The sequence below is a fragment of the Solilutibacter pythonis genome (assembly GCF_003697345.1).
Taxonomy (GTDB): Bacteria; Pseudomonadota; Gammaproteobacteria; order Xanthomonadales; family Xanthomonadaceae; genus Solilutibacter; species Solilutibacter pythonis.
In genome coordinates this window covers 1-56,835 of the sequence record NZ_RFLY01000018.1, presented here as the reverse complement: position 1 = coordinate 56,835, position 56,835 = coordinate 1, and the positions used below count along the sequence as shown (strand labels likewise).

Annotated in this window: 46 protein-coding genes and 3 pseudogenes; 25 read left to right on the top strand and 24 right to left on the bottom strand. The window is 66.5% G+C overall.

The window, feature by feature from the left end:
* Together EBB59_RS11490 and EBB59_RS11485 are read right to left on the bottom strand one after the other, a co-directional pair.
* Positions 1-5,023 (bottom strand): RHS repeat-associated core domain-containing protein (locus EBB59_RS11490; protein ID WP_122102293.1); only part of this gene is annotated, 5,023 nt, incomplete at its 3' end.
* A 53-nt stretch (positions 5,024-5,076) separates the two neighbouring features.
* Entirely contained in the window at positions 5,077-9,474 is a 4,398-nt protein-coding gene (locus EBB59_RS11485; RefSeq protein WP_245979284.1) for a glutamate synthase, read from the bottom strand.
* Between EBB59_RS11485 and EBB59_RS14290 the strand changes: the two genes are divergently transcribed.
* Positions 9,473-9,649 carry a hypothetical protein gene (locus tag EBB59_RS14290; protein ID WP_245979283.1) on the top strand — a complete coding sequence of 59 codons (177 nt, stop codon included), beginning with the start codon at positions 9,473-9,475 and terminating at the stop codon, positions 9,647-9,649. The genes EBB59_RS11485 and EBB59_RS14290 overlap by 2 nt on opposite strands.
* Here EBB59_RS14290 and EBB59_RS14590 read toward each other — a convergent pair.
* A pseudogene (locus EBB59_RS14590) lies at positions 9,628-9,768 on the bottom strand (IPT/TIG domain-containing protein); the annotation flags it as partial. The gene EBB59_RS14290 and the pseudogene EBB59_RS14590 sit on opposite strands and share 22 nt — an antisense overlap.
* Between EBB59_RS14590 and EBB59_RS14285 the strand changes: the two are divergent.
* Both EBB59_RS14285 and EBB59_RS11480 read left to right on the top strand, forming a co-directional pair.
* On the top strand, positions 9,709-10,032 hold the full coding sequence (locus EBB59_RS14285) for a hypothetical protein (RefSeq protein WP_245979282.1): 324 nt from the start codon (positions 9,709-9,711) through the stop codon (positions 10,030-10,032). The pseudogene EBB59_RS14590 and the gene EBB59_RS14285 overlap by 60 nt on opposite strands.
* Positions 10,033-10,134: 102 nt before the next feature.
* Positions 10,135-11,172 (top strand): cytochrome-c peroxidase, encoded by a 1,038-nt coding sequence (locus EBB59_RS11480; protein WP_122102291.1) that lies wholly within the window; start codon positions 10,135-10,137, stop codon positions 11,170-11,172.
* A gap of 6 nt (positions 11,173-11,178) precedes the next feature.
* On the opposite strand, the gene EBB59_RS11475 is transcribed toward EBB59_RS11480, so the two are convergent.
* The 3 genes from EBB59_RS11475 to ubiH all read right to left on the bottom strand — a co-directional run bounded on the left by EBB59_RS11475 (position 11,179) and on the right by ubiH (position 14,361).
* Positions 11,179-11,724, bottom strand: coding sequence for a hypothetical protein (locus tag EBB59_RS11475; protein ID WP_147455570.1), 546 nt, complete (start codon positions 11,722-11,724; stop codon positions 11,179-11,181).
* 250 nt (positions 11,725-11,974) lie between these two features.
* Positions 11,975-13,156 (bottom strand): FAD-dependent oxidoreductase, encoded by a 1,182-nt coding sequence (locus tag EBB59_RS11470; RefSeq protein ID WP_122102289.1) that lies wholly within the window; start codon positions 13,154-13,156, stop codon positions 11,975-11,977.
* Positions 13,153-14,361 carry a 2-octaprenyl-6-methoxyphenyl hydroxylase gene (gene ubiH, locus EBB59_RS11465; RefSeq protein ID WP_122102288.1) on the bottom strand — a complete coding sequence of 403 codons (1,209 nt, stop codon included), beginning with the start codon at positions 14,359-14,361 and terminating at the stop codon, positions 13,153-13,155. Before ubiH ends, EBB59_RS11470 begins: the two co-directional genes overlap by 4 nt.
* 65 nt (positions 14,362-14,426) lie before the next feature.
* On the opposite strand from ubiH, the pseudogene EBB59_RS11460 reads away from it, so the two are divergent.
* From EBB59_RS11460 to EBB59_RS11420, 9 genes and pseudogenes are all read left to right on the top strand, one after another.
* A pseudogene (locus tag EBB59_RS11460) lies at positions 14,427-15,016 on the top strand (hypothetical protein).
* 3 nt (positions 15,017-15,019) lie between these two features.
* The gene (locus EBB59_RS11455; protein ID WP_122102287.1) at positions 15,020-15,589 is read left to right on the top strand and encodes a cob(I)yrinic acid a,c-diamide adenosyltransferase; all 570 of its coding nucleotides are present in this window, start codon (positions 15,020-15,022) and stop codon (positions 15,587-15,589) included.
* A gap of 61 nt (positions 15,590-15,650) precedes the next feature.
* On the top strand, positions 15,651-16,565 hold the full coding sequence (locus EBB59_RS11450) for a histone deacetylase family protein (protein ID WP_122102296.1): 915 nt from the start codon (positions 15,651-15,653) through the stop codon (positions 16,563-16,565).
* A 103-nt stretch (positions 16,566-16,668) separates the two neighbouring features.
* Positions 16,669-19,047, top strand: a complete 2,379-nt coding sequence (gene lptD, locus EBB59_RS11445) for an LPS-assembly protein LptD (protein WP_122102286.1) — start codon at positions 16,669-16,671, stop codon at positions 19,045-19,047.
* Positions 19,044-20,378: a peptidylprolyl isomerase gene (locus EBB59_RS11440; protein WP_122102285.1), complete on the top strand. Its 1,335-nt coding sequence runs from the start codon at positions 19,044-19,046 to the stop codon at positions 20,376-20,378. Before lptD ends, EBB59_RS11440 begins: the two co-directional genes overlap by 4 nt.
* A gap of 77 nt (positions 20,379-20,455) precedes the next feature.
* The gene (gene pdxA, locus EBB59_RS11435; protein WP_122102284.1) at positions 20,456-21,445 is read left to right on the top strand and encodes a 4-hydroxythreonine-4-phosphate dehydrogenase PdxA; all 990 of its coding nucleotides are present in this window, start codon (positions 20,456-20,458) and stop codon (positions 21,443-21,445) included.
* Positions 21,442-22,257, top strand: a complete 816-nt coding sequence (rsmA, locus tag EBB59_RS11430) for a 16S rRNA (adenine(1518)-N(6)/adenine(1519)-N(6))-dimethyltransferase RsmA (protein ID WP_122102283.1) — start codon at positions 21,442-21,444, stop codon at positions 22,255-22,257. Before pdxA ends, rsmA begins: the two co-directional genes overlap by 4 nt.
* 45 nt (positions 22,258-22,302) lie before the next feature.
* Complete coding sequence (gene apaG, locus EBB59_RS11425) at positions 22,303-22,686, top strand: Co2+/Mg2+ efflux protein ApaG (protein ID WP_122102282.1); 384 nt, start codon at positions 22,303-22,305, stop codon at positions 22,684-22,686.
* A pseudogene (locus EBB59_RS11420) lies at positions 22,686-23,504 on the top strand (symmetrical bis(5'-nucleosyl)-tetraphosphatase); the annotation flags it as partial. The gene apaG and the pseudogene EBB59_RS11420, both read left to right, overlap by 1 nt.
* Positions 23,505-23,529: 25 nt before the next feature.
* Here the strand turns inward: EBB59_RS11420 and ppnN are convergent.
* The 5 genes from ppnN to grxD all read right to left on the bottom strand — a co-directional run bounded on the left by ppnN (position 23,530) and on the right by grxD (position 30,241).
* Complete coding sequence (gene ppnN, locus EBB59_RS11415; protein ID WP_122102280.1) at positions 23,530-24,933, bottom strand: nucleotide 5'-monophosphate nucleosidase PpnN; 1,404 nt, start codon at positions 24,931-24,933, stop codon at positions 23,530-23,532.
* 112 nt (positions 24,934-25,045) lie between these two features.
* A complete protein-coding gene (locus EBB59_RS11410) occupies positions 25,046-28,306 on the bottom strand; it encodes a TonB-dependent receptor (protein WP_122102279.1) in 3,261 nt (1,086 codons plus the stop codon).
* Positions 28,307-28,486: 180 nt separating this feature from the next.
* A complete protein-coding gene (locus EBB59_RS11405; RefSeq protein WP_122102278.1) occupies positions 28,487-29,086 on the bottom strand; it encodes a MarC family protein in 600 nt (199 codons plus the stop codon).
* Between the two features lie 46 nt (positions 29,087-29,132).
* Positions 29,133-29,924 (bottom strand): SDR family NAD(P)-dependent oxidoreductase, encoded by a 792-nt coding sequence (locus EBB59_RS11400; protein ID WP_122102277.1) that lies wholly within the window; start codon positions 29,922-29,924, stop codon positions 29,133-29,135.
* On the bottom strand, positions 29,921-30,241 hold the full coding sequence (gene grxD, locus EBB59_RS11395) for a Grx4 family monothiol glutaredoxin (RefSeq protein WP_122102276.1): 321 nt from the start codon (positions 30,239-30,241) through the stop codon (positions 29,921-29,923). The genes EBB59_RS11400 and grxD overlap by 4 nt, the downstream gene beginning before the upstream one ends.
* Before the next feature lie 123 nt (positions 30,242-30,364).
* Between grxD and sodB the strand changes: the two genes are divergently transcribed.
* Complete coding sequence (sodB, locus tag EBB59_RS11390; RefSeq protein ID WP_122102275.1) at positions 30,365-30,943, top strand: superoxide dismutase [Fe]; 579 nt, start codon at positions 30,365-30,367, stop codon at positions 30,941-30,943.
* A gap of 49 nt (positions 30,944-30,992) precedes the next feature.
* Here sodB and EBB59_RS11385 read toward each other — a convergent pair whose 3' ends face one another.
* Genes EBB59_RS11385 through purE form a run of 3 tightly spaced genes read right to left on the bottom strand, consistent with a single transcriptional unit; the run spans position 30,993 to position 33,108 of the window.
* Entirely contained in the window at positions 30,993-31,445 is a 453-nt protein-coding gene (locus EBB59_RS11385) for a hypothetical protein (RefSeq protein ID WP_122102274.1), read from the bottom strand.
* Positions 31,442-32,608, bottom strand: a complete 1,167-nt coding sequence (locus EBB59_RS11380; protein WP_122102273.1) for a 5-(carboxyamino)imidazole ribonucleotide synthase — start codon at positions 32,606-32,608, stop codon at positions 31,442-31,444. Before EBB59_RS11380 ends, EBB59_RS11385 begins: the two co-directional genes overlap by 4 nt.
* On the bottom strand, positions 32,605-33,108 hold the full coding sequence (purE, locus tag EBB59_RS11375; RefSeq protein ID WP_122102272.1) for a 5-(carboxyamino)imidazole ribonucleotide mutase: 504 nt from the start codon (positions 33,106-33,108) through the stop codon (positions 32,605-32,607). Before purE ends, EBB59_RS11380 begins: the two co-directional genes overlap by 4 nt.
* Positions 33,109-33,164: 56 nt before the next feature.
* Between purE and EBB59_RS11370 the strand changes: the two genes are divergently transcribed.
* From EBB59_RS11370 to EBB59_RS11355, 4 genes are read left to right on the top strand one after another with little or no spacing between them, the layout of a single operon-like run.
* Positions 33,165-33,428: a Trm112 family protein gene (locus EBB59_RS11370; protein WP_122102271.1), complete on the top strand. Its 264-nt coding sequence runs from the start codon at positions 33,165-33,167 to the stop codon at positions 33,426-33,428.
* The gene (gene nadC, locus EBB59_RS11365; protein WP_122102270.1) at positions 33,425-34,300 is read left to right on the top strand and encodes a carboxylating nicotinate-nucleotide diphosphorylase; all 876 of its coding nucleotides are present in this window, start codon (positions 33,425-33,427) and stop codon (positions 34,298-34,300) included. The genes EBB59_RS11370 and nadC overlap by 4 nt, the downstream gene beginning before the upstream one ends.
* A 45-nt stretch (positions 34,301-34,345) precedes the next feature.
* Entirely contained in the window at positions 34,346-35,338 is a 993-nt protein-coding gene (locus EBB59_RS11360) for a DUF2272 domain-containing protein (RefSeq protein ID WP_122102269.1), read from the top strand.
* 7 nt (positions 35,339-35,345) lie between these two features.
* Positions 35,346-35,690 carry a DUF3301 domain-containing protein gene (locus EBB59_RS11355; protein ID WP_122102268.1) on the top strand — a complete coding sequence of 115 codons (345 nt, stop codon included), beginning with the start codon at positions 35,346-35,348 and terminating at the stop codon, positions 35,688-35,690.
* Positions 35,691-35,739: 49 nt separating this feature from the next.
* On the opposite strand, the gene EBB59_RS11350 is transcribed toward EBB59_RS11355, so the two are convergent.
* The 6 genes from EBB59_RS11350 to EBB59_RS11325 form a co-directional block, all read right to left on the bottom strand.
* Positions 35,740-36,240 carry a ClpXP protease specificity-enhancing factor gene (locus EBB59_RS11350; RefSeq protein ID WP_425451832.1) on the bottom strand — a complete coding sequence of 167 codons (501 nt, stop codon included), beginning with the start codon at positions 36,238-36,240 and terminating at the stop codon, positions 35,740-35,742.
* A 73-nt stretch (positions 36,241-36,313) separates the two neighbouring features.
* Positions 36,314-36,952 (bottom strand): glutathione S-transferase N-terminal domain-containing protein, encoded by a 639-nt coding sequence (locus tag EBB59_RS11345; protein WP_122102295.1) that lies wholly within the window; start codon positions 36,950-36,952, stop codon positions 36,314-36,316.
* A gap of 113 nt (positions 36,953-37,065) precedes the next feature.
* Positions 37,066-37,815 carry a cytochrome c1 gene (locus tag EBB59_RS11340; RefSeq protein WP_122102266.1) on the bottom strand — a complete coding sequence of 250 codons (750 nt, stop codon included), beginning with the start codon at positions 37,813-37,815 and terminating at the stop codon, positions 37,066-37,068.
* 1 nt (position 37,816) lies between these two features.
* Positions 37,817-39,088: a cytochrome b gene (locus EBB59_RS11335; RefSeq protein ID WP_122102265.1), complete on the bottom strand. Its 1,272-nt coding sequence runs from the start codon at positions 39,086-39,088 to the stop codon at positions 37,817-37,819.
* A 3-nt stretch (positions 39,089-39,091) separates the two neighbouring features.
* On the bottom strand, positions 39,092-39,703 hold the full coding sequence (petA, locus tag EBB59_RS11330) for a ubiquinol-cytochrome c reductase iron-sulfur subunit (RefSeq protein ID WP_122102264.1): 612 nt from the start codon (positions 39,701-39,703) through the stop codon (positions 39,092-39,094).
* Positions 39,704-39,902: 199 nt separating this feature from the next.
* Positions 39,903-40,766, bottom strand: coding sequence for a lytic transglycosylase domain-containing protein (locus EBB59_RS11325; protein ID WP_122102263.1), 864 nt, complete (start codon positions 40,764-40,766; stop codon positions 39,903-39,905).
* Positions 40,767-40,936: 170 nt separating this feature from the next.
* Here EBB59_RS11325 and miaB point away from each other — a divergent pair, with 170 nt between their 5' ends.
* Positions 40,937-42,349, top strand: coding sequence for a tRNA (N6-isopentenyl adenosine(37)-C2)-methylthiotransferase MiaB (gene miaB, locus EBB59_RS11320; RefSeq protein ID WP_122102262.1), 1,413 nt, complete (start codon positions 40,937-40,939; stop codon positions 42,347-42,349).
* Positions 42,350-42,376: 27 nt separating this feature from the next.
* Here miaB and EBB59_RS11315 read toward each other — a convergent pair whose 3' ends face one another.
* A complete protein-coding gene (locus tag EBB59_RS11315; RefSeq protein ID WP_122102261.1) occupies positions 42,377-44,035 on the bottom strand; it encodes an amidohydrolase in 1,659 nt (552 codons plus the stop codon).
* A 126-nt stretch (positions 44,036-44,161) separates the two neighbouring features.
* On the opposite strand from EBB59_RS11315, the gene EBB59_RS11310 reads away from it, so the two are divergent.
* The 7 genes from EBB59_RS11310 (at position 44,162) to EBB59_RS11280 (ending at position 51,111) form a co-directional block, all read left to right on the top strand.
* Positions 44,162-45,160: a PhoH family protein gene (locus tag EBB59_RS11310; RefSeq protein ID WP_122102260.1), complete on the top strand. Its 999-nt coding sequence runs from the start codon at positions 44,162-44,164 to the stop codon at positions 45,158-45,160.
* A 9-nt stretch (positions 45,161-45,169) separates the two neighbouring features.
* A complete protein-coding gene (ybeY, locus tag EBB59_RS11305; protein ID WP_122102259.1) occupies positions 45,170-45,646 on the top strand; it encodes an rRNA maturation RNase YbeY in 477 nt (158 codons plus the stop codon).
* A 74-nt stretch (positions 45,647-45,720) separates the two neighbouring features.
* Positions 45,721-46,572 carry a CorC family transporter gene (locus EBB59_RS11300; RefSeq protein WP_122102258.1) on the top strand — a complete coding sequence of 284 codons (852 nt, stop codon included), beginning with the start codon at positions 45,721-45,723 and terminating at the stop codon, positions 46,570-46,572.
* Positions 46,565-47,758 (top strand): lipoprotein N-acyltransferase Lnb domain-containing protein, encoded by a 1,194-nt coding sequence (locus EBB59_RS11295; RefSeq protein ID WP_245979281.1) that lies wholly within the window; start codon positions 46,565-46,567, stop codon positions 47,756-47,758. The genes EBB59_RS11300 and EBB59_RS11295 overlap by 8 nt, the downstream gene beginning before the upstream one ends.
* Positions 47,755-48,747: a magnesium and cobalt transport protein CorA gene (locus tag EBB59_RS11290; protein WP_122102256.1), complete on the top strand. Its 993-nt coding sequence runs from the start codon at positions 47,755-47,757 to the stop codon at positions 48,745-48,747. Before EBB59_RS11295 ends, EBB59_RS11290 begins: the two co-directional genes overlap by 4 nt.
* Before the next feature lie 152 nt (positions 48,748-48,899).
* The gene (locus tag EBB59_RS11285; RefSeq protein WP_281273246.1) at positions 48,900-50,936 is read left to right on the top strand and encodes a carbon starvation CstA family protein; all 2,037 of its coding nucleotides are present in this window, start codon (positions 48,900-48,902) and stop codon (positions 50,934-50,936) included.
* Entirely contained in the window at positions 50,917-51,111 is a 195-nt protein-coding gene (locus tag EBB59_RS11280; protein ID WP_122102255.1) for a YbdD/YjiX family protein, read from the top strand. The genes EBB59_RS11285 and EBB59_RS11280 overlap by 20 nt, the downstream gene beginning before the upstream one ends.
* Before the next feature lie 7 nt (positions 51,112-51,118).
* Here EBB59_RS11280 and EBB59_RS11275 read toward each other — a convergent pair whose 3' ends face one another.
* The 3 genes from EBB59_RS11275 to EBB59_RS11265 all read right to left on the bottom strand — a co-directional run bounded on the left by EBB59_RS11275 (position 51,119) and on the right by EBB59_RS11265 (position 56,617).
* Complete coding sequence (locus EBB59_RS11275; RefSeq protein WP_122102254.1) at positions 51,119-52,384, bottom strand: DUF819 family protein; 1,266 nt, start codon at positions 52,382-52,384, stop codon at positions 51,119-51,121.
* Positions 52,385-52,533: 149 nt separating this feature from the next.
* On the bottom strand, positions 52,534-54,594 hold the full coding sequence (locus EBB59_RS11270; protein ID WP_122102253.1) for a S9 family peptidase: 2,061 nt from the start codon (positions 54,592-54,594) through the stop codon (positions 52,534-52,536).
* Between the two features lie 52 nt (positions 54,595-54,646).
* Positions 54,647-56,617 carry an OPT family oligopeptide transporter gene (locus EBB59_RS11265; RefSeq protein WP_122102252.1) on the bottom strand — a complete coding sequence of 657 codons (1,971 nt, stop codon included), beginning with the start codon at positions 56,615-56,617 and terminating at the stop codon, positions 54,647-54,649.
* Positions 56,618-56,835: the final 218 nt, after the last annotated feature.

Here is a 56,835-nt window from a genome sequence, read left to right as displayed (position 1 = left end):
CCGTGGTGACCCAATAGTGGTGTGCAGGAACCTTGCCATTAAAAGCAGGGTCACGACACACCATGACTTGGAGTCCATACGGATCAATCCAACTAATTGGGTTGCCACCGACATAGGCATACGTATTCAATCCCCCCGCCAGCCCGATCGGGTCTTCCGCAATGAATCGCCCCATGTCAGGGCGGTAGTAGCGGGCGCGGTAGTACATCAGGCCCGTCTGGTCGCGTTCACGGCCCGTGTATTGGTACGGGTTGCTGAAGCCTGTTTTGCTCTGACGCGCGTTGCCGTACGGGTCGTAGTCGTAGCGGTTCACCACTTGGCCCGCGGCGTTGGTCAACGCCCGCGTGCTGTTCTGGTGGTCGCTCAGGAAGTAGGTGCGGCCGATGGCTTCGTTTCTTGCGTAGTATTCGTCGATCCCCAACCCGGTCAGAATCGGGTTGATCGTCTCGCCCGCTTTCTCCTGTATCGGGTTCAGACCGTCGTACAGGTATTCGATAGTGCCGCCGTTCTCTTGTTTCACAATGCGCCGGCCCAGGGCGTCGTAGCGGTAGCTCGCTACTAGCTGTGCGCCTTCGCGTACTTCGACGAGTTGGTTGCGGGCGTTCCACACGTAGCGGCGGCCGCCTGCCTCGGTGAGGTTGCCGTTGGCGTCGTAGTGCAGCGCGGTGCCCTCGAAGCGGGTCTGACGGTGGTTGGCGTCGAACGTGTTGTCGCCCTGGCTGGCCGGCGGCAGCAGTTGCGGGGCGTAGCTGCCGGTCTGCGCCGAGAGCCGGCCGCTTTGTGGGTGGTAGCCGTAGCCCAGGCTGCCGATCACTTGATCGTCCTTATCCGCCCAGCCGATGCCGGTCAGCTGGTCCGCCGCGTTGTACACGTAGGCTTGCTTCACGGCATTGGGCAGGATCTGTTCGATCAGGCGGTTGTCGGCATCGTAGCCGAAGCGTACGTGTTCGCTGCCTTGTGTGATGCGGCGCAGGCGGTTGCCGGCATCCCATTCGTAGTTGACCGCCGGTTGCGTGCCCGCCTGCATGCTTATCCGGCGACCGCCGGCGTCGTAGCGCCACTGCACCACGCCCCCCGCGCTGGTCTCGCTCAGTCGTTCGTCGAAGGGGCTGTAGGTCCACTGGAGCGTGCCCGCTTGGCTGTCGCTCAGCGACAGCAGGCGGTCGCCGCCATCGTAGGCCGAGACGGACGTGCCGCCATCGGGGTGGGTCACCGTCGACAGGCGGCCCAGGGCGTCGTAGGCGTAGGTCGTGACTTGGCCCTGGCGGTCGGTGTAACGGGTCGGTCGGCCTTCCAGGTCGTAGACCCAGCGTTCGCTTTGGCCCAGGTTGTCGGTGCGTTGGATCAGCCGGTCGCGGGCGTCGTAGTCGTAGGTCTCGCCCAGGCCGTGGGGTTTCAGGACGGCGCTGAGGTTGCCGTTGGCGTCGTAGCCGTATTCCGTCGCTTGGCCGCGGCCGTCGTAGGACTTCACCACCCGGCCCAGGGTGTCGTATTCCACCCGTTGCACGCTGCCATCCGGCGATTGCACGGCGATGCGCCGGCCCAGCGCGTCGTAGCGCAGTGTGGCGACGCGGCCCAGCGGGTCGGTGATCCGCGCGACTTGCCCGGCGACGTAATCCACCCGGGTGGTCTGGCCCAGTGGGGTGGTCACATGCGTGAGCTGGCCCGCCCCGTCGCAGCCGAAGCGGGTGGTCTGGCCCAGTGCGTCGGTGCTGGCGATCAGGCAGCCCGTCGCGTCGTAGGCGAAGCGCAGCGTCTGGCCCAGCGGCGTACGCAGGGCGGTCAGCCGCTGCGCGCTGTCGTAGCTGAAGCCGGTCGTGCGCGATTGCGGGCTACCGGCCAGCGCTTCAATAGCGATGAGCTGGCCCGCGCCGTCGTAGCGGTATTCCGTGCGCCGGCCCAGGCTGTCGATACGCGCGGTCAGCCGGCCTTGGCCGTCGCGTTCGAAGCGGTAGGTTTGCGCGTCGGCCGTGCCATAGCCCCATACGTCGCTTTGCGGGTACAGCCCGTCCCCATCGAACACCACGCGGCGGCGCACGCCGTCGGGCATCGTCACCAGCACGCCGGGGACGCCCTGGTCGAGGTGGGCGTAATCGAAGGTATAGGTCGCGCCATCGGCCAGGATCTGTTTGATCACCTGATCCGGGCCCAGGTCCTGGGCCGGCTGGTCGCCGGTGGCAGCCAACCGTCGGCGCGAGTATTCGTTGTACAGCAGCCGTTGCCCGCGCTGGTCGTAGATCGCGCTCACGCGGTGGAAGTGGCGGGTCGAGTACGCATCCATGCGATAGCCGCCCGTCCAGCCCGCCGGGAACGGCTGAAGGGTGTATTCGTAGCGCCGCGAGGTGTCGTTCGGGTAGATCACCCGCTCCAGCAGGCCGTGGCTGCCATAGCGGTATTGAGTGGCGTTGCCCAGCGGGTCGCGCACGGTCTGGATGCGGTCCTGGTCGTCGTATTCCAGGTTCACGTAACGGCCATTAGGGCTGGTGATGCGCGCCAGCCGCCCGGCATCCCAGGTGAAGCGCAACGTCTGGCCGTATCGGTTGCTGATCGACTCCAGGCGGTTCGGCGCGTAGTTGTTGAACTGCATCGCCGTGCCATCCACCAACTTCAGGTGATAGCGGGTATTGCGGTAGTACAGGCGCGCCTGGTGGTACTGCCCGTTGCCGGTGTGCCGCCATTCCCCGCTGGCGCCGCTGCCCGAGACGCGCTGGAAGTCGAGCGGTACGCCGTTGGGCAGGACCAGCCGCATCGCGCTGTTCCCGGCCCCCTCGATGTTGAGGCGGTAGTCGTAGTTGAACGCGGTGCCGTAGCCGAATGACCGCTTGACGTTGTCGTGCGGCCGGTAGGTGCGGCCGATCTGGATCGGCAGCGTATCGGCGATCACCAGATCGGTCTCGCTATAGGTGAACTGGCCGGTGCGCAGGTCCACCGGGTCGCCCGAGGTGGCATTGCCGCCCGTGCCCACGTTGCCGTTGCCGCATACCTGGCAATCCGGTGGCATGCCTTCTTCCGGCCCGGGGTCGTCGGTGTTGAGGGAGTAGCCCCCGCCCATTACCTGGTGCAGGCCCACGCCGGCCTCCGGCGCGAAGCGGCTGCCGTCGCTCGTCACCCGGCCCTGGCCGTACATGCGCCAGCCTTCCTGCGGGTCGTAAATCCAGAAGTTGGCCCGGGTGCCCGCCGGATGGGCATCGTAGTTGGGATAGAGCACGCGGATGCCCTTGGCCGATGCCGGGTCCAGCCCCTGCACCACCGCGCCGCCCGGCTCGATGGTGAAGTACATCGGGTAATTGTCGGATACCGGGAACGGCGCCCGGTTCACCGGGGTCGGCACCAGCGCCAGCTCGCGCACGATGCGGCCCTTGCGGTCGCGGATTACCGTGCCCTTCGGGATCAGCACTTGCAGGCCCGGCATATCCGGGTGCGTCAGCACCGTGTCGCGCAGGAGCGGCGAGCTGATCGCCACCTTGTCGCGCGGGTGGATTCTCGGCAGGTACATCACGTGCGGCACTTGTGTGAGCCGCCCCGCCGCCGCCACATCCACCCCCATCACGAACTGCCCGTATTCGGTATCGCCGCGCTTGGCTGCGCTGCCATCGACATACAGCTCCTGCCTGCCCGTCGGCACGCCGGTGAGCACGAAATCGCCGTGCGCATTGGTCTTTGCCACGCGCTGGCCGAGGCTCACCTCCACCCCGGCCACGGCCCGCCCATCCACCGAGCGGATGCGGCCCGTCACCACCGTGGTGCGGTGGCGGGCGGCCACCGCCGCGAGCGGCTGCATGTCCGGGACGCTTTCCAGATTCCCCGAAGTCCGCCAGTGCGCGGCGGTATTGTCCCGACCGGGCGTCCAAAAGCCCTGTTGCAGGCGGCTGCGCGGACGGCAGGGATAGGGCCGGGTCTTGCCGCAGCCCAAAAACCCCGCCGGGTAGCGCGATGCCGGACGGGCCGGGGGCGATGTCGCCTTTGCGGTATCGCGCGCATGCAACGTTTCGGTCCAGAAATCCAGAACCAGCAATGGCAACGTCTTGCCGTTCACGCCTTTCGCGCCATCCACCAACAAGCTGTAGGCGGTGGCCGGTAACAGGGGCTGGCGGGGTTTGACGAACAGCAGCCGGCCCCGCTCCGCCGGGACGACATCGACCGCCACTTGCCCCACCGGGCCGATCAGGCTGACCGTGCCGGCGACGAGCGACGCTTCGCGCATGCGTTGACTGAAACGCACGGCCAGGCGCGTCTCCACCGCCACGTCGCTGGCCTGCCGGGCGGGCAAGGTGGCCGCCACGCGAGGCGCGTCGCCCATGCCGGTGGAAGGGCGAGCCTGGGCAGCAAGCGGCGAGAGGCGATCCGTCGCGGGGTCGAAGACCTGCGCGTCGCGGGCCTTGCCCTGCCCGCCGCCAAGGAGAAGCACGCGGCCATCGGCCTGCAACTCCGCCGTGCGGTGGTAGTGAGCGAGTCCAGCCACCGGCACCACATGATCGCCACCGCGCCAGCGCTGGGCTGGGGTGCCGGAACGCCCGCCCGCGAACAGCACCGAGCCATCGGTCAGCACGGTCGCCGTATGGCCGGCGCGGGCCATCAACCGCGGTTCGCGGAAGGGCCTCAGCGATTGCGTGGCCGGCACGAAGCGATAGCCATCCGGCTGCGCCACGCCTCGTTCGTCCATCCCGCCGAATAGCAATACTTCGCCGCTGGCCAGCCGCGTCAGTGTTGCTTCGCGCCGGGTCTCCGGCAGCTCCCAGCGCCTCAGTGGCCGTGCCGGGCGCGCGGTATCCAGCCACTGCAATGTCCGGCCATCCGGCAACAGCCGCAGCATGCGGCCGGATGAAACCCGTATGTCGGCATGGCCCACCGTGCTGTCCGCATTCGCTTGCGCCGTGCCCGGCTCCACGCCGGAGCCCGAGATCTGCGCCGCGCCGGTCATGCCCGCCACGAACAGCAGCCCCCCCAGGCTCAATACGGATGCGAGGCGTCGGTGCCAGGTGGCGTGGGCTTGCATGGTTTGAACCCCATTCTGATTGTTCATGGCATTTCCCGTAGGCATGAGCCGCGGCCGTTCAAACCGAGTCTTCAGCGTCTTCATGGCGTGGTGCTCGCCAGCATGAGTTGCGACGTGATCGTGGCGGCATAGGCCGGGCCCACGAATACGCTGTAAGTCCCCGCCACCGGCAGAGCTGGCAAATTGAGTTTTCCTTGAGAATCCAACGAGATCGAGGCCAAGGTGGTGCCATCCGGCCGAAACACCGTGTAATAGACCGTCCGCCAGGCCGGCGACGTGGTTTGCGCCATTACCCGCAACTCGAAGCGCTCGCCCGCCGCGCCGGTAAAGCTCAAGCGGGCATTCTGGCCGCGCCGCGCGATTGTCAACGGCATCGCCACATCGCGCGTCAATGCGCCTGTCACCTCACTCGACAGCAGCGCATCGAAACTCATCCGTTGCGCACCATCGGGCGAATATGCCTCAACCCGGTAATTGCCCGCGGCAAGCCCCTTCAGGCTCAGCCCGCACCCCTGATTGACATAACAATTCGCACTCGCCCGACTCCGACCATCCTTGTCATATACGTTTATGTTGACGTAGCTCCCCACCCCGCCCAGCAAGGCCAGATCGGCAATACCGATTCCCACGTTACCCGGCGCCGCCAGCGTGAAGTTGAGGAAGGCGCGCTGGCCCGGCAACGGCGTCGATACCCGGGTGGCCGCGCCATCGAGCACCAGCGTGTGGACATTACCCCTCGCCAGCATGAGTTGCGCTTTGAGCGTGGCCGCATAGCGCGGACCCACGAATATGCTGTAAGTCCCGCTTGCCGGCAAGGGTGGCAAATTGAGCGTCCTTGAAGAATCGAACGAGATCGAAGTCAAGGTGGTGCCATCGGGATTCAACACGTAGTAATAGACTTGCTGCCAGGCTGGCAGGGTGATTTGTTCCATTACCCGAAGCGTCAAGCGCTCACCCTCTGTACCGGCAAAACTCAGATTGGCGTTCTGACCACGCCGTGCGATTTCCAGCGGCATCGCCACATCGCGTGTCAAGGTACCCGTGATCTCGCTCGACAACAGCGCATTGAAGCTCATCCGTTGCGCGCTGTCGGATGGAGATACTTCAACCCGGTAGTTACCGGCGGGCAAGCCTCTCAAGTTCAGCTTGCAGCCCACCTCACTGATACGGCAACTGGAACTTCCTCGTTGCTGACCGGCTTCGTTGTAGGCAACTATGTTGACATAGCTACCTGCCCCCCCCAGCAAGGCCAGATCGGTGATGCCGACGCCCACATTGCCCGGCGCCGCCAGGGTGAAATTGAGGAAGACACGTTGATTTGGCAACGGCGTCGATACCCGGGTGGTCGCGCCATCGAGCGCCAACGTATGGACACTACCGCTCGCCAGCATGAGTTGCGCCTTGAGCGTGGCCGCGTAAGCCGGACTCACGAACACACTGTAATTCCCGCTCACCGGCAGGGGCGGCAGTTCGAGCGTGCCCACAGAATTCGGCGACATCGAGGTCAGGGTGGCGCCATCGGGCCTCAACACGTAGTAATAGACTTCCTGCCAAATCGGCAAGGTCGCCTGCTCCATTACCCGAAGCGTCAGGCGCTCGCCCGCCACGCCCGCAAAACTCAGATTGATGTTTTGACCACGCCTCATAATTTCCAGCGGTATCGCCACATCGCGTTTCAAGGCACCCGTGATTTCGCTCGACAACAGCGCATTGAAGCTCATCCGTTGCGCGCTGTCGGATGGAGATACTTCAACCCGGTAGTTACCGGCGGGCAAGCCTCTCAAGTTCAGCTTGCAGCCCACATTGCTGACATAGCAGCTCGAACTTCTTCGTTGCTGACCGGCTTCGTCATAGGCGACTATGTTGACATAGCTACCCGTCCCCCCCAGCAAGGCCAGATCGGTGATGCCGACGCCCACACTACCTGGCGCCGCCAGCGTGAAATTGAGGAAGACCCGTTGGTTTGGCACAACCGTTGATACCGGGCTGGCCGCGCCATCCAACACCAGCGTGTGGACATTACCCGTTACCAGCATGAGCTGCGCCTTGAGCGTGGCCGCATAATCCGATTCCACGAATATGCTGTAGGCGCCACTCACAGGCAAGCGCGGCAATTCCAGCGTGCCTGGCGACTTCAACGACATTGAAGTCAGCGTGGTACCGTCGGGCTTCAGCACTTTGTAATAGGTCGTCTGCCAAGCCGGCAGGGTGGTCTGTGCGATTACCTGCAAGGCCAAACGGTCGCCTTCCGTGCCGGCAAAACTCAGGCGGGCATTCTGGCCGCGCCGCGCGATCTCCAGCGGCATCGCCACATCCCGTACCAAGGTACCTGTAACCTCGCTCGACAACAGTGCATTGAAACTCATCCGTTGCACGCTATCGGCCGGAGACACCGCGACACGGTAGTTACCAGGCACACCATCTATATTCAGCTTGCAGCCCACTGCACTGACATAGCAAGTCAGGCTTGTTTGTTGATAGCCGGCTTCGTTGTAGACAGCTATGCTGACATAGCTGTTCAAACCACCCAGCAAGGCCAGATCGGTAATGGCAATCCCCACATTACCCGGCGCCGCCAACGTGAAGTTGAGGAGCGCGCGCTGGCCCGGCAACGGCGTCAATACCCGAGTGGCCGCGCCATCCAGCGCCAACGTCTGGACATAACCACTCGCCAACATGAATTGCGCCTTGAGCGTGGCGGCATAAGCCGGGCTCACGAACACGCTGTAAGTCCCGGCCACCGGCAAGGGCGGCAGTTCGAGCGTGCCGACCGTATTCGGCGACATCGAGGTCAGGGTGGTGCCATCGGGATTCAGCACGGTGTAGTAGACCGTCTGCCAGGCTGGCAACGTGGTCTGCTCCATTACTTGCAAGGTCAGGCGCTCGCCCGCCGTTCCAGTAAAGCTCAGGCGGGCATTCTGGCCACGCCGTGTGATTCCCAGCGGCATCGCCACATCCCGTACCAAGGTACCTGTAACCTCGCTCGACAACAGCGCATTGAAGCTCATCCGTTGCGCGCTACCGGATGGAGACACCTCGATCCGGTGATTTCCAGCGGGAAAATTCCTCAAATTCAGCTTGCAACCCACCTCGCTGACATAGCAGTTCGAACTTGCTTGTTGCTGACCGGCTTCGTTGTAGGCGACTATGCTGACATAGTTGCCCGAGCCCCCCAGCAAGGCCAGATCGGTGATGCCGACCCCCACATTACCCGGCGCCGCCAGCGTGAAATTGAGGAAGGCGCGCTGGCTCGGCACTGCCGTCGATACCGGACTGGCCGCGCCATCCAGCACCAACGTTTGGACATTGCCGGTTGCCAGCATGAGTTGTGCCTTGAGCGTGGCCGCATAGGTCGGGCCCACAAACACACGGTAAATACCGCTTACCGGCAAAATCGGGATTTCAAGCGTGCCCGGTGAAGTCAGCGAGGTCGAGGTCAATATGGTGCCATCGGGCTTCAGCACATGGTAATAGACTGTCTGCCAACCAGGGGTGGTGATCTGCTCCATTACCCGCAAGGTCAGGCGCTCTCCCGCCTCGCCCGCAAAGCTCAGCCGGGCATTCTGGCCGCGCCGCACGATCTCCAGCGGCATCGCCACGTCACGCGTCAGCGTGTTTCTCACCTCACTCGACAGCAGTACGTTCAAAGCGACGGATTGCGCGGAATTACCCGATCTGATTTCAACCACATACTCGCCCTTCGCAGGCGTGGTGACCTCCAGATCGCAATTCAGCCTGCTTACCGAGCACGAGGCGGAAGCAATCGAGGCACGATCCTGCGAATAAACATTGACGTTGAAGCCGCTGTTGTTTCCTTTGGTTACCACATCGACAATGCCTATACCGAGCTTGCCTCCCGCCTCCGCCGCAAACCAAGCACGCCTGGTCTGGCCGGGCATGACCGCCAGCGGCAGGGGAGCGCCATCGACCGGAAGCAGCTTGTCCCGTTCGATCCCCAGCGACCAGGTGGCGGGGTAGGCATTGGGCTTGAGCAAGAGAAGATAGGTGCCTGGCGTTGCCAGCCTGGGCAGGAAGGCCGTGGCGCTCGAAGCCGACACCGTGCCCGAGAGGATCTCGGCATTGCCGATATCGAACAGGCGATAACCCACCGAAACATCGCCGAGACCGCCAAATTGCAGGGACAGCCTGTCGCCGGCATCGCCATCGAACAGCACGGCCAGCGATTTACCCGCTTCCGCCACGCTCAGGGTCTGTGCCGCCGCATCGATACCCAGGCGCTTCATCGATTCGATCGCGGCCGGTTCCACCCCGGTGGGCGCCACGAGCAAATCCTGGTCGCTGATGGCGACACCGTAGGGGGTGGACACCATCAGCTTGCCGCTGGCCGCCATTGGGGGAAGCGCGAACGTGATCCGCTCGTCCCGCAACAGGGTGGGAAGGACGGGCACTTGATTCAGACGCACGGAAGTCTGCCCGGGCACGGGGGTGAAGCCGCTGCCCTCGGCATCGATATCCATGCCGGCCGAAGCGATCAGCGGCGAGAGCGAGCCGATCACCGGCGGCCTGGCGCCGGGGTCGATCACGAAATCGGCATCGCCCGTCGCCATCCTGGCGCCCACCTTGACGGTAATCGGGCCGGTCGCGGCGCCGGCCGGAACGGTCGCCACCAGACGGGTGGCGCTCGCGCTCTGAACGGTTGCCGGCACGCCGTTGAAACGGACTTCGTTATCCGTGGCTGCCGTGGCGAACCCTTGCCCATCGAGGGTGACTCTGACGCCCGCCGCGCCCTTGCCGGGCGTAAAAGCGAAGATGGCCAGCTCATCGGCCGAGAGTCGCTCGACTTTCTTCAGGTTGCCCATTTCGTCGTAACGGTAACGAGCGCTGGCGCCGGCATCGTCCGTCACCACGACCAGCCGGCCATTCGCATCGTAGAAATAATTCGTCGCCACAACGCCGAAGGTCGCGGCGGAGAGCAAAAGGAGCAGAAACAGCATGCCCCAGCGGCCACCCAGGCCACGTGTTGCGATAGATGTCCAGATACCGAACTGGCGCACGAACGCCCACATCTTGCTTGACATATAGTTTCCCCGAACCGTTCGACGCGACTGTTCGAACCCAGTCTGCTCACCCAATGATGGCATCCATGCCCGTCCCTACCGGTTGGATAGCAAATTCTCATGACAATATCAAGACAAAAAAGTCTCGGCTCGACCAGAATATCGACCCTGCTGGCTTATCTTTCGATGATGTCGATCCTGGCGTGCGTGGCCGGATGCACAAAGGCCCAGGGCGACTCACCGGACGACCTGATCGCCGTGGGCAGGCTGCTGTTCGAGGAGCCGGGCTTGAGCGCCGATGGCAATGTCAGTTGCGCAAGCTGCCACCAGCGCGCCCACGCGTTTTCCGACCCCAGGCCGGTATCCATTGGGGTGGCGGGAAAAATGGGGGCGCGCAACGCGCCCAGCCTGCTTGGTCTGCCCGATCAGGGCGACGTGTTTTTCTGGGAGGGGCGCGAGCGCGCACTCGAAAACGTGGTGTTGCAACCTTTCACCAACCCGGTCGAGATGGGCTTGCGGGATCAGGAGGCGCTGCTGGGGAAAATCAGGGAAAGGAATCTGTACGCCAGGCTGGCCGCCGCTTCCGGCACGAACGAGCCCGGCCCGAAAGAAGTCACGGCCGCATTGACCGCCTATGTGCGCTCGCTGAGCGCCGCCCCCACCCGCTACGAACAATGGCGACGCCAGGGCACCGCCCTGCCCGATGGAGCGGCCGAGGGCATGAAGCTGTTCGCCGGCAAGGCGCAATGCGCCAACTGCCACCGCCTGGATGCGAGTGGATCGCTACAGGATGGCCGGTTCCACCATGCCGGGGTCGGGTTTCAGAAAATCGCCGGCAATCTGCAATCCGCCATCCAGACGCTGGACGAAACCGAACGCGCCGGAAAACCCGCCGGCGTCGCGGTCATGACCCACACCGAGGTCGCGGAGCTCGGGCATTTCATCGTCAGCCGCAGGGCCGCCGACATCGGCGCGTTCAGGACGCCCTCCTTGCGCCACGTCGGACTGACCGCCCCCTACATGCACGATGGCAGCGTGGATACGTTGCAGGCCGCGATCGAGCACGAGCTGTATTATCGCGGGCTGGCCGACGGCAAGCCGATCGCCCTGACCGTGCAGGAGCAACGGCAGCTCCTGGCATTCCTGCAAACGCTTTGAAAGCGCTCAGCGGGCGGCGCCCATCGACTCCGCGTCGGCTACCGAAAACACATCGATATCGCGGCTCGCCACGAGCTTTCCATCAAGCGTCACTTCAAGGAGATGCCGCCCTTCGCCCCAGGCCGGCCGCGGCTTGAAGGTGAGCGTATTTTCCGAAGGCGTCCGCGCGGTGTAGGTTAGCGTCCGCGCCCCAACCGGCTTGCCTTGGCCGATATCGATCAACTTGGCTTGCAATTGGCGCTCGCCGGCGCTGCCGGTGTTGCGAATCAGCACGACGATGGGGGCATCGACGGTTTGGGGCCGCATCACGCCTTCCGCCGAGGTGGCGGGCTGAATCAGGATTTCGGTAATCGAGAAAGCCTCGGGCTTGGTTTCATTTTGTCGCCGTGGGGCGTCGCCCGCGGGCTTGCAACCCGCCAGCAACCCGGAAGACAGCGCCACCGCGATGAACAGATTTCGCCACACTTGTCCGGACCGTGCCATTTCGCGCCATCCCATTTCGTTGGTGGCACCACGGTATCCGCACGCCATGCAACGCGCAAGAAAACCCATGCCGCATGCGGCATGGGGGCCGCGACATCGGGCTGGGACGACAAACACATGCGCGCGGGCGACACCACGGCGCGGGCGGTAAATAAATGCGCCATGTGAAACTTCCCCGCCTGGCGCGCCCATTCGCCGGAGCGGTCCGCCCTCGCGCCCCGGCATCGGCACCGGGGGCCGCCGTCACACCGGCGCGCCTTGGAGGCGGAGCCGGCAATCACGACGATGCGCCGGGTTCATCAAGCCCGCGTTCTCGCGCTCATATTCCCGCGGCGTGCCGCCACAGCGCATGGCGCAGCGGCGCCACGGCATTGGCGATGCCGAGCGCGTGGCCGCGCAGGAAAGTCGGTAACAAGGCATCGTTGGAATAGACCCGGTTGATCGTCTCGAAGGCGTGAGCGGAAACCACGTTGTCGCTGCGCCGCCGCCGCGCCCAGGCTTGCAGGCGGTGCGGGGCATCGAAGGCACGGCCCCTGGCCCGCGCTTCCCCGACCGAGGCCGCCAGGGCCGCGACGTCGCGCAGACCGAGGTTGACGCCCTGCCCGGCCAACGGGTGCACGACATGCGCGGCATCGCCGACTAACAGCACGCGCCCAGCCAGTTGCGTCTTCGCCAATTGCCGGCGCAGCGGGAAAGCCACGCGCCTGGACAATGGCCGCGCGACGCCCAGGCGCGCGGCGAACGCCTGGGTGAGCTCGATGCCGAAAGCAGCATCGTCCAGCACCAGCACGCGCTCGGCCTCCATCTCGGGCAGGCTCCAGACGATCGAACTGCGCCGGTCGCCATCGGCCGGCAGGAAAGCCAGCGGGCCACCGGGCAGGAAACGCTGCCAGGCGGTCAGCCGGTGCGGTTCGGCCGTTTCGACGTAGGCGACCACGCCGCGCTGGGCGTAGTCGCGCGCGGAAACTTCCACGCCCGCCAACTCGCGCAGCCTGGAGCGCGCGCCATCGGCGGCGATGGCGATGCGCGCCTCCAGCGTCTCGCCGCCTTCCAGGCGCAGGCGCACGCCGTCTTCGCGCTGCGTCAAGCCATCAACCCGCGCCGGTTGCACGATCTCCACGCCGGCGCGTTCGGCCGCCCGCCACAGGCATTCGACCAACAAGGCGTTCTCGACGATCCAGCCAAGCGCGCGCCGTGCCAGCCCGTCGGCATCGAAATGCAGCTCGCCGCCGCCGGCCGCATCCCACACCCGCATGTGGCGATACGGCTGCGCGCGCGCCGTCGCGATCTCGTTCCACACGCCCAGCCCGTCGAGCAGCGCGGCATTGTCCGGGGCGAAGGCGAACACGCGTGGGTCGGGATCCTGGCGCGACCAGCGTGCCCGCGCGCCGGATTCGACCAACGCCACCGTCAGCCCGGCCTTTGCCAGCGCCAGCGCGGCAGTCGCGCCAACCACGCCGCCGCCGGCCACCACCACGTCCCGCCGCAGGCGCCGGTTCATCGCGCACCCTCCCGGCAGATCGCCGGCACGTCGCCGCGATAGCCCATCCCGCCCGCCGCCAGTCGCGCGCGCAAGCCCGGCGCATTGGCCAACACGGCCATGCCGGCGCTGCGGAGCAGGCGCATCATTCCCCCCGTGTTGGCGCTGGCGCGCGCCATGCCATCGGAGAAGGCCAGGGTGCGTTCGCGGTCCTCGCGGCGGCGCGCGACGTAGTGTTCCAACATGGTTCGGTCGTCCAGCCCGTGGCGGTCGATGGCCTCGACCAGGGTCAGTGCATCGCGCAGGCCCAGGTTGAAGCCCTGCGCGCCGACCGGGTGGATGCTCTGCGCGGCATTGCCCAGCAGTACCGCGCGCGGCGCGACGAGTTTGTCCGCCACCACCCGCAGCGCCGGATAGCGGCTGCGCTCGCCGCTGGCCAGGAAACGGCCGGCGCGCCAGCCGAAGGCATCCTGCAAACGCGCAAGCCAGGCACGCTCGTCGAGCGCGGCGACGGCATCGGCATCCGCGCTGGCGACGCCGTGGACCACACCGTAATGGCGATCGGCCCGCGGCAGCAACGCGGTCGGGCCGTGCGGGCCAAGCCGCTCCCAGGCGGTACCGTCGGGCGCGCGCGACGCGCGCACGCGGCAGACGAACAGTGTCTGGCCGTAATCGTGGCGCTGGGCACCGATGCCGAGCGCGGCACGCACGCTGCTGTCCATGCCATCGGCGCCGACCAGCAGTTTCGTGACCAGCACGCGTTCCGACTCGCCATCGGCGATGCGCACCTCGCGCAGCCCGTCGGCGCGGATCGTACTGCCCAGAAAACGCGCCGGGCGGCGGCGATTCAGGTGGGTCACTTCGGCCAGCCGTGTGTCCAGCGCCTCGCCGAAATCGCGGGCGATGACGACGTAGCCGAAAGCCTCGCGGCCCATCTCCCGCGCCTCCAGCAGCACCCGGCCGAAATCGCCGTTGCGCGAGGCGTGGATGCGCCGGATCGGCGAGGCGCCGCGCAACAGCGGCCAGACGCCGAGCGCGGCCAGCGCCTGGCAGGTGGTCTCGGCAAAACTGAGGTTGCGCTGGTCGAACACCGGCGGCAACGCGCCCGGCGAGGCGGCTTCCACCATCGCCACATCCAATCCCGCGGACTCCAGTGCGATAGCCAGGCTGGCGCCGACCAGCCCGCCGCCCACGATGACGATGTCGTGTTGGGTTTCCGTTTTCATGGGCGAATTCTAGTGCCTGCCGGAAAGGTTAGAATCGAGACGCACATCTCTATTCACCCGCCGCCATGCCCACCGAACCGCGCAGTTCCCGCACCGATCTGGCCATTCTCATCATGCTTGCCGCGCTGATGGCGGCCACCCGGCAGCACTACTTCGCGATACTGCCGGACGCTTCCTGGGCGGTGTTTCTTGCCGGCGGCTATTACCTGCGCCGCTGGAGCGCCTGGGGGCCTTCCCGGTACTGATGATGCTGGCGGTACTGGTCGATTACTTCGTCGTCACCTCGCAGGGCATGGATTTCTGGCGGCACTATTGCATCTCGCCCGGCTACTGGATGCTGATCCCGGCCTATTTCAGCCTGTGGGCCGGTGGCTGGTGGTTGTTCCGGCAGGCGGCGCATGGCCTTGTCCTGTTCGGCAAGCTGGCGCTGGCACTGGTGCTCTCGGTCGCGACCTGCCAGTTGTTCGCCCAAGGCGGCTTCTACTGGCTGAGCGACGTGGTGGCGCAAAAGAGCATCGCCGGCTGGGCGAAGAATTACTTCGACTGGGTTGGCCCATACCTGGTCACGGCGGCCATGTACGTGGCGGTGATCGCCATGTTGCACGCCACGCTGCTTAACTTGGCAGATGCGCGCCGGCTTTCCGCCCGCGCCTAGGCAATGGGCAACCGGCTCTCGAAAATCTACACCCGCACCGGCGACGACGGCAGCACCGGCCTTGGCGACGGCAGCCGGGTGGCCAAGGATTCGCTGCGGGTCGAGGCCTACGGCACCATCGACGAGGCCAATTCCTGCATCGGTCTGGCGTTGGCCGGCGAGTTTCCCGATGGCGACGACTGTGCCGGCATCCGCGACCTGCTGATCTCGATCCAGCACCAGTTGTTCGATCTCGGCGGCGAACTCTGCATCCCCGGCCATGCCGCGGTGGACGACGAAGACGTGGCCCGCCTCGAAACCCACCTCGATCACTACAACGCATCCCTGCCGCCGCTCAAGGACTTCATCCTGCCCGGCGGCGGCGAGGCGGCGGCGCGCTGCCACCTCGCCCGCACCGTGGTGCGCCGCGCCGAACGCATGACGGTGGCGCTTTCGCGCGTCGAACAAGTGCGTCCACAGGCGGTGCGCTATCTGAACCGACTGTCAGACCTGCTATTCGTCCTCGCCCGTGTACTGGCGCGCGCCAGCGGCCATGGCGAAGTGCTGTGGCGCCACGAGAGACGCCGCGTTTGAAGACGGCCGAACCGCCGCGCAACAGAGAACGGGCCGGCACGGCAGGCGGGCGATGAGCGAACTGCGCCTCTATACCCACCCCGCCTGCCTGGATCACGACACCGGCCCCGGCCACGTCGAATGCCCCGACCGCCTGCGCCGGGTGGTGGATGCGCTGAAGCGGGCCTTTCCCGACGCCGAATGGTGCGACGCCCCGCGCGCCCTGCGCGAGGACCTGATGCGCGTCCACAGCGGCGAATCGATCGCGCGCGTGCTCGATCGCCATCCCCAGGCTCCACGCGAACACCTGGACACGGATACCCTGCTCTCCCCGGGCAGCCTGGAAGCCGCCCTGCGCGCCGCCGGCGCCGGCATCGGCGCGGTCGACTGGGTGCTGGAAGGCCATCGCGCCCGCGCCTTCTGCGCGGTGCGCCCCCCCGGCCACCACGCCGAGCCGGAAAACGCCATGGGCTTCTGCCTGTTCAACAACGTCGCGGTGGCGGCGGCGCATGCGCTGTCCAGCAAACTGGTGCGCAACATCGCCATCGTCGATTTCGACGCCCACCACGGCAACGGCACCCAGGCGATCTTTCGCCACGACCCGCGCGTGCTTTACGTCAGCAGCCACCAGGCCGACATCTATCCGCGCACCGGGATGGATCACACCTCCGGCGGCGGCCACATCCTCAACCACCCATTACCCGCTGGCTGCAACGCCGCGCACTTCCGCCGCATATGGCAAGGCGAACTTCTGCCGCACGTGGCTGGCTTCGCCCCCGACCTGCTGCTGATCTCGGCCGGCTTCGATGCCCACCGCGCCGACCCGCTCGCCGGGCTGATGCTGGAAGCCGAGGATTTCGCCTGGCTGACCGAAAGCCTGCTTCGCATCGCCGATACTTCCGCGTGCGGCCGGGTGGTCTCGATGCTGGAGGGCGGCTACGACCTGGATGCGCTGACGGAATCGGCGCTCGCCCACGTGCGCGCCCTCGCGGCCTGACGCACCAGCCCGATTGCGACTGAACGATGAAGCCCGCGTCGTTGCCGCCGCCCGGGCGATACGGCAAGCTAGCCTCCGTTTTTCGAACCTTCGGACCGCCCGCGTGCGTTCATCCCTGAAAGTGCTGCCGCTGCCTCTCGCCATCGCTCTGGCCCTGCCGGCGCAGGCGCAACAAACCAGCCTGCGGGACATGCCGCCCGATTACGGCCTGTGCCCGGCCGGCGACGCAGTGCCGGTATTTCCCGACGCCCCCAACGGCATCAACATGAAGCCGGCCGAGCGCCGCCAGCAGCCAACCGAATTGGAAGGCGACGAACAAAGCGGCACGGTGGAAATGCCGGTGCTGGAAGGCAACGTCGCCCTCTCACGCGGCGACCAGTTCCTGGGCACCGACAAACTGACTTTCGACAGCGAGAAGGAAACCTATCTCGCCGAGGGCAGCGTGCGTTTCCAGAACGGCGGGATGCGGATCGTGGCCGATCGCGCCAGCGGCAACCAGGCCGAGGACGCCCACCGCATCGAGAACATCCGCTACCAGCTCACCGACCGCCGCGGCCATGGCGGCGCCAGGCAGATCGAACTGGTCGGCGCCCAGGGCACCCTGAGCAACGCCACCTACACCACCTGCCCACCGACGCAGACGCACTGGCAGTTGGTCGCCAACCGCATCAACGTGGATTCCGAGGAAGGCTTCGCGGTGGCGCACAACGCCACCATGCGGATCGGCAAGGTGCCGGTACTGTACGTACCCTGGTTCAAGTTCCCGATCGACGAGCGCCGCACCTCGGGCCTGCTGTTTCCATCGATATCCAACTCCAACCGCAACGGCTTCGACTACAGGCAGCCGATCTACTTCAATCTGGCGCCGAACTACGACCTGACCTTGTCCCCGCGCATCATGTCCAAGCGCGGCGTCTCGCTGACCACCGAGTTCCGCTATCTCTACGAAAACGGCGCGGGCAACCTGCGGACGACGTGGATGCCCAACGACAAGCTGCGCAACCGCGATCGTGGCTTCCTGGGCGCCAGTGGTTTTCACAACCTCACCCGCAACTGGCGCGCCGGCGCCAACATCACCCTGATCAGCGATCCACGCTATTTCGAGGACTTCAACAACACCTCGTTGGGCGTCTCCAGCTATTCCGCCTTCAGCGAACTCGGCCTGTACGGCCGCGGCAACCAGTGGAATGCCGGATTCACCGTCGATCACTGGCAACTGGCCGACTACACCCTCAACGAACGCCACCTGCCCTACGACCGCCTGCCGCGCGCCTGGTTCAGCACCGAACGCGGCTTCGGCAGCCTGCTGCGCACCGGTCTCGACGTTGAGGCGGTGCGCTTCCAGAAGCAAGGCTGGCGCGAGCGCGACAGCAAGGGCAACGCCTACGGGCCGCGCCAGGACATCCCCGGCGGCAGCCGCTTCGACCTGAAACCCTGGATCAGCCTGCCGATCACCGGCGCCAGTTGGTTCGTCGAGCCCAAGCTGGCCTGGCGCTACACCGCTTATCAACTGGACGAAGGTCTGGCGCGCCAGATCAACCCCCAGGTCCCCGATCGCGGCCCGAGCCGCAGCCTGCCGATCTACTCGGTCGATGCCGGCATGTATTTCGACCGCGAATTCGAGCGCAAGGGCCAGAGCCACGTCCAGACGCTGGAACCACGTCTGTTCTACCTGCGCGCGCCCTACCGCAACCAGGACGGCCTGCCCATTTTCGACACCTCGGCGACCACCTTCAGTTGGGGCCAACTGTTCCGCGACAACCGCTACAGCGGCGCCGACCGCCAGAGCGACGCCAACCAACTGACCACGGCGATCACCACGCGCATCCTGCGCGATAGCGATGGCTTCGAGAAATTCAACGCCAGCCTCGGCCAGATCCGCTACTTCAACGACGTCATGGTCGGCGGCAGGGAGGGCCAGCCGGCAATCGAACGCGGCCGCTCGGCCTGGGTCGCCGACGCCAACTGGGCGCCCAGCGATCGCTGGAACATCGGCGCCTCCTACCAGTGGGACCCGCGCTTCAGCCGCAGGGATCTGGTCTCGGTACGCGGCCGCTACCTGTTCCGCGGCGATGGTATCGTCAATCTCGCCTACCGCTACCGCCGCAACCTGCTGGAACAGGCCGACCTCTCCTTCGTCTACCCGATCAGCCCGGCCTGGAGCCTGGTGGGCCGCTATTACTACTCGATCAAGGACCGCAAGCCGCTGGAAACCGTGGCCGGCGTGCAGTGGGACAGCTGCTGCGTGGCGATGCGCGTGGTGGGCCGCCAATACATCCGCAACCGCGAAGGCGACCTCAACAACGCCATCATGCTGGAAATCGAATTCAAGGGCCTGGGTTCGGCCGGTCAGGACACGAGAAATACCCTGCGCCGTGCTATTCTCGGCTACTATCGCGATGATCTTTACCTGGTGCCCCCGCCCTCGATCAGCAACGGCGCGCCGGCCCTCACTCCGGACTCCACGGACACCTCCCGATGATGAAACTCCGAGCCTGCCTGCTCGCCGCCGCGCTGGCGGCCGCCACCTCGCCCGCCCTCGCCCAGACCACGCCGATCGACCGCATCGCCGCGGTGGTCAACGAGGACGTGATCCTGCAAAGCGAACTGGACCGCGCCATCGCCAACATCACCGCCCAGTACGCCGGCAACCCCACCCAGTTGCCCCCGCGCGAAGTGCTGGCCCGGCAGGTGCTCGAGCGTCTGGTGCTGACCCGCCTGCAAGTCAATCGCGCGCAGGAAAGCGGCATCCGCATCAACGACCAGGAGGTCGACCAGGCCATCGCCGGCATCGCCCGGCAGAACAACCTGAGTCGCGAGCAACTGGCCGCGCAACTGGCCCGCGACGACATGTCGATGGACGATTTCCGCCGCAACATCCGCGACGAAATCACCATCCAGCGCCTCAAGCAAAGTTTCGCCCAAAGCCGCGTCAACGTGAGCGAGGCCGAAGTCAACGCCGCACTGGCGCAGGCCCAGGGCGCAGCCGGCGGCACCCAATACCGGCTGGCGCACATCCTGGTCGCCCTGCCCGAAGGCGCCACGCCCGAGCAGATCGCCACCGGCCAGAAGAAGATCGATGGCATCAAGGGGCTGATCGACCGCAACGAAATCGATTTCGCCGCCGCCGCGGTGCGCTATTCCGACAGCCCCAACGCGCTGGAAGGCGGCGATCTCGGCTGGCGTCCCGAGTCGGAAATTCCGCCCGCCTTCGCGCAGAACATCAAAGGGATGCAGACCGGCCAGGTGCTTGGCCCGATCCGGGGCGCCAGCGGTTTCCAGTTGATCCGTCTGGTCGAGACCCGTCACGGCGCCGAGGCCGGCCCGGCCATGTCCAGCCAATACCACTTGCGCCACATCGTGGTGGCGACCGACGACAAGACCCATGACGCCGCCGCCCGCGCCAAGCTCGAATCGCTGCGCGCCCGCGTCTCCGGCGGTGCCGATTTCGCCAAGCTGGCACGCGAGGAATCACAGGACCCGGGTAGCCGCGAACAAGGCGGCGAGCTTGGCTGGGTCAACAGCGGCGACCTTGGGCCGCTGGCCGAGCAGCTGACCACCATGAAGGACGGCGAGGTCACGGCACCGATGCAAATCCCGGGCGGCTGGCACATCATCCAGCGTGTCGGCCAGCGCCAGGCCGAAGTGGGCGGCGATCAACAGCGCGCCACGGTGCGGGAAAACATCGGCCGCCGCAAACTGGAGGACGAATACGGCCGCTTCTTGCAGGAAATGCGCGGCGATGCCTTCGTCGACGTGCGCTCGGAGTCGGTCATCGGGGTCAAGCCGGCGGAAGATCAGAGCGGCGGTTGATGGCGTTGCCCGCCCCTCCCCTTCAGGCAAAAGACAGCGCCGGGCCTCCCCGGCGTTGTCGTTTGCGCACCGGCACAATGAACGGCGGCGCCCGCCTCGCCCTTGTTCCCGGCGAACCGGCCGGCGTCGGGCCTGAACTCTGCGTTCGCTTGGCGCAGATGAACGGGGCGGGCCATCGCCTGCTCGCCTTCGGCGACCCGGCCACGCTGCAACGCGCAGCGGCCGCCCTCGGCCTGCCACTGCGGCTGCTGCCGGCCGAGGCCGAGGCCGAACGACCGGGCGATCTGCCACTGCACGCCATCCCCCTGCCCGACCAGCCCCCCGCCTTCGGCCAGCCCGATCCGCGCAACGCCCGCGCGGTGATCGCATCGCTCAGCGAAGCCGCGCGCGCCTGCCTCGACGGCCGCTGCGGCGGTCTCGTCACCGGCCCCACCCACAAGGCCAGCCTCAACGAGGGCGGCATCGCTTATACCGGCACCACCGAATTGCTGGCCGGGCTGACCGGCCGCGAGGTGGTCATGATGCTGGCCCGGCCCGGCTTACGGGTCGCGCTCGCCACCACCCATTTGCCGCTGCGCGCGGTCGCCGACGCGATCACGCCCACCGCGCTGGAGCGGACGCTGCGCATCACCCATGCCGCCCTGCGCGGCGATTTCGGCATCGAATCGCCGCTGATCGCCGTGCTCGGCCTCAACCCGCACGCGGGCGAGGCCGGGCATCTGGGCCGCGAGGAAATCGACGTCATCATGCCGGTGATGGACAAGCTGCGCGGCGAGCGCATGCGATTGGCCGGCCCGCTGCCGGCCGACACCGCCTTCCTCCCAGGAAAACTGGCGGATTTCGACGCCGTGCTGGCGATGTACCACGACCAGGGCCTGCCGGTGCTGAAATCCGCCGGCCTCGATCAGGCGGTCAACATCACGCTCGGCCTGCCGTTCCCGCGCGTGGCGGTGGATCACGGCGCCGCGCTCGACATCGCCGGGCAAGGCGTCGCCGACGCATCGAGCCTTGTCGCCGCCGCGCGACAATGCGCGCAACTCATCCCGCATCCGCATCGCCCCGCATGAGCCGATACGACGACCGCCGCGACGGCGCTGGCTTCCTCAAACAGGCCAAGAAACAGTTCGGGCAGAACTTCCTGCACGAGCGCGGCATCATCGACAGAATCGTGCTGGCGCTGGATGTGCGGCCCGGGGATCGCATCGTCGAGATCGGTCCCGGCCAGGGCGCGCTGACCCTGCCGCTCCTGGCGAAGCACGGCGAAATCACCGCCATCGAGTTCGACCGCGACCTGCTGGCCCCGCTCACGACCTCGGCGCAACGCCACGGCGGAACCTTGCGCCTCATCCACCGCGACGTGCTGCAAGTCGACCTCACCGAACTCGCGCGCGAGCTCGGCGGGCCGATCCGCCTGATCGGCAACCTGCCCTACAACCTGTCCAGCCCGATCCTGTTCCACGCGCTGGCGCACGCCGCATCGGTCATCGACATGCATTTCATGCTGCAAAAGGAAGTGGTCGAACGCATGGCCGCGGCGGAGGGTGGCAAAGTCTACGGGCGATTGTCGGTGATGTTGCAAGCCTATTGCCGGGTCACGCCGCTGCTCAAGGTGCCACCGGGCGCCTTCCGGCCAGCGCCCAAGGTGGATTCGGCGGTGGTGCGGCTGGTGCCGAAACCGGCCGGGGAGGTCGAGGTGCGCGACCACGACCGTTTCGCGCGGATCGTGCGCGCCGCCTTCGGCCAGCGCCGCAAGACCCTGCACAACGCATTGAAGGACGTCTGCGACGACGACATCATCCGCGCCGCCGGCCTGGCGCCGCAACTGCGCGCCGAACAAGTGCCCGTGGCCGGCTTCGTCCGCCTGGCCAACGCCGGCTGAGCTGGATTTCGCCGCGAATTCACTCCCGCCACGTAAAATCGGCGCATGTCCAACGATTCGCCCTACGCCATCGGCATCCAAGTCGCCGCGCATTACCTCGACGAGGAATCCGCACCGGAATCGAGCCGCTACGTGTTCGCCTACACCATCCGCATCGAGAACCACGGCAACCGCGCCGCCCGCCTGACCCACCGCCACTGGATCGTCACCGATGCCGATGGCCGCGTCGAAGAAGTACACGGCGAGGGCGTGGTTGGTGAACGACCATGGCTGCGGCCGGGCGACGGCTTCGAATATTCCTCCGGCGTGGTGCTGCCGACCAGCCTCGGCACCATGCACGGCAGTTACGATCTTTTGTCCGACGACGGCACCCGCTTCAGAGCCGAGATTCCCGCCTTCACCCTCTCCACGCCACGGACACTGCACTGATGGCGATCTGGGCGATCGGCGACCTGCAAGGCTGTTACGGGCCGACCCAGCGCCTGCTGGAACGTATTCGCTTCGACCCCGCCGAGGACCAGCTATGGTTCTGCGGCGATCTGGTCAACCGCGGCGGCGAATCGCTGGAAACCCTGCGCCTGGTGCACAGCCTGCGTCAGCATGCGCAAGTGGTGCTGGGCAATCACGACCTTTCGCTGATCGCCATCGGCGAGCGCCGGGCGGAGGAGCAGCAAAAGGTCAACCCCGACCTGCGCCGGGTACTGGCCGCGCCGGACGCGCACGAACTGCTGGAATGGCTGCGCAACCGTCCGCTGATGCACGTCGACCGCCTTCACGGCTGGGCGATGCTGCATGCCGGGCTTTCCCCGCAATGGACCGTCGCCATCGCCGAGGGTTATGCCCACGAGGTCGAGGAACGCCTGCGCGGCCGCAGTTTCCGCAAACTTCTGCGCGGGATGTACGGCGACCGCCCGGACTGGAACCCGCGACTCGGCGGCATCGATCGGCTACGCGCGATCATCAACGTGTTCACCCGCATGCGTTACTGCACGCCACGCGGGCGCATCGCCTTCGAGCACAAGGGCGCGCCCGGCAGCCAGCCGGCGGGCCTGTACCCCTGGTATTCGGTGCCCGGCCACGCCGAACGCGATCTGAAGATCGTCTGCGGCCACTGGAGCACGCTCGGCCTGATGATCGGCCATGGCGTCCACGCCATCGACACCGGCGCGGTCTGGGGCGGCAAACTCACCGCGCTCCAGCTCGATGGCGAAACGCTACGCCTGGTGCAGGTGGACGGGCGCATGGTCTGAAACCGCGCCCCCGCCGCCGCGCTCAAGTCACCACGCGATAGACCGGCTTGTATTCGCCGGAAATCTTCATCCGCCGCTGCTCGACGAAAGCGCGCAGCAAGGCGTCCAGCGATTCCATCATGTCCGGCGCACCACGGATCTCGAACACGCCATGCGTCTCGATGAGGCGGATGCCCGGCTCCTTGACGTTGCCGGCCACGATGCCCGAGAACGCCCGCCGCAAGTCGGCGGCCAGCTCGTGCGGCTTGCGCCCGTGGTCGAGATCGAGCGCGGCCATCGCCGCGTGGGTGGGCTCGAACGGCTGCTGGAACGCCAGCGGTATGTGCAAGCCCCAATTGAAGAAGAACGAGTCCTTCTGCGCGATGCGCTGCTCGCGCACCCGAGCGATGCCGGCGGCCATGTGCTTGGCCACTTCCTCCGGATCGCCGGTGATGATGCGGTAACGCTGCGTCGCCGTCTCGCCCAAGGTGAGGCGGATGAACTTGTCGATCTGCTCGAAGTACGGCGCCGCCGACACCGGCCCGGTCAACACCAGCGGGAATTCGATGTCGCGGTTTTCCTCGCGCAGCAGGATGCCGAGCAGGTAGAGAATCTCCTCGGCGGTGCCGACGCCGCCGGGAAACACGATGATGCCGTGGGCCATGCGCACGAAGGCTTCGAGACGCTTCTCGATGTCCGGCATGATCACCAGATGATTGACGATTGGATTCGGCGACTCGGCGGCGATGATCCCCGGCTCGGTGATGCCGATATAGCGCGAACGGCGCTGGCGCTGCTTGGCGTGCGCGATGGTCGCGCCCTTCATCGGCCCCTTCATCGCCCCCGGGCCGCAGCCGGTGCAGATGTCCACGCCGCGCAGGCCAAGCGCATAGCCCACTTCCTTGGTGTAGAGATATTCGTCGCGCGAGATCGAGTGCCCGCCCCAGCAGACCACCAGGTTGGGGTCGGTCGGGTAGAGCACGCGCGCATTGCGCAGCACGCGGAACACCGCATCGGTGATGCCCGGCCCGGTGGAAAGCTCCCCGGCGTATTCCGGCCCCAGCTCGATCGCCGCGTAGGCCAGGTCGCGCACGGTGGCGAACAGCAGCTCGGCCACGCCACGGATGATCCGGCCATCGACAAAAGCCATCGCCGGCGCGTGGTGCAGGTCGATGCGCACCCCGCGATCCTGTTGCAACACCTGGATGTCGAAATCCGGATACAGCTCGCGCGCGGCGGCGGGGTCGTCGGAGGTGCTGCCGGTGGTAAGTACCGCCAACGCGCAGCGACGCAGCAACTCGTGCATGCCGCCGGTGGATGCGTCCTTCAGCCGCGCGACTTCCTCGCGCGAGAGCACGTCAAGCCCGCCCTTCGGATAAATGCTGGCGCTGACGGTGGGGAGTGTGGAACGGGAGGCATGTTCTTGTTCTTGGAGTTCGGTGTGCATGCGGTGACTTTAGCGCATCGCGCAAGACCCCGGCGTTACCGGAAGCGAACACACCGCAAAAGGAAACGGCCGGATTCCGCCGGCCGTTTCGGTGTCGCATCGCGGAGGGCGATCAGAACTGGTACTTGAGCGTCATCAACAGCGACCAGCGCGAGATCACCCGGGTGGGGATGGTGCCGGAGTCCTGATAGTTCATCGTCTCAGGCTGGTAGTTGCCATTGCCGTCGGTCGGCAAGCGGTAGACCAGCTTGCCGTCTTTGACACCAGCGTAGTTGGCCAGGGTACGGGTACTACTGCAAAAAGCGCCGGACACGGTGCACTCGGTCCTGCCCCAGTCCTTGTTGAGCAGATTGAGGAAGTTGAACACGTCCAGGCGCAGAATGCCCTTATGGCCCTTCATGAAGCCCGGCACTTCCTGCTGAATGGCCAGGTCGAGCTGGTTGACCCACGGGTAGCGGGCGCTATTGCGCTCGGCGATCTGCCCACGGTGGTCACGCAGTTCCTTCTGGCTGTCGATGAAATCGTGGAACTGCTGAATCTGCTGGGGCGTGGCGCCCGTGTAGCTCACCAGCGGATCGTTGACCGTCGGGATGTAGACCGTCTGCCACGAGCCGAGGCCATCGCCATTCATGTTGTTGCCATACACCCAGCTGTACGGCAAGCCATTACGGCCGGTATAGAACGCCGACACCATGGTGGCGTAATCGCCGAAGAAGGCGTGCTTCCACGTCAAGTTGGCCTTCAAGGTCAACGGGACGCTACGATCGCTGGTGGAAGCGACTTCCTCGTTGGCGTTCTTGCGGGCCACGTAACGGTAGCCGGAAGAGGCTTGCGAGCTGTTACCGGGGTTGACTTCGGTCGCGTCGGTGAACGTCGCGGCCAGGCGGCCCGACCAACTGTCGGCCATCGGCTTGTCCAGCGAGATGGTGAAGGTGTTGACCCGCCCCTTGTCGGTATTGGTCAGCAGCGTGGAATAGCTGTCGAAAGCGGGATTGCGATTGCCGGCCGCGTCGCGGCTGCTGGTGGCGCCCGGGGTCCGCCAATACTGGAGACGGCCATCGGGCATCAGGATCGGCGTACCGCTGGCATCACTGGTCGGCGCGCCGATGTTGATGGCCTGATAGTAGATGCCATTCTTGGTCTTGACGTGCATGGCCTCCATGGTCAGCACGGTGCTCTGCCAAGGCAGCTCGTAGTCGAAACCGATACTGGTCTTCCATGCCGCCGGCAGCTTGAAACCCGGAGCGATGGTGTCGACCTGGCTGAACGGCCGGCCGGCGCCACCGGGCTGATTGAACGGATCGGGGCTGAACGGCGCGGTGGCCGGGTCGTAGATCTGCACGCCGGCAACCGTCAAACCATTGTTCTGATAGGGGTTGGTCATCCACACCGTGGGCGGCGTGGTCATGAACAGGCCGACGCCACCACGCAACTGCGCCATGCGATCGGACTGCAACTGGTAGTTGAAGGCGAAGCGCGGCTGAAGCAGATTGGCCTTGGAGCCGAGCTTGGTGTTGTTTGGATAACCGAATGCCTGCTCGAAAGCCTGGTTGTAAAGCGGGCCCTTGTCGGCATTAGGCATGTCATAGCGCAGGCCGAACAGCAGCGAGAGGTTGTCCGTGGCCTGCCAGGTGTCTTGCAGGAAAACGCTGGCCTGTTTGTAGGTCCAGGCACCCGCCACATCCCCCAGCTTGTAGCCCGCGGCCGGCTTGCGGACTTCATAACGGTCATACTGGCCGGCGGCGAAGTTGTCCAGGCCGTAGAACGTGTAAACGCCGTGCAGCGCGCGACCGAACATGTTGTAGATGTCGTTGGTCTCGTAGGCAAGGCCGCCCTTCACTTCATGATCGCCGGCAAACCACGTGCCCGCCGCGTAAAACGCGCTTTTCTTGGCACGGATTTCGTTCTCGTGGCGGAACTGGTCTTCGCCGATATTCACCGATGGGCCGCGGTTGGCGGAACTATCGCCCAGGAATACCGTGACGTTCGGCTGGTTGATGGCGTTGCCGGCCACCTGGCTGAAGCGCTGGTGGCTGAATTTGACCTCGCTGCTGAAATTGCTGTTCCAATCGCTGAACAGTTGCAGCGAGGCGTTCTCGGTCTTGCTGTCGGTGGTGAACCAGTAGCTGTTCAAACCGATGCTGCTACTACCGTTGCCCTGGATACGCGGGTTGACTTCGGTGGTGCGCTGCAAGGTCAGGCTGGCGCGGTGCGCGTCGTTGATGTTCCAGTCGAACTTGGTCAGGTAGCGACGGTTCTTGAAGTCGGGCGCGCCGCTCATGCCGCCTGGCTGAAGGCCAAGCCGAGTGGCGGTGTCGATGATCTTCTGGAGGTCGCCCGGCGATACCTTGTTAGAGGTGGAAGGGCCATTGCCAAGACTCGGGTCCAACGCGTTGGAAGCATCGGCGCCGACGCCGGTGGTGGTTTCCTCCTCGGCGGATACGAAGAAGAACAAGCGATCGCGCACCAGCGGGCCGCCAAAGGTGACGCCGCCGCTCCAATTGCGTTCGAAAGCGCCGTACTTGTAGCCCGGCTTGCCGTTATCGAGCCAGCCGGCCTTGCCGACCATGCCGCCGGCATTGCGGAAGGCGTAGTAGGCCGAGCCATGAAAGCTGTTGGTGCCGGATTTCGTCACGGCATTGATGCTGGCGCCGACGGCGGTCTTGGTGACGTCGTAGTCGGAGGTGCCGATGTTGTAGGCGTCGATGGCGTCCATCGAGATCGGCGAGCCTTGGTAGGGCATGCCGTTGGCGTTGAGGCCGAAGGGGTCGCCCTGCGACATCCCATCGACACTGATGTTGTTGTAGCGGTTGGGCAGACCGGCCAGCGAGATCGAGCCATCGCCCTGGTTGGTGACGTTGATGCGCGGATCGAGACGGGCGATATCGTCGATCGAACGGTTGCCTTGCGGCGTGGCGTCGATGCGATCGGCGCCTACGTAGGTGTTCATGCCCTTGTTGTCGGCGCTGAAATCCACGTTGCTGGCAACCCCCGTCACCACCACGGTGTCAAGCGTGCTGCCGGCGGAAGCCAGCCGCGCATTGACTTGGGCAAGTTGGTCGAGGCCGAGATAGACGTTGTTTTCGCTGTCGCTGCCCTCGCCCGCCTTGTTCACGGTGATGGTGTAGGGCCCACCCACGCGCAGACCGCGGGCGCTGTAACGGCCGCTGGCATCGGTGGTGGCGCGGTTGACCGTGCCCGATTCGACGTGGGTGATGGTCACTTCGGCCCCGGCGACCGGCTGGCCGCTGGCGTTCGTCACCTGTCCACCGATACCGGCGGAGGTACTCTGCGCGAAAACGGGGGCCGCGGCCATGGCGGCGATCAGACCAAGCGCGAGCTTGGACCGGCGGAGCGTGCGGATGGAAGTCATGGCGGTTGTCTCAAACGGAGGGTCGGGACGAAACAACGGCCCGGGGCGCAAACGCCGATACCGAGCCGAGAGGTTAACATCAGATTAACATCATAGGGGGCTTCCATGACAGTTGAGTGACGCTTTTGTCTCGCCGCGCGCGCCGGGTCGCGCCGCCTTGGCGGCTACCGGAAAATGACCTCAGCCGGCCCCGGCAAGACCGAAATGCCCACTCAATCCATCCAGAAACATCTGTACCGAGATCGCTACCAGCAGCATGCCCATCAGGCGCTCGACCGCGGTCAGCACGCGCCGGCCCAGCCACTTGTAGAGCAAGGTTGATGACATCAGGATGACAGCGGTGCCGACCCATGCGACCAGTAGCGCCAGGCTCCATTCCCACATCCGGTCGGGGTACTGGGTACCCATCAGCATCACCGCCGCCATGCCGGATGGCCCGGCGATCATCGGGATCGCCAGGGGCACGATGAAAGGCTCGCCCCCCGGCAGTTCGCCCATGATGCCTTCGGCCGGTGGGAAGATCATGCGGATACCGATCACGAACAGCACGATGCCGCCGGCGATCGCCACCGACTCCTGGCGCAGGTGCATCGCCTCCAGCGCGTACTTGCCGAACCAGAGGAACAGCATCAGCACCACCAGTGCGATCAGCAGTTCACGGGCGATGATGGTCAGCTGGCGGCGCGGCGGCAGCGAACGCAGCAGACTCAGCACCACCGGCACGTTGCCAAGCGGATCGAGGATGATGAACAGCAGCAGTGCGGCCGAGGCGATCGTCATGGGCGGGAATTATGCGCGATGATGCCGGGCCGTTGCCGGACATCGCTCACAGGAGCGGCAGTTCCAGCTTCGTCGAGCGCGCGCTCCGCGCTTCCGGACGGGCGACGTCATGCCCGGCCATCACCCGGTCGATGCGGCCGTTCCATTGCCGGCCGGTGGGCGAGAGCAGGCGCACGCAGTCGCCGGCATAGGCTTCGGGATTGCGCAGATTCGGATCGACGTCCTCGACCGTCGCGCGGCCACGCAGGGGCGTGCGCATCGGCCCCGGTTGCAGACCGCAAATGCGCACGCCGGCGCCTTCCATTTCCGCCGCCCACTGCGCCACCAGCGCGGCGCGCGATTGCTGACTGATCGCGTATGGGCCCCAGAACGGCTTGCCGGCATGCTCGGCGTCGTCCACCACGAACACCACCGAGGCGTCGTCGGAGGCTTTCAGCACCGGCATCAGCGCCATCGTCAGCCACATCGGCGCGGTGACGTTGATGTGCATGGCGCGGGCGACGTGGGCGGGGTCGGTGTATTCCAGCGGGGTCAGCGCGCGAAACTCGGCGGCGCAATGCAGCAGGCCGTCGAGACGGCCGAAGGCATCCTTCAGCCGCTGGGCCAGTTCGAGGTGGTCGTCGGGCGAGGCGCCTTCGAGATCCATCGGATAGAGCAACGGCTCCGGGCCGGCGGACTTGACCGCATCGTAGAGTTTGTCGAGCTTGCGCGGCTGGCGGCCGGACAGCACCAGCGTCGCGCCCGCGCGCGCGCAGGCGAGCGAGGCCGCTTCGCCCAGGCCGCCGGTCGCGCCGGCGACGAAGACAACGCGGCCCTCCAGCGACTTGCCGGCGCTCACGCCTGCCCGGCTTCGGCGACGATCCGGGCCAGCTCGCCCGATTCGTACAGCTCGATGGTGATATCGCAGCCGCCGATCAGTTCACCGTTGATGAACAATTGCGGGAACGTCGGCCAGTTGGAATAACGCGGCAGGTTGGCACGCACTTCCGGGTCTTCCAGCACGTTGATGGTGTGCAGCCCGGTGGCGCCGGCGGCCTTGAGCGCCTGCACGGTACGGCTGGAAAAGCCGCACATGGGGAACTGCGGGGTGCCCTTCATGAAAAGGACGATGGGATGCGATTCGACTTCGTGCTTGATGCGATCCATCACGGGCATCGGGGGGGGCTCCTGTGTTCGCCCTTGACGGGCAGACGACGATGGGGGGGCTTAAGATGCGCATTGTAATCGCTCGCCGCGACGCGTCCGCCGCGGCCCTTCTCCCCACACAAGGAGCCAGACATGGCCATCGAGCTGCCAGCCCTTCCCTATGACCGCACCGCGCTGGAACCGCACATCTCCGGCGAGACCATCGACTACCACTACGGCAAGCACCACAAGACCTATGTCGACAACCTCAACAAGATGATCGAGGGCACCGAGTTCGCCAAGATGGCGCTCGAAGAGATCGTCAAGCAGGCGCAGGGCGGCATGTTCAACAACGCCGCGCAGGTCTGGAACCACACTTTCTACTGGAACTGCCTCTCGCCCGAGGGCGGCGGCGAACCCACCGGCAAGCTGGCCGACGCGATCAACGCCGCGTTCGGCGATTTCGCCAAGTTCAAGGAAGAATTCACCAAGACCGCCATCGGCACCTTCGGCTCCGGTTGGGCGTGGCTGGTCGAGCGCCCGGATGGCACGCTCGCGCTAGTCAGCACCGCCAACGCCGCCACTCCGCTGACCGGCGAGGACAAGGCGCTCCTGACCTGCGACGTCTGGGAGCACGCCTACTACATCGATTACCGCAATGCCCGCCCGAAGTACCTGGAGCACTTCTGGAACCTGGTGAACTGGGACTTCGTCGCCAAGAACATGAAGTGAGCGCGACACGCTTGGCAATGCCGAAAAGGCCGGGATTCCCCGGCCTTTTTCATGACCCCGCCGCCCCACGCCGCACAGGCGGGATGAATCCGGACACGCGCCGCCAGCCCCAGGCGAGCAGACCGGCCACGAGCGCGGTGGAAACGATATCGAGCACGGTGTGGTAACGCTGCCAGAGCATCAGCAGCGCATAGGCCAGGCCAATGCCGGGCCAGAACCATCGCGGGCGCGGGAAGCGCGCCATCAGCAAGATGACGAGAGCGGCGGCGGCGGCGCTATGGGTGCTGTAATCGGCGCCGATGCGCGGCCACAGCCCGAGACGCTGGTCGAGGAAGGCCAGGCCATAGACGATGACGACGACCCCGGCGAGCGCGACCAGCCCCGAACCCGCATTCCGCCAGCGCCGACGCCCCAGATCGACCGCCAGACCGGCGAGGAAAGCCGCCAGCAACAGCCAATTCACGCTATCGGCGATGGCATCGAGCCTGGCGTATGCCGTCATCGGCCAGCCGCCAGCGCGGCGACGACCGGCGCGACCTGCGCCTCGCGCCCCAACGCCTCGCCGACCCGTTGCAGGCTGTCCGCCAGCGCCCGGGGCGAATCCTCGCGCAAGGTGGCATGCCCCACCTTGCGACCGACGCGCGGCGATTTGCCGTAATCGTGCCAATGGCCGCCGGGCGCCGCCAGCACCGGCGCGGCCTCGGGCATTTCGCCAATCCAGTTCAGCATGCAGGCCAGGCCCAGCATCCGCGTATCGCCCAGCGGCAGGCCGAGCACGGCGCGCAGGTGGTTCTGGAACTGCGAAGTCTCGCTGCCCTCGATCGTCCAGTGGCCGGAATTGTGTACGCGCGGGGCGATCTCGTTGGCCAGCCATTCGCCATCGCGGCAGAACAGTTCCAGCGCGAACACGCCCACGTAATCCAGCGCCTCGGCAATCGCCCGGGCGTGGGCGACGGCGCGCCCGGCCAGCGCCGGCTCGACCGTTGCCGGCGCCAGGCTGGCGGAGAGCACGCCCTCGACGTGCCAGTTCTCGGTCAGCGGCCAGGTACGGAACTCGCCATCGCGGCCGCGCACCGCCAGCACACTCAACTCGCGTTCGAACGGCACGAAGGCTTCGAGGATCAGCCCGGTCTTGGCCGCCTGCGCGCCGAGCGCGGCCCAGGCGGCGTCGATGTCGCCCACCGACTTGATGCGGAACTGGCCCTTGCCGTCGTAGCCGAGACGACGGGTCTTGAGGATGCAGGGCGTGCCGAGCCGCGCCACGGCCGCGTCGAGCGCGGCACGGTCGGGCACGTCGGCGAAATCCGGCACCGGGATGCCCAATTCGCGGAACAGGCGCTTCTCGGCCAGCCGGTCCTGGCTCACCGCCAGCGCGCGCGGCTTGGGAAACACCGGAATGCGCGCGGTCAGCCACTCGGCTGAAACCGCCGGCACGTTCTCGAAATCGAAAGTGGCGACATCGACCCGGCCGGCGAACTCGGCCAGCGCGGATTCATCGGTGTAATCGCCCACCACCATCGGCGCGAACTGCCCGGCGCAGGCATCGTCCACATTGTCGAGGACGAGGAAGCGCAGACCCAGCGGCGCCCCGGACAGCGCCATCATCCGGGCCAGTTGCCCGCCGCCGAGGATGCCGACCGTGGTGGCCGCGCGCGCGCCGCTCATGCGATGCGCGGATCGTCGGCCGCCATCACATCGGCGGTCTGACGGTCGCGGAAGGCGGCGAGGCGCGCGGCGATCTCCGGGTGATCCGGCCCCAACATCGCGGCCGCGAACAGCGCCGCGTTGGCGGCCCCGGCATTGCCGATGGCGAAGGTGGCGACCGGGATACCGGCCGGCATCTGCACGATGGAAAGCAGCGAATCCATGCCGTTGAGCGCCTTCGACTGCACCGGCACGCCGAGCACCGGCACCGCGGTCTTGGCCGCCAGCATGCCCGGCAGGTGCGCCGCGCCGCCGGCCCCGGCGATGATCGCGCGCAAGCCGCGCTTTTCCGCGCTTCCGGCGTACTCGAACAGCACGTCCGGGGTGCGATGCGCGGACACCACGCGCACTTCGTGCGGCACGCCCAGCGCTTCGAGTTTCATCGCCGCGTTCCGCATGGTTTCCCAATCCGAACGCGAGCCCATCACGATGCCCACCTTGGGCGTCTGGTCGCCAGTCATGGCTGTCCCTTTGCCTAAAGACGTATTCTAACGGCCCCGGAATCACACGACATCCCATGGACAAGAAGCTGCTCGATATCCTCGCCTGCCCGCTCACCCGCCAGCCGCTGGCGCTGCTCGACGGCGAACGGCTGAAGGCGCTGAACGCGGCGATCGCGGCTGGCGGCCTGCGCTTTGGCGAGCATGCGCAGGACACGCCGCTGGCCGAGGCCTTGATCACCCGTGACGGCAAGCGTGTGTATCGCGTGGATGACGGCATCCCGGTACTGCTGCCGGAAGAAGGGCTGGAGACCGCCGGCATCGCCGGCCTGGCCGCATGATGACACCGCGGGTCGCGCCGCCGAACCCGGCCACGGTGCTGGAAGACGCGCATCGCGCGCTGGTGGAGGACGTGGGCGAAGGCGATGTCACCGCCGCCCTGCTGGCGGACGCGCCCGCCATCGCCCATCTGCTATGCAAGGAGCCGGCCGTGATCGCCGGGCGGCCGTGGTTCGACGCCACCCACCGCCTGCTCGACCCCGACGTGCGCATCGACTGGCGTATCGAGGAAGGCGCGCGCGTCGAGGCCGGCACGGTCATCGCCACCCTCGAAGGCCATGGCCGCGCCCTGGTCACCGGCGAGCGCACCGCGCTCAACTTCCTGCAAACGCTCTCGGGCACCGCCACCCTCACCGCGCAGTACGTGGAAGCGGTCGCCGGCACCGGGGCGAAAATCCTCGACACCCGCAAGACCCTCCCCGGCCTGAGACTGGCGCAGAAGTACGCGGTACGGGTAGGCGGCGGCCACAACCACAGAATCGGCCTGTTCGATGCGGTGATGCTGAAGGAGAACCACATCCGCGCCTTCGGTTCGCTGGCCGGCGCCGCCAGGGCGGCGAAAGAAAGGTTTCCGGCGCTGCCGCTCATCATCGAAGTGGAAACGCTCGACGAGCTGCGCGAAGCCCTGACGACGGCATGCGCGCGCATCCTCATCGACGATTTCGACCCCGCCGCCCGGCGCGAGGCGGTGCGTATCGCCCGCGAAGCGTTGAACGGACGGATTCCGCTGGAAGTCTCCGGCGGCGTCGATCTCGGCACGATCCGCGCAATCGCCGGTGACGGTGTGGATTTCATCTCGGTCGGCGCGCTGACCAAGCATGTCCGCGCGGTTGACTTGTCGATGAAGCTCGGCCCGCCTCCCACGACAAATTGACTTCGTTCGTGGCAGGCTGAGCGCCCCATCATCCGGACACCCGCCATGGAGAAGCCCATCACCCGGCTCCCCGCCCTGATCGTGGCCGGCGCCCTGCTGGCCGGCTGCGCCAGTTCCCCGAAAGCCCCGCCGACACCGCCGGCCAGCCCCCCGGCGCCGTCGATGGCGAATACGACAGCGCAGCCGGCGGTCGATCCGGCCATTCCCAACCGCCCGATCTGGCGCGCCCCGCCAATGGCCTTCCCACCCGGCACGCCAGCCGCCTCGCGCATCGTCCAGATCACCCTGCGCGAACACCTCGCCTGGTACCAGCCGTTCATCGACGTCAACGGCCGGCTGGCCAGCCGCCGCGTCGCCGAAGCCGAGCGCGCCAAACTCAATGACGGCAGCGAAGCATGGGAACGGGTGGTCGCCTACTGGCGCGACAGCGGCACGCTATACCGCATGCTCGGCAGCTCCACCGCCGCCTACCAGTGCCAGAACCCGTTCTCGTCCGGCTTCGCGCGCAACGAATGCCGCGCTTTTCTGGTGGACGTGCCCTGGTCGGCCGCCTTCATCTCCTACGTGATGACACAGGCCGGCGTGGCCGGCTTCACCCCCTCGCCCAGCCATATCGATTACATCCGCGCCGCCTACCGCGGCCAAGGCCCCTATGCCTTCGCCGACCCGAACCAGACAAAGATCGCGCCCGGCGACATGCTCTGCTATGTCCGCAACAGCCAGAGCGTGATCGGCCACGGCGGCCTCACAACCTTCCTCGCCGCCGGCAACGGTGGTTTGCAATCGCATTGCGACATCGCGGTGAGCCTCACCCCCAACGAAGTCTGGCTGGTCGGCGGCAATGTCGCCAACATGGTGACGATGCGCAAGCTGCGGCTCGATGGCCAGGGCCGCGCGCTGCTTCCGCGCCCGATCAGCGACGATTGGGTGATGGCCGACGAGGACGGCCAGTCGCCGGCCTGCTCGCCCGCCAACGAGGCGGCTTGCAGCATGAACCGGCAGAACTGGGCCGCCCTGCTCAAACTCACCGCACCCTGAAACGACAATGGAAAACCTGCTATGGGCAATACTGGCGGTCGGCATCCTGATGCTGTGGGTGGATGCCAGCCACCGCGCGGCCGATCGCGCGCGGGAAATCGGCCGGCGCGCCTGCCGCCGCGCCGGCGTGCAATGGCTGGACGAAAGCGTGCACGCCACCGGCATGCGCATCCGCCGCGCCCCGGATGGACGGCTCGGGCTGGAGCGCCGCTATCGCTTCGAATACTCGCGTGACGGCAGCGACCGCCACGCCGGGACGATGTCGATGCTGCGCGGCGAACTGACCCGTTTCGTCGGCCCGGTACGCGAGGAAGGCCAGGTATCGAGTCTCGACATTCCCGGCGAGGACTGAAGACGCCGGAACGCGCGAACGCCGGGCAAGCCCGGCGTCCTCTTACTTGTTACTTGACGACGCGCAGATGACCGCGCCTGGGCGATGCCGGCGGCCGGTCCGGCGGTGGTTCGTCCTCGCCATCCCCGGCATCGCCCGAGGGCTGGCCGGCGTCGGCGACCGACGTCAGTACCGGCCGGCCTTCGTCTTCCGGCGCGGCCGCATCAACGCCTTCCTCGTCGCCGCCGGGAGCCGTTTCCGCTTCCTCCTCCGGCAGGGCCATGCCGTGGCCGTTCTCACGGGCATAGATCGCCAGCACCGCGCCGATCGGGACGAACACCTCGTGGCTGACCCCGCCGAAACGGGCGCTGAAAGTGATGTATTCGTTGCCAAGGCTCAACATGTGCACAGCGCGCTCGGCGATGTTCAGCACCACCTTGCCGTCCTTGACGGTATGCGGCGGCACGTGGACGCCGGCGTGGCGGGCATTGACCAGCAAATGCGGCGTCAGGCCGTTGTCGCCGATCCACTCGTGCAGCGCCCGCAGCAGATAAGGCCGCTGGCTGGTCATCGCGATCGTTTCGTCCACGTCACTCATCCTACCGGCTTCCACGACGGAAACGACAATGCCTGGGATACGGCCATCACTCTGGAACGGCGCGCAGCTTCTTCTCTTCCTCGGTCAGGCTACGGATGAAGCCCGGATTGCGGAAGATGCGGTTGCCGTATTCCTCGATCGCCTTGCCACCATCCTTCGGCAGCGGAACGCCAAGCGAGTCCAGACGCCAGACGATCGGCGCCATCGCGCAATCGGCCAGGCTCATCTCGGTATTGAAGAAGAACTTGCTGGCCTTGAAGGCCGGCGCCGTCTGCACCAGCAGTTCGGTCAGGCGCTTCTTGGCCGCCTCGGACTGGGCCTTGGTGCCCAGTTGCATGGCCTGCACCTGCGGCACCCAATCGTGCTCGATGCGCAGCATGGCCAGGCGCAGGCGGGCGCGGGCCAGCGGTTCGATCGGCATCAGCGGCGGGTGCGGGTAGCGTTCGTCGATGTATTCGCTGACCACGCTGGCGGCGTACAGCACCAAGTCGCGCTCGACCAGGGTGGGGACGGAATGGTAGGGATTGAGGTCGATCAGATCCTCGGGTGGCCGGGTCGGATCGACGGCGATGAAATCGTAGCTGACGCCTTTCGCCGCCAGCACCAAGCGCACTCGGTGCGAGAGCACATCGTCGACACCGGAGAACAAGGTCAGATTGTTTCTCACACGTGAGTTGGTCGCCATCATCCTCGCATCCTCCATATCCCTCCAACGATCTAACCAAGGCCGCTCGGCCCATCTTCAGCGGGGCATCGCCCCATGTGCGACGCGGGCCACCTGGCCCGCGTCGGCATCCATCAATGTACGTCCTTCCAGTATTCGCGTTTGAGCAGCCAGGCCATGAAAGTGAACAGGGCCAGGAATATCAGCACCCAGACGCCCAGGCTCTGCCGCTTCAACCCCGCCGGTTCGCCAGTGTAGGCGAGGAAGGCGGTGATATCGCGCGCCACTTGGTCGAATTCGGCCGGCTTCAGCTTACCCGGTTGAGTGACCACCATACCAGTCACCGGACGCTCGCCACTGTCTTCGGCCATCCCGTACTCCGGGTGTTGCAGCCCTTGCAGCTCCCACAGCGGGTTGGGCATCGAGGCGTTGGGAAACACCGTGTTGTTCCAGCCCAGCGGGCGGCTGTCGTCCAGATAGAACGACTTCAGATAGCTATAGACCCAGTCGGGCTGGCGCACCCGCGAGATCACCGAGAGGTCCGGTGGCGCCTTGCCGAAGAATTGCTCGCCGAGCTTCGGGTCCATGCCGGTGCGGATGGTGTCACCGATTTGAGTGTCCTGGTTGAACATCAGGTTGTTTTTGACTTCGTCCTCGCTGAGGCCCAGGTCCTCGCCGATGCGCGAGTAACGCTGGTACTTCAGCGAATGGCAGCCCGAGCAGTAACTCATGTAGTACTTGGCGCCGCGTTGCAGCGAGGCCCTGTCGGTCAGATCGATGCCGGAGGGCTGCAATTGCACGCCCTCGTCGGCCGCGCGCGCGCCACCGGCGAAGCCGATGCCGGCGAGCAGCGCGATCAACGCCGTTTGAATAGTCTTCTTCATCTCAATGGCCCCCCGTCACGCGCTCAGGCACCGGCTTGGTCTTGTCGAGCTTGGTCCAGATCGGCATGGTCAGGAAGAACAGGAAGTAATAGACGGTGAGGATGCGGCCGATGACGGCCTCGGACGGGTCGGTGCCCGGGCCGCCGCCGATCTTGGCCAGCCACACGAAGGACAGCGCGAACAACAGCAGCAGCACCCACGACAGCAAGCCCCGGTAGCGGTAGGACTTGACCGGCGAACGATCCAGCCACGGCAGCAGGAACAGCAGCGCGATGGCGCCGAACATCACCAGCACGCCCCACAGCTTGATGCCGAAGAACGAAGGCACCACGCGCAACATCGCGTAGTACGGGGTGAAGTACCACACCGGCTTGATGTGGGGCGGCGTCACCAGTTCGTTGGCGACGGTGAAGTTGTCGTGCTCAAGGAACAGGCCGCCAAAAGCCGGGGCGAAGAAGACGATGAACGCCGCCACCATCAGGAAGCACCCCACGAAGAAGGTGTCCTTCACCGTGTAATACGGGTGGAAGGGCACGCCATCGGCGGGGGCGGTGGCACTCCAGCGGTTGCCCTTCGGGCCTTTCTTGATCTCGATGCCGTCCGGGTTGTTGGAGCCGACCTCGTGCAACGCCCCCAGGTGCAGCACGACCAGCAGCAACAGCACCAGCGGCAGCGCGATCACGTGCAGGGCGAAGAAGCGGTTGAGGGTGGCGTCGCCGGGGTTGTAATCGCCCATGATCCACTCGGTCAGGCCGCCGCCGATCACCGGAATCGCGCCGAAGAGCGAAATGATCACCTTCGCGCCCCAGAACGACATCTGGCCCCAGGGCAGCACGTAGCCCATGAAGGCTTCGGCCATCAGCACCAGATAGATCAGCATGCCGAGGATCCAGACCAATTCGCGCGGCTTGCGGTAGCTGCCGTACATCAGGCCACGGAACATGTGCAGGTAGACCACGACGAAGAACAGCGAAGCGCCGGTCGAGTGCATGTAGCGGATCAGCCAGCCCCACTCCACGTCGCGCATGATGTATTCGACCGAATCGAAGGCTTCCTTCGCGCTCGGCTTGAAGTGCATGGTGAGGAAGATGCCGGTCAGAATCTGGTTGACCAGGACGACCGTGGCGAGAATGCCGAAGATGTACCAGATGTTGAAGTTCTTAGGCGCGTAGTACGCCGTCATGTGCTTGCGGTAGAACGGCATGAAGCCGGGCGCGCGCTCGTTGAACCAGTCCATCAGGTGATTGGCGGTACGGGTGATGAGGTTCGACATGGCTTACGCGGCCCCCTGCGGTTCGACACCGATGACCAGGGTGTTGTCATCCTGGAAGTGATAGGGCGGCACCGGCAACGCCAGCGGCGCCGGCTGGGCGTGATAGACACGACCGGCGATGTCGTACTTCGACTTGTGGCAAGGGCAGAAGTAGCCGCCCTTCCAGTCCGCGTCGAATGCCTGCGGCTTGACCTCGGGAATGAACTGCGGCGCGCAGCCCAGATGGGTGCAAACCCCCACCAACACCAGGATTTCCGGCTTGATCGAGCGATGCTCGTTCTTGGCGAAGGCGGGCGTCTGGTCGGCGTTGTCGGACTTGGGATCGACCACCAGCGTGTCCATCGACGGCAAGGTGTCGAGCATGGCCTTGCTGCGGCGAGCCACGAAGATCGGCTGGCCGCGCCACATGACTTCGACCTGCTTGCCTTCCTCGATGTCGGCGATCGAGCGGATCACCGGCGCGCCGGCCAGCTTGGCCCGGGCGCTGGGGTTCCAGCTCTTGATGAAGGGGACGGCGGCGAAACCGGCGCCGACCGCGCCGACCACGGCCGTGGTGGCGGTCAGGAACCGGCGACGACCCGGGTTGTCCGGGCTATGAACCTCATCGTGGGCCATTCGGCGCTCCGATTAGTAGATGCTGGCTGAAAGCTGGCGATCCATCCCCTTCCCGGGATGGTCACTAAAGACGACAAAGTGTAACGGAAGCTGAAACGACAGGACAATATTCCTGTCAATCGAACCCGTGCCGGAAGCGCCATTCATCCCCGGGGCGCGCCTGGAAACCGGGCCGCAAGCCGCCGCCACGGCAATGACCTCAGTTGCGCGCGACCTGGCCGCGATAGCGCTCGGCCAGCACGCGCACGCGCTCGACGTAGCGCTGCGTCTCGTTGTAGGGCGGCACGCCCTTGTGGCGATCGACCGCGCCCTCGCCGGCGTTGTAGCCGGCCGCGGCCAGGGTCAGGTTGCCGCCGAAGCGCTTCAGGAGCCACGCCAGGTATTGCACCCCGCCCTGGATGTTCTGCCGCGGATCGAACGCATTGGTCACGCCGAAGCGGCGCGCGGTGGCCGGCATGAGCTGCATCAGGCCCTGGGCGCCCACACGCGACAGCGCGTTGGGATTGTAGGCCGACTCGGCGTGCATGATCGCCCGGATCACCGCCTCCTCCACCCCGTGGATGCGCGCGGCCTCGGCGATCTCGGCCTGATAGGCCGTGGTGTTGAGGCGCAGGGTGCCGAAATTCACGCCCGGCCGCGAGCCACAGGCGAAACAAGTCTCGATGTAGCTGAATGGGATGCTGCGCAGCGACGAGGCCGCCACGCCCGCCGGGCGTACCGTGGTGGCGTAGGTGACGCCGTTGCGCTTGTAGGTGTAGACCCGGCCGCTGACCCGCCGGGTAACGGCCGCCGCCGGCGCGTTTGCTCCGGTGACGACGGGCGCCCCTCCGCCGTTGGCGAGTGGCTGGATGTTTGCCGCGGCGGCGGCCGGCACCGGCTGCCAGCGCGAGGCGCGCGAGGGCTGATAGCGGGCAACCGCGCCACAACTGGCGCCGGGTATCCGCTTGCTGGAATAGCTGCGGCTGCCATCCGGGCCGTCGCAGCGATACAGGGTGCCGGCCAGCGCATCGCCCATGCCCAGCGCCACCATTCCCAACCCCATGAGCCAGACCATCCGGCGCATTAACGATATCCCTCGCCCGTCTTCGCAAACAGCGGGCAACCGGCCATCCACACCGTTGCCCGCCTTGATTTTCCCTTAACATACCGCGCCCGGGCCATGCAGGCCAGGCTTTTCATCGCAACATCCCGATCCTGTCCGGCCCGGAATCCGCACCGCGCCCCGGAGTGACCATGAACGACCGCATCCCCCTCGCCGTGCTCGACCCGGCCACACCCGCCCGCCCCGCCCTGGCCAAGCCCCGGGGCAAGCTCTTCATCCAGACCCACGGTTGCCAGATGAACGAATACGATTCGGCGAAGATGGCCGACGTTCTCGCCGAGCACGAAGGGCTGGAGCTGACCACGAACGCCGACGAAGCCGATGTGATCCTGGTCAACACCTGTTCGATCCGCGAGAAGGCGCAAGAGAAGGTCTTCAGCCAGCTGGGCCGCTGGCGGCAACTGAAGGAAGGCGGCAAGCCGGTGCTGATCGGCGTCGGCGGCTGCGTGGCCTCGCAGGAGGGCGAGGGGATCGTCAAGCGCGCGCCGTTCGTCGACTTGGTGTTCGGCCCGCAGACCCTGCACCGGCTGCCGGAACTGATCCGCGCCCGCCGCGCATCGGGCAAGGCGCAGGTGGACATCAGCTTCCCCGAAATCGAGAAGTTCGACGCCCTGCCCGAGCCGCGCGCCGAAGGCCCGACCGCGTTCGTCTCGATCATGGAAGGGTGCTCGAAATACTGCTCGTTCTGCGTGGTGCCCTATACCCGCGGCACCGAGATCAGCCGCCCGTTCGAGGACGTGCTGGTGGAAGTGGCGCAACTGGCCGGCAAGGGCGTGCGCGAGATCAATCTGCTGGGCCAGAACGTGAACGCCTACCAGGGACTGATCGGCGAGGGCGAGGAAACGGCCGATCTGGCGCTCTTGATCCGCGCCATCGCCGAGATCGACGGCGTGGAGCGCATCCGCTTCACCACCTCGCACCCGCTGGAATTCTCCGATTCGCTGGTCGAGGCCTACCGCGACGTGCCCAAGCTCGCCAACTACCTGCACCTGCCGGTGCAATCCGGCAGCGATCGCGTCCTGGCCGCGATGAAGCGCGGCTACACCGCGCTGGAATTCAAGCAGAAGGTGCGCAAGCTGCGCGCGGCGCGGCCGGACATCTCGATTTCGTCGGATTTCATCGTCGGCTTTCCCGGCGAGACCGAGGCGGATTTCGAGAAGACGATGAAGCTCATCATGGATATCGGCTTCGACCAGTCTTTCAGCTTCATCTACTCGCGCCGCCCCGGCACGCCCGCCGCCGACCTGCCCGACGACGTATCCGATGCCGAGAAGCACGCCCGCCTGATGCGCCTGCAACGGCACATCAACGAATACGCCTTCGGCATTTCGCGCGCGATGGTCGGCGGCACCCAGCGGGTGCTGGTCACTGGCGCCTCGCGCAAGGACGCCAACGAGCTGACCGGCAAGACCGAGAACATGCGGCAGGTGAATTTCCCAGGCCCGGCGCGGTTGATCGGGCAATTCGTCGATGTCGTCATCACCGAGGCGATGCCGAATTCGCTGCGCGGGCGGGTGGCGGCGGCCGATTCCCACGCCGCCTGAGCACGACATTGCCGCCGGCGCATCCGCTCAGCGCGCGTCGTACACCGCCTTGCCATCCACATAGGTCGCCTTGATGGTCAGCGTGCGCAGCGCGGCGGCCGGCACCGCCAGCGGGTCTTCGGCCAGCACCACGAAATCGGCGCGTTTGCCGGGCGCGAGGCTGCCGACCTCGCGCTCGGCGAAGCCGGCGTAGGCGGCATCCAGGGTGAACCCGCGCAGGGCTTCCCAGGCGGTGAGCTTTTCCTGCGGCCACCAGCCGCCGGCCGGGCGGCCTTCGTCGTCCATGCGGGTGGCGGCGGCGTACAGGCCGAGGCGCGGATCGACCGATTCGATCGGGAAATCGGAGCCGAGCGCCAGCCGAACGCCGGCATCGCGGAATTTGCGCCAGGCGTAGGCGCCCTGGATGCGCGCCGGTCCGACCCGATCCACGGCCCAGGGCATGTCGCTGGTGGCGTGCGTGGGCTGCATCGAGGCGATCAGGCCAAGGCGGGCGAAACGCGGGATGTCCTCCAGCGCGACGATCTGCGCGTGCTCGATGCGCCAGCGGTGGCCGGCCTTGGCGGCATCGGCGCCGAGGGCTCTTTCGTAGGCGTCGAGCACGTGGCGGTTGCCGGCATCGCCGATGGCGTGGGTCGCCATCTGCACGCCGCAACGCCGGGCCTTCCGAGCGATCCGCAACAATTCCGCCGGCGCGGTGGTCATCAGGCCGTGGTTGCCGCGGTCGTCGCTGTAATCGGCCAGCAGGGCGGCGCCACGGCTGCCCAGCGCGCCATCGGCATACACCTTGACCGAACGCATCTTCAAGCGCCGGGAGGGATGTTGGTACGGGCCTTCGTCACAGAGAAAATCCAGCGCGTCGCCATCGCCCTCGGCCCAGGCGGTGACGCGCAGCGGTAGTCGGCCGGCATCGGCGAAGCGCTGGTAGCGGCGCAGTTGGGCAAGCGGGACGCCGGCATCGTGGACGCCGGTCAGGCCGTGGGCGACGGCATCGCGCAGGCCGAGCGCCAGCGCGCGATCGGCGGTGGCCTCGTCGAGTGCCGGCATCGCGTCTTCGATCAATGCCATCGCGCCATCGACCAGCACGCCGGTGGCCTTGCCATGCTCGCGCAGTATGCGGCCGCCCGCCGGCTGCCAATCGCCATCGAGCGGGCGCTTGGCGAGCTTCATCGCCGCGGTGTTCGCCCAGCCGGCATGGCCATCGACGCGACGCAGCCAGACCGGACGGTCGGGGAAGGCGGCATCGAGATCGGCCGCGTCCGGGAACCGCTTGTCCGGCCAAAGGTTCTGGTCCCAGCCACGGCCGGTCAGCCAGGCGCCGGGCGGGAGATCGGCGGCGAAGGCGCGCAGCTTCTCCAGCACCTCGGCCTTGCCGCGCAGGCCGGACAAATGCACGCGCAACCGGGTGAGGCCAAGCCCCATCATGTGGCCGTGGGCGTCGATCAGGCCGGGAATCACCGTGGCATCGCCCAGATCCAGGTGTTTCGCCCGGGGGTACTCGGCCGCCAGCGCGGCGCTGTCGCCCAGGGCGAGGATGCGCCCGTCATCGTCATGCACCAGCGCGCCGACCGTTGGCCGGGCGGCGTCCATGGTGTGGATGCGGGCGGCGGACACCAGGGTTTCTCCGGCATCGGCAAGGGGGCTGGCAAGCGCGAGGCACAGCGCCATGGCGAGGGTGGATGTGCGCATCGAAGGCGGATTCCCGGTCGTGGAAAGGCGAATCTGCGCGCGTGGAAGCGGGAGCGCAAGTCCGCCGGTCACACCTGGTTGCCGCCGCTTGCGGCATAGTGCGCGCCTGTATCACGAGCGAAGCCCATGCCGCACCACGATTTCACCCTCGAACCCGCCGATACCGAGCGGCTGGCCAACCTGGCCGGCCCGTTCGATGCCCATCTGCGCCAGCTCGAATTGCGATTGGGCGTGGAGATCAGCAACCGCGGCAACATTTTCCGCGTCAAGGGCGAGGACGCGCAGGCGCTCGCGTTGGCCGAGAAGGTGCTGCGCGAGCTCCATGCCGAAGCCGGCGAGACCGTGTTCGACGGCCATGCCTTGAACCTGCGGCTGGCCGGCATGATCGGCGATGGCGACGAACCCGCGCCCGCGCGCGGCGGCGACTACGCGCCGCAGGAGGTGGCGGTACGGGTCAAGCGCGGCACCATCAAGGGCCGCGGCGGCAACCAGAAGAAATACCTGCACGCCATCGCCACCCACGACATCAACTTCGGCATCGGCCCGGCCGGCACCGGCAAGACCTTCCTGGCCGTGGCGATGGCGGTGGAGGCACTCAACGAGTCCCGGGTACAGCGCCTGATCCTGGTGCGCCCGGCGGTGGAGGCCGGCGAGAAGCTCGGCTTCCTGCCCGGCGATCTCACCCAGAAGGTCGACCCCTACCTACGCCCGCTCTACGACGCGCTCTACGAGATGCTGGGGGTGGAAAAGGTGGCCAAGCTGCTGGAGAAAAACGTCATCGAAATCGCCCCCCTGGCCTACATGCGCGGCCGCACGCTCAACGATGCCTTCGTCATCCTCGACGAGGCGCAGAACACCACCATCGAACAAATGAAGATGTTCCTGACCCGGCTCGGCTTCGGCTCCACCGCCGTCATCACTGGCGACATGACCCAGATCGATCTGCCCAAGCACGTCAAATCCGGCCTGAAGGACGCCATCGAGGTGCTGCGCGAGGTCGATGGCGTCAGCTTCGCCTTCTTCGAATCGCGCGACGTGGTGCGGCATCCGCTGGTGGCCAGGATCGTCAACGCCTACGAATCGCGCGACGCCCGCGATGCGCAAAGCGGCCCGGCTTCGACTTAGACTGCCGGCATGACCCACGGCCCCATCCAGCTCGAAGTCAGCGTCAGCTACGCCGCCACGCGCAAGGGCGTGCCGGCCTCAGGCAGTTTCCGCCGCTGGGTGGCCGCCGCGCTGGAAGGACGCATCCGCGAAGCCGATCTGGCGCTGCGCATCGTCGATGACGAGGAAGGCCGGGCGCTCAACCGCCATTACCGCGGCAAGGACTACGCCACCAACGTGCTGAGCTTCCCCGCCGAGCGCCCCCCCGGCCTGCCGGAAGAGGCGCGCTTCCCGCTGCTGGGCGACCTGGTGATCTGCGCGCCGGTGGTGGCGCGCGAGGCCGCCCAGCAAGGCAAACCGCTGGCCGCGCACTACGCCCACCTCACCGTGCACGGCAGCCTGCACCTCCTGGGCTGGGATCACGAGGACGAGGCCGACGCGCTGGCGATGGAACAACTGGAGCGCGAGATCCTGGCCGGGCTGGGCATCGCCGATCCCTACCGCTGAGGCGGCCTGTCATCGGCAGAGCGCGACCGACACGCTAGACTGCACGCCTCCCACCGCGAGCCCGCAAGCGCCGCATGAGCAGCGAAGACCCCGACAGTAGCCTTCCCCAGACCGAACCCAAAAGCTGGCTGCGCCGCCTCGGCGCGGCATTCTCCGGCGAGCCGACCACCCGTGGCGACGTGCTGGAATTCCTCCGCGACGCCCAGTCCGACGGCCTGCTGGACGCCGACACCGTGCGGATGATGGAAGGCGCGATCGCGGTGTCCGAGCTGACCGTCGGCGACGTGATGATCCCGCGCGCGCAGATGGTCATGGTGCCGGTGGATGCCGACATGCCCGCGGTGATCGCCGCCGCGGTGGAATCCGGCCATTCACGTTTCCCGGTGCATGGCGAGGACAAGGATCAGATCCTCGGCATCCTGCTGGCGAAGGACCTGTTGAAATGCGTGGTCGATCCCGCGCTCGGCCTGCACGACCTGCTGCGCCCGGCCTTCCTGATCCCCGAATCCAAGCGCCTCGACCTGCTGCTGCGCGAGTTCCGCCTGTCCCGCAACCACATGGCGATCGTGATCGACGAATACGGCGGCGTCGCCGGCGTGGTGACGATCGAGGACGTGCTGGAGCAGATCGTCGGCGACATCGACGACGAGCACGACGAGGCCGAGGACGATTCACAGATTTCCGCCCAGCCCGACGGCCAGTACGTGGTCGATGCGCTGACGCCCATCGAAGACTTCAACGAACGCTTCGGCGCCGATTTCAACGACGACGAATACGACACCATCGGCGGGCTGGTCATCGCCGCCATCGGCCACCTGCCGGAGGCCGGCGAGGAACTCACGATGGGCCGCTTCGTGTTCCGCGTCGCCAACGCCGATGCCCGCCGCGTGCATGCCTTCCACGTCGGGGTGCTGGGCGATGCGTGAGGCGCGGCGCGCGGGCCTCGGCCTGCTGGCCGCACTCCTTGCCTTCCTCGCCGCCCTGCCCGCCTTCGCCGCGCCGAAGGTCGGCGTGGTGACGATGCAGCCGGGCGAGGTCTTCTGGGAACGCTTCGGCCACGACGCCATCGTGATCGCGCCACCCGATGGCCCCGCCATCTCCTACAACTTCGGCTATTTCGACCCGAGCGAGACGGACTTCGTTTCACGCTTCATCCGCGGCGACATGCGCTACCGACTGGTGGCGCTGCCGCTGGAGGTCGATCTACAGCAGTACCGCGAGGCCGGACGCGGCGTCGCCGTGCAATGGCTCGACCTCACCCCGGCGCAGGCGGAAAGCCTGGCCGCCGCCCTGGCGGAAAACGCCCGGCCCGAAAACGCGCATTACCGCTACGACTATTTCCGCGACAACTGCGCCACCCGCGTGCGCGACGCGCTCGACCGCGCGCTTGGCGGCGCGCTGGAACCGCAACTCGCCGCCAGCTCGCAGGGCAACAGCTACCGCGGCGAGGCCGGACGGCTGGCGCGGCCGGCACCCTGGATGTGGCTGGGGTTCCAGCTCGGCCTTGGCCCGAATGCGGACCCGCCGCTCTCGCGCTGGGAGGAAGCCTTCGTGCCGATGCGTCTGGCCGACAGCCTGCGCCACGCGAAAACCGCCGCCGGCACACCGCTGGTGATCGCCGAGGAACAATGGCTGCCGCACCGGCTGGATGCCGAGCCCACCGAACACGGCCTGCCGGTCTTCGGCTTCGGCATGGCCGGCATCGTCATCGCGCTGGCGCTGTTTTTCACCGGCCGCGCGCGGCCCCGGCTCGCGGCCGCCTTCGCGCTGGCGTTCTGGCCGCTGTGCGGCGTGGCCGGCGCGTTGATGCTCTACCTCTGGCTCGGTAGCGCGCACTGGGCGGCCTGGCGCAACCACAACCTGCTGCTGATGAACCCGCTGGCCTGGCTGCTGCTGCCCGGCGCGCTGGCGCTGGCGCGCGGACACCGGCCTTCGCGCCGGTTCCGCTGCCTGCTGATGCTCGTAACCGGCGTCGCCGCGCTGGCGCTGGCGCCAGCCGCGCTGGGCATCGACCGCCAGCACAACGGCCTGTGGATCGCGCTGTTGCTGCCGATCCACCTGGCGCTGGCATTGCTCTGGGCACGGCGCGGCGATACCGGGATCACGCCATGAAGCCCCCCCCGAAGACCCCGGCCTGCGTGGTCAATTGCGCGGCCTACCGCGACGGCCTGCGCCATGACATCGGCCTGGACGAGATCAGCGACGTGCTCGCGCGCGAGGATGGCGGCTTCGTCTGGGTCGGCCTGTACGAGCCGGGCGAGGCATTGCTCGACAAGCTGCAAGAAGAGTTCGGCCTGCACGACCTCGCCATCGAGGATGCCCACGGCGCCCACCAGCGGCCCAAGCTGGAAGCCTTCGGCAACACCCTGTTCATCGCCGTGCATACCGCGCAGTTGATCGACGAGCACGTGCGCTTCGGCGAGACCCACGTCTTCTTCGGCAAACGTTTCCTGATCACCGTGCGCCACGGCGCCTCACTGACCTTCGCGGTGGTACGGAAGAAGCTGGAACGCGAACAGGCGCTGCTCAGGCTCGGCCCGGCGGTGGCGCTGCACGGCGTGCTGGATTTCATCGTGGACAACTACGAGCCGATCGTCGACGACTTCGAAGATGAGCTGGACGACCTCGAACTCGCGATATTCGCCGAGGATTTCCGCCGCGAGACCGTGCACCGGCTCTACACCCTGCGCAAGGAACTGACCCAGATGCGCACCGCGGTGGCGCCGATGCAGGACATCCTCTCGCAGATCATGCGCTCGGAGACGCTGGGCATTCCCGACGAGGCCCGGCCCTACTTCCGCGACGTGCGCGACCACGCCGGCCGCACCATCGACATCATCGACGTGCTGCGCGAGACCGCCGGCGCTGCGATGAGCGTCAACCTTTCCCTGGTGAACTACGCCCAGGGCGAGGTGGTGAAGAAATTGGCCGGTTGGGCCGGCCTGCTGGCGCTGCCGACATTGGTCGCCAGCTGGTACGGCATGAACTTCGAGGGCATGCCGGAACTGCGCCAGCCGCACGCCTACGCGGTGCTGATCGGCCTGGTGGCGATCGGCTGCGTGGCGCTGTATCGCTATCTCAGGAAAGTGCGCTGGCTGTAGCCCGGAATCTACCCGGCGAATGCGCGCGAATGCCGCCCGAATCAGGCATTCGACCGAAGTCGGCTTGACCGCGAAACGATAAGCGCCCACCCTCGCCCGATCGACCGGTAGGAATTATGTATATGGCAAGCGGGGTCAGATCGGGGATGGGGATGTTGGGCTGGGCGGCGCTCTCGGTGTTCGCCGCATTCTGCTTGGGCGTGGTGGCGCTGCACCGTGGCGAATCGATCAACGCGATGTGGCTGGTGGCCGCCTCGGTATCGGTGTTCTTCATCGGCTACCGCTTCTACGGCCGCTACATCGCCGACAAGGCGCTACGCCTCGACGCCACCCGGCAGACGCCGGCCTGGCGGCGCAAGGATGGCCTGGACTACGAGCCCACCGACAAGACCGTGCTGTTCGGCCACCACTTCGCCGCGATCGCCGGCGCCGGCCCGCTGGTCGGCCCGGTGCTGGCCGCGCAGATGGGCTACCTACCGGGCATGCTGTGGATTCTGTTCGGCGTGGTGTTCGCCGGCGCGGTGCAGGATTTCATGGTCCTGCTGTTCTCGGTGCGCCGCGACGGCCGCGGCCTGGGCGCGATGATCCGCGGCGAGCTGGGCAACGCCGCCGGCGTCACCGCGATGATCGGCATCTTGATGATCATGGTGATCCTGCTGGCGGTACTGGCGCTGGTGGTGGTGAAAGCCCTGGCGCACAGCCCGTGGGGCACCTTCACGGTGGCCGCCACCATCCCGATAGCGCTGTTCATGGGCGTGTACCTGCGCTGGCTGCGACCGGGCCGGATCATGGAAGTATCGATCCTCGGCTTCGTGCTGCTGATGGCCTCGATCTGGTTCGGCGGCTACGTCGCCGAGCACCCGCAATGGGCCGCCGCCTTCACCTTCGATGGCCGCGCCCTGGCCTGGATGCTGATCGGCTACGGCTTCGTCGCCGCGGTGTTGCCGGTCTGGCTGCTGCTGGCCCCGCGCGACTACCTCTCCACCTTCCTCAAGATCGGCACCGTGCTGTTGCTGGCCGTGGCGATCCTGGTGGCGATGCCGGAACTCAAGATGCCGGCGGTCACGAAGTTCATCGACGGCACCGGCCCGGTGTTCGCCGGTAGCCTGTTCCCGTTCCTGTTCATCACCATCGCCTGCGGCGCGGTTTCCGGCTTCCACGCGCTGATTTCCTCCGGCACCACGCCGAAAATGCTTTCGAACGAAACCGAGGCGCGCTTCATCGGCTATGGCGGCATGCTGATGGAGGCCTTCGTGGCGATGATGGCGCTCATCGCCGCCAGCGTGCTCGACCCCGGTCTCTACTTCGCCATGAACGCGCCCGCCGCGCTGATCGGCACCACGCCGGAAACGGCCGCCGCGGCGATCTCCAGCTGGGGCTTCTCGATCACCCCCGACATGCTGACGGCAACCGCCAAGGAAATCGGCGAATCCAGCGTACTCTCGCGCACCGGCGGCGCGCCCACGCTGGCGGTGGGCATGGCGCAGATCCTGCACGGGCTGTTCGGCGGCGAAGGACTGATGGCGTTCTGGTACCACTACGCCATCCTGTTCGAGGCGCTGTTCATCCTGACCACGGTGGATGCCGGCACCCGCGTCGCCCGTTTCATGATCCAGGACCTCGCCGGGCTGGCCTACAAGCCATTCGGCAATACCGAGAACTGGGCCGCCAACCTGATCTGCACCGCGCTGGCGGTGGGGATGTGGGGCTACTTCCTTTACCAGGGCGTGATCGATCCGCTGGGCGGCATCAACACGCTGTGGCCGCTGTTTGGCATCGCCAACCAGATGCTGGCGGCCATCGCGCTGATCTTCTGCTGTGTGGTGATGGTGAAGATGAAGCGGGAGAAGTACCTGTGGATTCCCGCGCTGCCGACCGCCTGGCTGTTGATCTGCACGTTCGCCGCCGGTTGGCAGAAGCTGTTCCACCCCGATCCGAAGATCGGTTTCCTCGCCAACGCGCGCAAGTTCGCCGAGGCCGCCGCGCGCGGCGAAGTACTGGCACCGGCGAAATCGATCGAGGAGATGCAACGCGTGGTCTTCAACAACCAGTTGGATGCCGCCCTGTGCATGCTGTTCATGGCGGTGGTGACGCTGATGCTGGTGTTCGGCCTGCGCGCCGCGCTCGCCGCCCGCCGCGAAAGCGCGCCGACCGCCAAGGAAACGCCCCATGTCGCCTTCGATGCGTAAAGGCTGGGACTGGCTGGTGCGTACCGCGCGGCTGGCCGTCGGCGTGCCGGACTACGAGACCTACCTCGCCCACATGCGCCGGCGCCATCCGGCGCGCACGCCGATGAGCCGCGAGAATTTCTTCGTCGAACGGATGAACGCGCGCTACGGCAAAGGGCGTTCGCGCTGCTGCTGAAGCGCGCTCAGCCGCCGGCCATCGCGCCCAGCAGCAGGCCGGTGACGTAGGCGCCATAGGTGCCGAGCGCATAACCCAGCACCGCCAGCAGCACCCCGACCGGCGCCAACGAGGGATGGAAGGCGCTCGCCACCACCGGCGCCGAGGCCGCGCCGCCGACGTTGGCCTGCGAGCCCACCGCCATGAAGAACAACGGCGCGCGGATCAGTTTCGCCACCAGCAACAACAGGCCACCGTGCACGGCGATCCAGATCAATCCGAGCAGGAACAGCCACGGGCGGTCGAGCAATGCGCGCAAATCCATCTGCATACCGATAGTGGCGATCAGGAAATACAGCATCGCCGAACCGACCTTCGACGCGCCGGCGCCTTCCAGCCGGCGCGCGCGGGTGAAGGAGAGCAGCAAACCGATGGAGGTGGCGAGCACCACCAGCCAGAAAAAGCCGGAGGTCAGGCTGTAATCCTGCAATTTCCATTCCGCCGGCAATGTCTTGATCCACGCCACCAATGGCGCGCTCAGGAAATGCGACAGGCCGGTTACGCCAAGCCCCACCGCCAGGATCATCATCAGGTCGGCCAGGCTGGGATTACGCGAATGCCCGGCCTGATAAGCCTCGATGCGCCGCTTCATGTCCTCGATGGCCGAGGTGTCGGCGCCGGTCCAGCGGTCGAACGCCGGCGCGCGCGCGGCCAGGAACAACAGCACCGCCATCCACAGGTTGGCGACCAGCACGTCGACCGCGGCAAACTGGCCGAACAGCGTCGCCTCGACCCCAAACACTTCCTTCATCGCCGCCTGATTGGCGCCGCCGCCGATCCAGCTCCCGGCCACCGTGGTCATCCCGCGCCAGGTGTCGCCCGCCACCGTTTCCGGGTGGATGACGCCCATCGCCGCATAAGCCGCCAGCGCGCCGAGCATCACCCCGACGGTGCCGGTGAGGAACATGACGATCGCCTTCGGGCCGAGACGCGCCACCGCCCCCATGTCGATGGCGATGCACAGGAGCACCAACGCGCTCGGCAGCAGATAGTCGCGAGCCATCGGATACAGGCCGGAAGCCTGGCCGTCGATCAGGCCGATACTGTTGAGAATCGCCGGTATCAGGTAGCACAGCAGCAACGCCGGGACATAGGCATAGAAGCGCTTGAAGAAACCGCGCCGCATCGAGGCCGTCCAGAACACCAACCCAAGCGAAACCGCGAGCAGCCCGAGCACGGCCGCGTCATGGGTGATGAGAGCCACGCCGGTGGCGGGATCGGCGGTGACGGCCATCGCTGTCTTTTCCTCGCATCGCCGGCGGCGGACAGGCCGGAATAGTGACGGGGCATTCCCAATGCAGCCGGAAGCGGAAGGCTTCCGGCCGATGCGTCAAAACGGCAGCTGACCCCACGCGCGCGGGAGCGGGCCAGCCGCCATGCGGCTCAACCGCCGATGTGCGTCCTGAGCCAGTCGTTGACCGCTTCGTGCCACTGCACGCTGTTGTGCGGCTTCAGTACCCAATGGTTCTCGTCGGGAAAGTAGAGGAACCGCGATTCGATGCCACGGCGCTGCAACGCGGTAAAGGCCGAAATGCTCTGGTCGATCGGCACACGGAAATCGTTCTGGCCACCGACGATCAAGGTCGGCGTCTTCCACTTCGCCAGATGACGCGAGGGATTGAAACGCTCGTAGGCTTCGGGCTTGTCCCAGACGGTGCCGCCGAACTCCCATTCGGTGAACCAAAGCTCCTCGGTGACAAGACCCATCGAGCGGGTATCGAACACCCCGTTGTGCGTCACCAGGCACTTGAACGGCGCGCCGCCATCACGATTGAACCAGTTGCCGGCGATCCAATTGGTCATGTAACCGCCGTAGCTGGCGCCAAGCGCGCAGGCGCGCTCGCCATCGAGAAAGTCGTACTGCTTCTGCGCCGCCGCCCAGCCCTTCTGCAAATCCTCCAGCGGACGGTCGCCCCAGTGGCCGCTGATGGCATCGGTGAAAGCCTGGCCGTAGCCGGTGGAGCCGTGGAAATCGATCATCACCACCGCCCAGCCCTGGCCGGCATAGGTCTGCGGGTTCCAGCGGTAACTCCAGCCGTTGCCGAAGCTGCCCTGCGGGCCGCCGTGGATGAGGAAAGCGACCGGATACTTCCGGCCTTCCACATAGTTCCACGGCTTGACCACATAGCCGTGCACGGTCTCGCCGTTCCAGCCCTTGAACTTGAACTGCTCGAAACCGCCGAAGCGCACGCCCTTGAGCTGGTCGCCGGCCGAGGGCGTCAGCGCGCGCGGCTCGCCGGCGGCGGTCAACGTCACGACCTGATCACCGCTGGTCAGGCTGTTGCGGGTGAACAGCAGCGTGCCGGCGGCGGCATCGACATTGCCGATGCTGCCGTCGCCGACCAGTTCGGCGACCTTGCCGCTGGCGATGTCGATGGCGAACAACGGGTGCTGGCCCAGGTCGGTGGCCGGGGTGTAGATCGTCTTACCGTCGGGCGAGAGCACGATGGCATCGGCGCTGCGATCCCATTTCGGCGCGATCTCTCGGGTCTCGCCGCTGGCCAGATCCATCGCCATCAGGCCGAAGCGGTCGGCCTCGAAGCCCGGCCGCTTCATCGCCCGGTAATACAGCGTTTTACCGTCACGGCTGAACACCGGGCCCGCATCCCAGGCGGGGTTGGCGGCGGTTAGGTTCCTGGCCGCGCCGCTGCCGTCGGCATTGACCAGCCAGATGTCGAAGTTGGTGCTCCACGGCTGCCCGCGCTCGCCCGCACGCACGCTCATCGCCAGTTGCCGGCCATCCGGCGACCAGGCCAGATCGGAAAGATCGCCGAACGGTTTGGCGGGAATGTCGCCGCGAACGTCGCCCCCCACCGGGGTGGCCTTGGCCACCGCCTTCGCGCCCAACGGCGCGACGAACACGCGGTTGTCGCGGCCATCGGCCCAGGTGTCCCAGTGGCGGATGAACAGCCGGTCGTACATCACCCCGCTGGTCTTCTTTTCGCTTTCGGCATCGAGGCGATCGCGGGTGCAGGCGAAATCGGCCTTGCATCCCGGAAACACCGATAGCGCCAGCGCCACCGCGTCGCCCTTCGGCGAAATCTTGTAGCCCTCCACGTCCAACGCCAACGCGGTCAGCGCCCTCGGTGCGCCCCCGGTCAACGGGATCGAATACAACTGCGAGCCGCCATGCTTGGCCGAGAGGAAATACACCGCCTTGCCATCGGCGGAGAAGTTTGGCGAATTGACGCTCCAGCCTTCAGGCGTCAGCCGTCTGGCGGCGCCACCGGCAGCCGGTACCGAATACAGCGCGGTGCTGGCCTTGAGATTGGCATCCACCGTACGCTTGGCATAGACCACCGTCCTGCCGTCCGGCGAAAGGACCGGTGAGGCGTAGCGGTCGAGCTTCACCATGTCCTGCGCGGTAAAACCGCGCTGGGCCTGGGCGATGGCGGGAAGCGCGCAGGCAAGCGCGAATGGCAACAGGGCGTGGCGAAGCTTCATCGGTTGACCTCGATTCTCTGGGTACGTTTGCGTGTGGGGAAACCCGCACCGGTCAGCGCGGGCCGCCTTGCGGCCGCGGCTTCATCGCGGTGCGGTAGAGCAGCCAGGCGACGAAGGCCAGCACGGCCAGCCCGGCCAGTTTCGCCATCGGCAGATCGATGCCGAGCGAAAGCACGTCGGCATTGCTGGCGACGACGATCGGGATGGCGATGAAGATGCCCATCAGCGCCTCGCCGGTGATCAAACCCGCGGCGAATAATGTGCCGGGGCGATGAACGCGGTCGCGAACCTCCTCGCCGGCGCCAAGCACGCCGTGGCGCTTCTCCACGACATAGGCCAGCAGGCCGCCGAGGAAGATCGGCACCATGAGCTCCAGCGGCAGGTAGATGCCGATCGCCGCGGCCAGCACCGGCACACGGAACGATTTGCCGGTTTTCTTCAACCATTCATCGATGGCGATGATGGCCGCGCCGATCACCGCGCCCATGCCGATGATGGTCCACGGCAACTGGCCGCCGAACATGCCCTTCGCCACCGACGCCATCAGCGTGGCCTGCGGCGCCGACAGCGGGCTGGGGTGTTCGGCGCTCGGTGCGCCGATGCCGTAAGCCTGCGCCAGCAGATTCAACACCGGCGCCATGATGAGGGCGCAGGAGAAAGCGCCGATGCCCAGCATCAGTTGTTGCTTCCACGGCGTGGCGCCCACCAGATAGCCGGCCTTGAGGTCCTGCAAGTTGTCGCCGCCCACCGCCGCCGCGCAGCAGACCACCGCGCCGATCATGATCGCGGCGACCGCCCCGAGCGGCGCGCCGAGCTCGCTCACCACCTCGCGCCCGGCGGCGCCCATCAGCAGCATCAGCACCACCGAGGCGAACAGGATGGTGGAGATGGTGATGCCCGAGACCGGATTGTTGGAAGAGCCGACCAACCCAGCCAGGTAGGCCGAAACCGAAACGAACAGAAAGCCCGCGACGATCATGATCACCGCCATCGGGACGCTGACCATCCAGTTGCCAACGATCGCCTGGTACAGCAGCAGCAACGGCAGCACGAACAGCACCAACGCCACCAGCATCCACTTCATCGGCAAGTCACGCTCGGTATCGGCAAGCGCGTCCGCACTGCCGGCGCGCGCCGCGGCGATGCCGCTCCTGATGCCCGACAGCAGCGACTTGCGCAGCGAAAACAGCGTCCACACGCCGCCGATCAACATCGCGCCGACACCGAGATAGCGAATCTTGCTCGACCAGATGGAGAAAGCGGCTTCCTCCGCGCCCACCCGGGCCAGTTCGGGATCGGCCGCAGCGTAGAGCATGTGGTAAATCGGGATGGCGACGTGCCAGGAAAGGATCGCGCCCGACAACACCACGATGCCGATGTTGAGGCCAACGATGTAACCCACGCCCAGCAACGCCGGCGACAGGTTGGTACCCAGATAGCCTAGGTACTTGCCGAAGAAAGCCGCCCCGCCGGCGGTATCCGGGATCAGTTTGAGACCACTGGCCGCGGCCAGCTTGACCAGCGCGCCGACCGCGCCGGACAGCCCCAGAATCCTCAGCCCCGGGCCGGGGTTCTCGCCCGCCTTCAGCACCTCGGCGGCGGCCTTGCCCTCGGGGAACGGCAGCGGCTCCTCGACGATCATCGAGCGCCGCAACGGCACGGAGAACAACACGCCCAGCAAGCCGCCCAGACCCGCGATGCCCACCACCCACCAGTATTTGAAATCGGGCCAGTAGCCCATGATGATCAGCGCCGGGATGGTGAAGATCACGCCGGCCGCGATCGACGAACCGGCCGAGGCCCCGGTCTGCACGATGTTGTTTTCAAGGATGCTGCCGCCACCAAGAAGGCGCAGCACCCCCATCGACACCACCGCCGCCGGAATCGCGGTGGCGATGGTCATGCCGGCAAACAGACCCAGGTAGGCATTGGCCGCGGACAACACCACCGCCAGCACGATGGCCAGCACCACGGCACGGAAAGTCAACTGCGGCACGCCGCGTGGCGGCTTTGGCTGGCTCATCGGGCATCCCCTGTACGAAATGAATCCCGACAAGCTACCCCGCCCTGCCACACCAAGTCCAGCCGCGCAGCGACATGATTTCACCGAAGCGGCAAATTGCCTTCGCCGTCGTAGGCGAAGTAGCGCACACGGTCGTCGAGCTGGTCGCGCTTGTCGAACTTCGGTGTCTGCTCGCGCAGCACCGTGCGCCGGCCCCAGGCGTCGTACTCGCTGGACGT

Bases quoted from the DNA above. Each gene is read 5' to 3' on its own strand.
- purE (WP_122102272.1), bottom strand. From the start codon at position 33,108: ATGACTGGCGACCAGACGCCCAAGGTGGGCATCGTGATGGGCTCGCGT.
- EBB59_RS14290 (WP_245979283.1), top strand. From the start codon at position 9,473: ATGCCGGCCGAAGCGATCAGCGGCGAGAGCGAGCCGATCACCGGCGGC.
- EBB59_RS11270 (WP_122102253.1), bottom strand. From the start codon at position 54,594: ATGAAGCTTCGCCACGCCCTGTTGCCATTCGCGCTTGCCTGCGCGCTT.
- EBB59_RS11285 (WP_281273246.1), top strand. From the start codon at position 48,900: ATGTTGGGCTGGGCGGCGCTCTCGGTGTTCGCCGCATTCTGCTTGGGC.
- EBB59_RS11350 (WP_425451832.1), bottom strand. From the start codon at position 36,240: ATGACCAGCCAGCGGCCTTATCTGCTGCGGGCGCTGCACGAGTGGATC.
- EBB59_RS11335 (WP_122102265.1), bottom strand. From the start codon at position 39,088: ATGTCGAACCTCATCACCCGTACCGCCAATCACCTGATGGACTGGTTC.
- EBB59_RS11405 (WP_122102278.1), bottom strand. From the start codon at position 29,086: ATGACGATCGCCTCGGCCGCACTGCTGCTGTTCATCATCCTCGATCCG.
- petA (WP_122102264.1), bottom strand. From the start codon at position 39,703: ATGGCCCACGATGAGGTTCATAGCCCGGACAACCCGGGTCGTCGCCGG.
- EBB59_RS11295 (WP_245979281.1), top strand. From the start codon at position 46,565: ATGCGTGAGGCGCGGCGCGCGGGCCTCGGCCTGCTGGCCGCACTCCTT.
- EBB59_RS11290 (WP_122102256.1), top strand. From the start codon at position 47,755: ATGAAGCCCCCCCCGAAGACCCCGGCCTGCGTGGTCAATTGCGCGGCC.
- ppnN (WP_122102280.1), bottom strand. From the start codon at position 24,933: ATGCACACCGAACTCCAAGAACAAGAACATGCCTCCCGTTCCACACTC.
- EBB59_RS11300 (WP_122102258.1), top strand. From the start codon at position 45,721: ATGAGCAGCGAAGACCCCGACAGTAGCCTTCCCCAGACCGAACCCAAA.
- EBB59_RS11275 (WP_122102254.1), bottom strand. From the start codon at position 52,384: ATGGCCGTCACCGCCGATCCCGCCACCGGCGTGGCTCTCATCACCCAT.
- EBB59_RS11475 (WP_147455570.1), bottom strand. From the start codon at position 11,724: ATGGGTTTTCTTGCGCGTTGCATGGCGTGCGGATACCGTGGTGCCACC.
- EBB59_RS11385 (WP_122102274.1), bottom strand. From the start codon at position 31,445: ATGACGGCATACGCCAGGCTCGATGCCATCGCCGATAGCGTGAATTGG.
- EBB59_RS11485 (WP_245979284.1), bottom strand. From the start codon at position 9,474: ATGGATATCGATGCCGAGGGCAGCGGCTTCACCCCCGTGCCCGGGCAG.
- ubiH (WP_122102288.1), bottom strand. From the start codon at position 14,361: ATGAAAACGGAAACCCAACACGACATCGTCATCGTGGGCGGCGGGCTG.
- grxD (WP_122102276.1), bottom strand. From the start codon at position 30,241: ATGCCCGTGATGGATCGCATCAAGCACGAAGTCGAATCGCATCCCATC.
- sodB (WP_122102275.1), top strand. From the start codon at position 30,365: ATGGCCATCGAGCTGCCAGCCCTTCCCTATGACCGCACCGCGCTGGAA.
- nadC (WP_122102270.1), top strand. From the start codon at position 33,425: ATGATGACACCGCGGGTCGCGCCGCCGAACCCGGCCACGGTGCTGGAA.
- EBB59_RS11340 (WP_122102266.1), bottom strand. From the start codon at position 37,815: ATGAAGAAGACTATTCAAACGGCGTTGATCGCGCTGCTCGCCGGCATC.
- EBB59_RS11325 (WP_122102263.1), bottom strand. From the start codon at position 40,766: ATGCGCCGGATGGTCTGGCTCATGGGGTTGGGAATGGTGGCGCTGGGC.
- EBB59_RS11380 (WP_122102273.1), bottom strand. From the start codon at position 32,608: ATGAGCGGCGCGCGCGCGGCCACCACGGTCGGCATCCTCGGCGGCGGG.
- EBB59_RS11280 (WP_122102255.1), top strand. From the start codon at position 50,917: ATGTCGCCTTCGATGCGTAAAGGCTGGGACTGGCTGGTGCGTACCGCG.
- EBB59_RS11345 (WP_122102295.1), bottom strand. From the start codon at position 36,952: ATGGCGACCAACTCACGTGTGAGAAACAATCTGACCTTGTTCTCCGGT.
- EBB59_RS11265 (WP_122102252.1), bottom strand. From the start codon at position 56,617: ATGAGCCAGCCAAAGCCGCCACGCGGCGTGCCGCAGTTGACTTTCCGT.
- apaG (WP_122102282.1), top strand. From the start codon at position 22,303: ATGTCCAACGATTCGCCCTACGCCATCGGCATCCAAGTCGCCGCGCAT.
- miaB (WP_122102262.1), top strand. From the start codon at position 40,937: ATGAACGACCGCATCCCCCTCGCCGTGCTCGACCCGGCCACACCCGCC.
- EBB59_RS11355 (WP_122102268.1), top strand. From the start codon at position 35,346: ATGGAAAACCTGCTATGGGCAATACTGGCGGTCGGCATCCTGATGCTG.
- pdxA (WP_122102284.1), top strand. From the start codon at position 20,456: ATGAACGGCGGCGCCCGCCTCGCCCTTGTTCCCGGCGAACCGGCCGGC.
- EBB59_RS11310 (WP_122102260.1), top strand. From the start codon at position 44,162: ATGCCGCACCACGATTTCACCCTCGAACCCGCCGATACCGAGCGGCTG.
- EBB59_RS11370 (WP_122102271.1), top strand. From the start codon at position 33,165: ATGGACAAGAAGCTGCTCGATATCCTCGCCTGCCCGCTCACCCGCCAG.
- EBB59_RS11470 (WP_122102289.1), bottom strand. From the start codon at position 13,156: ATGAACCGGCGCCTGCGGCGGGACGTGGTGGTGGCCGGCGGCGGCGTG.
- EBB59_RS11440 (WP_122102285.1), top strand. From the start codon at position 19,044: ATGATGAAACTCCGAGCCTGCCTGCTCGCCGCCGCGCTGGCGGCCGCC.
- EBB59_RS11455 (WP_122102287.1), top strand. From the start codon at position 15,020: ATGGGCAACCGGCTCTCGAAAATCTACACCCGCACCGGCGACGACGGC.
- ybeY (WP_122102259.1), top strand. From the start codon at position 45,170: ATGACCCACGGCCCCATCCAGCTCGAAGTCAGCGTCAGCTACGCCGCC.
- EBB59_RS11360 (WP_122102269.1), top strand. From the start codon at position 34,346: ATGGAGAAGCCCATCACCCGGCTCCCCGCCCTGATCGTGGCCGGCGCC.
- rsmA (WP_122102283.1), top strand. From the start codon at position 21,442: ATGAGCCGATACGACGACCGCCGCGACGGCGCTGGCTTCCTCAAACAG.
- EBB59_RS11315 (WP_122102261.1), bottom strand. From the start codon at position 44,035: ATGCGCACATCCACCCTCGCCATGGCGCTGTGCCTCGCGCTTGCCAGC.
- EBB59_RS11480 (WP_122102291.1), top strand. From the start codon at position 10,135: ATGACAATATCAAGACAAAAAAGTCTCGGCTCGACCAGAATATCGACC.
- EBB59_RS11410 (WP_122102279.1), bottom strand. From the start codon at position 28,306: ATGACTTCCATCCGCACGCTCCGCCGGTCCAAGCTCGCGCTTGGTCTG.